Here is a 55,601-nt window from a genome sequence, read left to right as displayed (position 1 = left end):
AGCGGCTGGAGGTGGAGTCGGCCCGGTACGCCTTCGGCCACCGGTGGCCAGAGCTGCAGTCCGGCCCGGACGGCTGGCCGCAGTTCCCGGCCGAGGGCTGGGGCCCCTCCGCCGGGCCGAGGACGGTCTGAGTTGGGCAGGCGTCCGGAGGGCGGACGGCCGGGATCCGGACGGCTCCCGGGGGAGAGCGCGGCCGGGGCGGGTCACGGCCCGGTGGTCATGGCGGCGGGCGCGGTGCTCTGGCTGCCGGGCCGGCCGAAGAAGAGCGGCCGGCTGGGGCGGCCGCGGGTCGCGGTGATCCACCGGCCCAAGTACGACGACTGGAGCCTGCCGAAGGGCAAGCTCGACCCGGGTGAGGGCGTGGTCGAGGCGGCGCTGCGCGAGGTGTGGGAGGAGACCGGCTTCCGCTGCCTGCTCGGGCCGGAGCTGCCCGCGCAGCACTACCGGGTGCAGGGCCGCCCGAAGGAGGTCCGGTACTGGGCCGCGGTGCCGTCGAGCGGTGCCTTCCGGCCGAACCGCGAGGTGGACCGGTTGGAGTGGCTGCCGGCCGGGAAGGCCCGGGCGCGGCTCAGCTACGACCACGACCGGTTGCTGATCGACGCGCTGCTGGTGGTCCTGGGGGCGAAGCCGGTCCGGGCCGGTGGCAGCCGCCCGTGAAGGAACCGTGGGAGTGATCCACCCGCGCCCCTGCCGTGACGCAACCGTTACTACCTGGCCTAGTTTCCTGTCATCCGTTCGAGGTTCACTCGCCGTTCACTCGTGACCGGCTGACGTGTCACTTCCCCGGCCTAACTTCGGGACCACCGGAGGGCCGCACGGGCCCCGGACCACAGCAAAACCCGCGCTGCGCCGTCCGCGTACGGCCCCCGAAGCGGGCAATGCCTCAGAAAGGGACACCCCTGTGAAGCTCCAGCGGAACGGCCGCTCCAAGGCCCTCGCGATCGGTGCCGTGGCGCTCGTCAGCTCGCTGTCGCTCGCCGCCTGCGGCTCGGACAACGAAAACACCTCGACCGCGTCCGGCGGCTCCAGCGGCTCCGCCGCGGCCGGCTCCGCGATCAACTGTGGCAAGTCCGGTTCGCTGATCGCCGCCGGTTCGACCGCCCAGGGCACGGCGATCGACGTGTGGAAGACCAACTTCAGCGCCGCCTGCTCCGGCACCACCATCAACTACCAGGGTGTGGGCTCGGGTGCGGGCATCCAGCAGTTCACCCAGGGCAAGGTCCAGTTCGCCGGTTCCGACTCGGCGCTGAAGCCGGCCGAGGTCGACGCCTCCAAGGCGGTCTGCACCGGTGGCCAGGGTATCGACCTCCCGATGGCCGGCGGTCTGATCTCGCTCGTCTACAACGTGGACAACGTCGACAACCTGGTCCTGGACGGCCCGACCGCCGCCAAGATCTTCGACTCGCAGATCACCAAGTGGAACGACCCGGCCATCGCCGCCCTGAACCCGGGCGCCAAGCTGCCGGACGCGGACATCCAGTCCTTCCACCGCTCGGACGACTCCGGCACCACCGACAACCTGACCAAGTACTTCGCCGCCGCCGGCAACGGCGCCTGGGCCTACCCGTCCAGCAAGACCTGGGCGGCCAAGGGCGGCCAGTCGGCCAACGGCAGCGCCGGTGTCGCGGCCCAGGTGAAGCAGGTCAAGAACTCGATCAGCTACGTCGAGCTGGCCTACGCCCAGACCAACAGCCTGAAGAGCGCCGCCATCAACACCGGCGCCTCCAAGCCGGTCGAGGCCACCGCCGCCAACGCCGCCAACACCTTCGCCAAGGCGAAGATCGCGGGCACCGGCAGCGACCTGGCGCTGAAGCTCGACTACGCGACCAAGGACGAGGGCTCCTACCCGCTGGTCCTGGTCACCTACGAGATCGTCTGCGACAAGGGCAACAAGGCCGACACCCTGGAGACCCTGAAGTCCTTCCTGACCTACACCGCCAGCGACGCGGGTCAGAAGGCCGCCGGTGAGAAGGGCTACGTCCCGCTCCCGAAGGAGCTGACCGACAAGGTCAACGCCGTCATCCCGACCCTGGCCTGATCCATCGGGACCACCGGTGGGGCGGCCCCGTGAGCGAGGGGGGCCGGGGCCGCCCCACCGGAACGCACCACGAACCCAGCACCATCCGGGGCACCGCCGCCATGGTGCCGTCCCCCTTCCGGGGCGGCGCCACCAGACCGGAGTAGACCAATGACTTCATCCCCCCCTGCCGCCCCGCAAGGCAGGGAACGCCGACCGCGCGACAGCCGCGTCGGCGACAAGATCTTCATGAACCTCGCCCGGGGCTCGGGCATCCTGCTGCTGGTCATCATGGCCGCCATCGCCGGCTTCCTGGCCTGGCGCTCGGGCCTGGCCCTCAGCAACAACGACGGCAACTTCTTCACCACCTTCGAGTGGGCGCCGGACGCCCCGAAGCCGGTCTTCGGCATCCCGGTGCTGGTCGTCGGCACCATCGTGAGCGCCGTCATCGCGATGGCGATCGCCGTCCCGGTGGCCATCGGGATCGCGCTGTTCATCTCGCACTACGCGCCGCGCCGGATCGCCCAGCCGTTCGCCTACCTGGTGGACCTGCTCGCCGCCGTCCCCAGCATCGTCTACGGCCTGTGGGGCGCGCTCTTCCTGGTCCCGCACATGGACGGCCTGACCAGCTGGCTCAACGAGTACCTGGGCTGGACGTACATCTTCGACCAGACCAAGACCGGCACCCCGCGCAACCTGTTCACCGTCGGCATCCTGCTGGCGATCATGGTCCTGCCGATCATCACCGCGGTCAGCCGCGAGGTGTTCCGCCAGGTCCCGCGGATGCACGAGGAGGCGGCGCTCGCGCTCGGCGCCACCCGCTGGGAGATGATCCGCACCGCGGTGCTGCCCTTCGGGCGCCCCGGCATCATCTCGGCCTCGATGCTCGGCCTCGGCCGTGCGCTCGGCGAGACCATCGCGGTCGCGGTGGTGCTCTCCTCCAGCAACGTCCTGTCGCTGCACGTCCTGGACGCGGGCGGCGGCACCTTCGCGCAGAACATCGCGCTCAAGTTCGCCGAGGCCGGCGACAACGGGCGCAACGCGCTGATGGCCTCCGGTCTCGTCCTGTTCGTCATCACCCTGCTGGTGAACGGTGCCGCGCGACTGATCATCGCCCGCCGCAAGGAGTACTCGGGGGCCAACGCATGACCGCCACCGCCGTCGTCGAGGACGCCCGGCCGATCGGCCGCTCGCTGACCGCCAACCGTCTTCCCAAGTGGGCCCCGGCCGTCGTCGCGGTCGGCTCGATCGCCCTCGGCTGCGGGATCGGCGCCGCCGCCGACCTCGCCAGCCACCTGCAGTGGGGCCTGATCTCGGGCGCGCTGTTCCTGCTGATCGGCTACGGCGTCTCGGCCGGGATCGAGGGCCGCCGGCAGGCCAAGGACCGGCTCGCCACCTCGGTGGTCTGGGTCGCCTTCATCCTGGCCGTCGTCCCGCTGGTCGCCCTGACGGTCTACACCGTCCAGCAGGGCATCAAGGTGATCAACGCCAACTTCCTGACCCACTCGATGAAGGGCATCCTCCAGTCCGGCCCCGGCGGTGGCATCTACCACGCGCTGATCGGCACCCTGGAGCAGGTCGCCCTGGCCACTGCGATGGCCGCCCCGATCGGCCTGCTGACCGCCGTCTACCTGGTCGAGTACGGCCGCGGCAAGCTCGCCAAGGCGGTCACCTTCTTCGTCGACGTCATGACGGGCATCCCGTCGATCGTCGCCGGTCTGTTCGTCCTCTCGCTCTGGAACCTCGCCCTCGGTTTCGGCTACTCCGGCTTCTCGGGCAGCCTCGCGCTGGCCATCCTGATGATGCCGGTCGTGGTCCGCTCGACCGAGGAGATGCTCAAGCTGGTCCCGAACGAGCTGCGCGAGGCGTCGTACGCGCTCGGCGTGCCGAAGTGGAAGACCATCCTGCGGATCGTCCTCCCCACCGCGATCGGCGGCATCGCCACCGGTGTGATGCTCGCGGTCGCCCGCATCACGGGCGAGACCGCCCCGGTGATGATGCTGGTGTTCGGCGCCGACTACATCAACAACAACCCGTTCGACGGACCGCAGCAGTCGCTGCCGATGTACATCTGGACGCAGTACTCGCAGGTCAACAACGACTTCGGCTACGCCCGTGCCTGGGGTGCGGCGCTGGTGCTGATCGCCTTCGTGATGGGGCTCAACCTCATCGCCCGGGGCATCGCACGCTGGCGCTCGCCCAAGGGCGGGCACTGACCGACCGACTGACGTACGAGACAGACGAGAGAAGCAACGATCATGGCCAAGCGCATCGACGTCAGCGGACTGTCGGCCTACTACGGCACCACCAAGGCCATCGAGGACATCTCGATGAGCATCGAGCCCCGCTCGGTGACCGCCTTCATCGGCCCCTCCGGCTGCGGCAAGTCCACCTTCCTGCGGACCCTGAACCGCATGCACGAGGTGATCCCCAACGCCCGGGTCGAGGGCAAGGTCCTCCTGGACGACGAGAACCTCTACGCCTCCAACGTCGACCCGGTCGCCGTGCGGCGCTCGATCGGCATGGTGTTCCAGCGCCCGAACCCGTTCCCGACCATGTCGATCTACGACAACGTGGTCGCCGGCCTCCGGCTCGCGGGCGTGAAGAAGAAGTCCGTCCTGGACGGGGTGGTGGAGCGCTCGCTGAAGGGCGCGAACCTCTGGAAGGAGGTCCACAACCGGCTGAACAAGCCGGGTGCCGGCCTCTCCGGCGGTCAGCAGCAGCGTCTGTGCATCGCCCGCGCCATCGCGGTCGAGCCCGAGGTCCTGCTGATGGACGAGCCGTGCTCCGCGCTCGACCCGATCTCCACCCTCGCCATCGAGGACCTGATCGGCGAGCTGAAGTCGCAGTTCACCATCGTCATCGTGACCCACAACATGCAGCAGGCGGCCCGCGTCAGCGACCGCACCGCCTTCTTCAACCTGGCCGGCGTGGGCCAGCCGGGCAAGCTGATCGAGCTGGACGACACCCAGCGGATCTTCTCCAACCCGTCGGTCCAGGCGACCGAGGACTACATCTCCGGCCGCTTCGGCTAAACCGGACGCCGTCACCCGCCGCACCGCGGCGGGTGACGGAACGCGAGCTGTCCCGTGGTGCTGCATGGCGGTGCCGCCGCGGGACATGATGAAGGGCCCGCCCCCGAGATGTGGGGGCGGGCCCTTCTGTGCAGGTCGCCCGCTCGCCGGGCCGAAGGGGGCTCAAGGGCCCGGGCGTGGGTGCCGGGTGTCAGCCCCAGAAGAGGTGGACGAACCAGTACACCAGCGCTGCGACGATGGCGGCCGCCGGCATCGTGATGAACCAGCCGAGCACGATGTTCTTCGCGACGCCCCAGCGCACCGCGCGGATCCGCTTGGTGGCCCCCACGCCCATGATCGCCGAGGTGATCACGTGGGTGGTGGAGATCGGCGCCTTGTAGACGAACGACGTGATGTACATGACCACCGAGGCGGTGGTCTCGGCCGCGAAGCCCTGCGGCGGGTCCAGTTCGATGATCTTCCGGCCGAGCGTCCGCATGATCCGCCAGCCACCCGCGTAGGTGCCCAGCGAGAGCATCGCGGCGCAGGAGATCTTCACCCAGACCGGGATGTCGTAGGTGGCCTGTTGACCGGAGATGACCAGCGCCATGACCACGATGCCCATGGTCTTCTGGGCGTCCTGCAGACCGTGCGCCAGCGCCATCGCGGCGGCCGAGGCGGTCTGCGCGACCCGGAAGTTGCGCTTGGCCCGGTGGGGGTTGGTCCGGCGGAAGATCCAGAGGATCGCCAGCATCACCAGGAACCCGCCGACCAGGCCGACCACCGGCGAGACCACCATCGGGACGATGATCTTGTCGATGACGCCGTCCCAGAGCACCTCGGTGCCGCCGGCCAGCGCCGCGCCCACCAGGCCGCCGAACAGGGCGTGCGAGGAGGAGGACGGCAGGCCGAAGTACCAGGTGATCAGGTTCCAGGCGATCGCGCCGACCAGCGCGGAGAACAGGATCGCCATCCCCTGGTCGCCCTTCGGGGTCTCGATGATCCCCTTGGAGACGGTGTGCGCCACGCCGCTGCCGAGGAAGGCGCCGGCCAGGTTCATCACGGCGGCCATCGCGAGCGCGGCCCGCGGGGTGAGCGCCCGGGTCGAGACCGAGGTGGCGATCGCGTTCGCCGAGTCGTGGAAGCCGTTGGTGTAGGTGAAGAAGAACGCAACGCCGATGACGGCGATGAGTGCAGCCGTGTCCACGGGGGTCAGGACTCCTTGACGGCGATGGTCTCCACCGTGTTGGCGACGTGCTCGAACGCGTCCGCCGCCTCCTCCAGGACGTCCACGACCTGCTTGAGCTTGAGGACCTCGATGGCGTCGTACTGACCGGAGAACAGGTGGGCGAGCAGCTTGCGGTGGATCTGGTCCGCCTGGTTCTCCAGCCGGTTCACCTCGATCCAGTACTCCGTGAGGTTCGACATGCTCCGCAGGTTCGGCATCGCCTCCGCGGTGAGCTCGGCGGCCCGGGCCAGAACCTCGATCTGCTGCTCGACCCCCTTCGGCAGGGTCTGGATGTCGTAGAGGACGACCAGGTCGACGGCCTCCTCCATGAAGTCCATGATGTCGTCCAGCGACGAGGCGAGGCTGTAGATGTCCTCGCGGTCGAAGGGCGTGATGAAGGACGAGTTCAGCTGGTGGAAGACGGCATGGGTGGTGTCGTCCCCGGCGTGCTCGGCGGCGCGCATGCGCTCGACGATCTCCGCGCGGGCCGACACGTCTGATCCCAGCAGTTCCAGCAGGAGCTTCGATCCGACGACGAGGTTGTCCGCCGCGGCGGCGAACATGTCGTAGAAGCTCGTCTCCTTCGGGGTCAGGCTAAAACGCACGGAAATCTCCGATGTGCGGGGTAGGGACTGAATGATGCTAGGTGCAACGAAGCGCAATCACGCAAACGGGGGCCCGGGTTCGGAGCCGGAACCTCCTCTTCCGTTCGGGTGTCGCACCGGCTGACCCGGCCCGGACCGCCACCTGCGGACCGAGCCCCCAGTCTGACGGAACCTCGCCCGGATCGCCCCCGTCGTGCGGACGGCGGGCGCGGGCCCCGCTCAGTTGGCCGAAGCCGCTCCGCCGGGTCCGTCCCGGCCCAGCGGCACATGCCGCCTCGGCCGTCGGAACACCACGCGGTGCCGAGGTGTTGGACACTGGTGGCCGACGCAGCCACCAGGCACTCCAGACGAAGGCGGGGCCGATGACCACGACGCAAGCGCGCACCGAGGCGGATCACGCGCAGGGCACGGACCCGCACGCCGGCCACGCCGCACCCGCGGCCGGACACCAGGGCGGCCACGGCCCGCACGGCTACAGCGCCCAGAAGGACGCCCACCTCAAGCGGCTGCGCCGGATCGAGGGCCAGATCCGCGGCCTGCAGCGCATGGTCGACGAGGACGTCTACTGCATCGACGTGCTCACCCAGGTGTCGGCCAGCACCAAGGCGCTGCAGTCCTTCGCGCTCTCCCTGCTGGAGGAGCACCTGCGGCACTGCGTCGCCGCGGCCGCCGAGCAGGGCGGCGCCGAGCTGGACGCCAAGGTGGCGGAGGCCACCGCCGCGATCAGCCGCCTGCTGCGCAGTTGAGCCCCCGGTCGGCCCTCCGGGGCCGGCCCCTGACCCGCTAGTCCTCGGCCTCGGCCGGCCCCTGACCCGCTAGTCCTCGGCCTCGGCCTCGGCCGGCCCGGGCTCGGCCCGGTCGAGCAGCACCTCGTCGATCCGTTCGGTCGGCAGCCGGTCGCCGGAGCTGGCGGTCGCGGCGATCATCAGCTCACCGGCCAGCTCGATCTCGTCGAGGGCCGCGTCGTCGTGGCCGCCGCTGCGGCCGCCCGTGGACGACACCACCTGCACCACCCCTTCAGTGCCTCGCCAGCCCGGGCGGCAGCCACCCGACGTCCAGCCTAGGCACTCCGGGGCCCGTCCACATGGCACGGACGGGCCATCTCGGCGCCCCCGAAACGGGTGGCCGTCGCTCCCCGGACGGCCACCCGCTGCGGCGGAACCCCGTCTCGCCCCGGCGCCGGAGCGCTTCGCCGGCGGCCTACTTGGGGCTCTCCGTCGGCTTCATCTGGTAGATGTCCGAGGCCGAGGGTTCGGCCGCCTCGACCGGCTTCCCGAAGTCCGAGAGAGAGGTGGTCGAGGTCACCTTCACCTGGTCCTTGGGCTCCTTCGACCCGGCCACCCCCGCGAAGGTGAACACCTCCACCACCTTGTGCAGCCGGCCCTGGTCGTCCAACCAGGCGTCGTACGGGACCTCCTTGACGGTGAAGGTCTGGCCGCCCATCCGCAGGCCGTCGCCGCCCCGCCCGCCGGTCGCGTCGGCCGCCTTCGCCAGGTCCAGGGTGCCGCGGTAGTGGTGCAGCGCGACCCCGTCGACGGTCTCGGTGCCGACCGCCTCCGCCTTCTGCGCCCCGCGCAGCGCCCCCGCCGCCGAGGCCGGATCGGTCGCGCCGCTGCTGACCAGGTTGCCGTCCGGCAGCTGGCGCACGTCCAGCTTGACCCACTTGCCCTCGGGCACCTTGGCGCCGCTGTTCTGCAGGTAGACGGTGCCGGGCAGGACCACCTCGACGATCTTCCCGGTGGTCGCCGCGCCGGGCGGCACCTGGACCTCCAGCCGGCCGATCCGCTTCACGTAGTCGTAGCCACCGGTGCCGCTGAAGGCGGCCTTCTTCTCGGCGGACTCGGTGACCAGCTCGGTGGCGGTGCGCGCGGAGCCGGTGCGGCCGGTGATGTCGGCGGCGTTGCGCACCGCCGTCAGCGGGTCCGCGGCGAGCTGGTCGGGGGCGCTCGACTGCCGGTCCGAGGAGCCGCCGCCGGAGCCGCCCGAGCACCCGGCCGCGCTCGCCGCCAGTGCGGCGGCGAGCAGGGCGGCCCCGGCCGCCGAGCGCAGGTGCGGACCCGGACGGCGCGCTGGCCGTCCGGTGCGCTGCTGGTCGGTCATCTTCATCCTCGCGACAACCCCCTCGGGCCCGACTGCCCTGCCGGGATACCACCGGGTGGGCAGAGCTCTTTCCGGGCAAACGAGTTGGCGCGCAAAGGGTTACGGTTGCCCGCCGATCGGCGGACTTCGCGCAGCGGACGTCCGGCGCGTTACGGTGAACCACGTGCACAGTGAGCTGCCGGTCACACCCGGCACCACCCGGATGCCCGAGCACCGCCTCGCGATCGAGGAGCGCGGTTCCTTCGCCCACGCGAGCTGCAGCTGCGGCTGGTTCGCCCCGGCCCGCCGCTCCAGAGACCTGGCCCGTCGCGAGGGGGCCGACCACCTCGCCGCGAGCGGCGTCGATCCGGACTGACCGGGCCCGGGCCCCTTGCGCGGGGTCCGTCCGGGCCGCCGGTCCGGCCGAGGCGCGGCTCAGGCCGCCAGGTCGGACTCCGGCGGCTGCTCCCCGCTCCGTACCGCCCCTCGCCCGCGCCGACGGCCGCGCGGACCGGCCACGCCCCCGGCCGCGCCACCGCGCCCCGACGCCCGGATCAGCGGGGCGACGGCCGTCCGGCTCAGCGCGTGGCAGAACGGCACCAGGACCGCCATCGCGATCGGCGCCAGCAGCAGCACCACGGCGACGGCCAGCGCGAAGCCGCCGATCACGTCGGTCGGATAGTGCACGCCCATGAACATCCGGCAGAAGCCCTGCAACAGGGCCAGTCCGCCGGCGATCCAGCCGAGCCGCCGGTTCACCAGGAACAGTGCCACCGCGACGCCCATCGTCATGGTCGAGTGGTCGCTGACGAACGAGTGCGTGCCCGCCTTGCCGTCCACCAGGACCAGCAGCCCGGGATGGTCGACGAACGGGCGCGGGCGGTCGACGATCGCGGCGATCGGCAGGTTGGCCAGCTCGGCGATGGCGACCGACAGCGGCACCCAGAGCAGCCCGGCGACCGCCACCGGCGCGTCCGGGCGGCGTCTGGCCTGCATCCAGGCCACCAGGCCGAGCAGGCCCAGGCCGATCAGGATGCCGTACTCGCCGATCCACGAGACCAGGTGGTCCAGCCACTGCGGGGAGCGCTTGGCCAGGCCGTTGACGGCGTAGAGCAGGCCGAGGTCGGGGTTGGTCGTGTCGGCAAGCGGCGTCGACACGCCGCACCTCCTTCTGGTCCTTCTGGTCCGCTACAGCTGTTCGTTCCCGCCGGGGCCCGCCCGGCGCGGAATGCTGACGAGGGGCCACCGGAACAAACGTCATTTCCGGGGCACAGCGTTCCACGGAAACGCGCAGTTATGGAAACTTGACTCAGCGTCCACACCGCGCACACAGGTCACGGGTGCCCCACCCGCCACCCCCGTCTACCGGCCGGCCCCGGCGGGAGCCGGCCCGGTGGGTGCGGGCGGGGCGGCCGCCGCGGGCCGGGCGGGCGCCGCCGCGGCGGCGCCCCGAGTGCCTCCCGGGGCGCCGCCCTGGAGGCCGGCGGGGGTCGTCGGGGCCGTCGAACCGGGCCGGCTCGGGGCGTTGACCGCACCGTCGTTGTTCCGGCTCGGCAGCGCCTGGGCGCCGTCCGACGTCACCCGGGTCGCGCCGATGTACTCCCTGGTGTCGATCTTGTCGTAGCGGATCACCGCACCGGTGTGCGGCGCGTTGATCATGTAGCCGCCGCCGACGTAGATCCCGACGTGGTGGATGCTCCGCGGGTCGCCCAGGTCCGTCGCCCAGAACACCAGGTCGCCCGGCCGCAACTGATCGCGCGACGGATGCGGACCGGCGTACCACTGGTCGTTCGCCACCCGGGGCAGCGTGATGCCCACACTGGCGTACGCGGCCTGGGTCAGGCCCGAGCAGTCGAACCGCCCGTTCTGCGAGGGCAGGCCCTCACCGCCCCACAGGTACGGGGTGCCCAGCTTGGTCTGCGCGAAGTAGATCGCCGCCGCCGACTGCGCGGACACCTCCAGCGGCGCGGTCGGCGCGGTGAAGCTGCGGGCCATCGCCTGGATGCTCCGCACGTAGCCCTGGGTCTCCTTGTACGGCGGGACGCCCCGGCTGCTCGTCACCGCGTACGGACCGGCGTTGTAGGCGGCCAGCATGTTGGCCTGCGGGTCGCCCGGGACGTTCGCGACGTCCTTGGCGAGCGCGCAGTCGTACGCCGCCGCCGAGGCGATCGCGTCGTACGGGTCCCAGACGTCCTTCCGGCCGTCACCGTTCCCGTCCGTTCCGTACGTCACCCAGGTGCCCGGCATGAACTGCGCCATTCCCTGCGCGCCGACACCAGAGCGGGCCTTGGGGTCGAATCCGCTTTCCTGGTACAGCTGCGCCGCGAGCATCGGCGGAGAGATCTCGGGGCACAGCGCGCCCCACTTCTGGATCGCCTCCTGGTAGGCCGCGGGGACCGTTCCGGGCGAGAGGGCGGAACGATTCGCCGACTGTTGCGGCGTCCCACTTGCCGCATAAGTCCCCATCGTCACCAGCCCGATGAACCCGAACGCAACAACTCCCGCAGCGACGGCGGCCGTCCCGGCCTTCCGGAGTACCATCAGCACCATCCCGACGATTCGTCAGTCGAAGTGTTCCGGAAGGCGTTGCTCACCGCAATCATCCGAGATACAAGGAGTGAGCGCTATCCTTCGTACGGTGGACATCCTCGCGTACGTGTCCGATGCCTCACGACCAATCCGCGAGAAGTAGCCAAGTCGACATCAGATCTGGCCAAGAATAGGCACCGACCCTTCGCGCGGGCGGGGTCCGGGCCCTTGAATTTGCCTGATCGGGCGGTGAGATGGAAATGAACCTGAGCAGCGTGCACACCTATGCGGTCGGCCACCTGGCCGAGGACCCTCCCAAGAAGCCGAATATCGACACCATCATCGGCGGGATCGCCCCGGACTGGGGCCCGTTCGCGAGCCTCGGGTCGGAGGCCCGGGTGATGGTCGAGGTCATCATGGCCGTCGCCATCCTCGTCTGCCTCGGCCTCGCCGTCTGGGGTGCGGCCAAGCAGCGGATCGGTGCGACCGCCATGCGGGACAGCTTCGGAGCCGAACAGGGCAAGGGACTGATCGTCGCCGGACTGACCGGCGTGTTCATCATCGGATCACTCGGCACTCTGTTCACCATTGTCTACGGCATGGCTATCTGACGATCGGACAGCAGTAGTCCGGCCCGTCCGAGGTCCGGTCCCCGTCCGGCCCCCCACCGGTGGCCGGCCTACCAGCAGTCCACCCCGTACCCCACCCTCCGTCCGCGCCCGCCCCCGGGTGGAGGGCCCCCGGAGCCGCCCCCGGCTCCCCGCACCAGGAGGGCCGCCGTGCCGTTGTCCGACGACCAGCCGCACACCCGTACGCGGCTACCGGTCGGCGAACAGCCCTCCTCACCGCCGAACCTGCGTCAGTCCCGGCCGCTGCGCACCCTGCTGACCGTCCTCGTCGTGGTCACCCTCCTCGTCGTCGCCATCGCCATCGCCAACCGCGGCAAGCCCGACCCCGGCAGCGGCAACGGCGGCTCGGCCGACCACGCCGCCCCCGGCGCCACCTCCGGCGCCGGCCCCGGCCCCAGCGGAGACCAGCCCGTCGGCACCACCGTCAACGGCATCGCGTCCGGCTTCCCGCACAGTGACCAGGGCGCCCAGTCCGCCGCCGCCAACTACGCGGTGGCGATCGGCTCCGCGGACATGTTCCGCACCGACAGCCGCCACACCATCGTCGCCACCATCGCCGACCCGGGCGCCGCGGCCACCCTGCAGAGCCGGCTGGACCAGGGCTTCTCGCCGGAGACGGCAGCCAGGTTCGGGGTCGACACGCAGGGGCGGCCGCCCAAGGGACTGACCTTCGTCAGCCGGACGATTCCGGTCGGGACCAAGAGCAACGGCTACACAGCGGACAGCGTCAAGGTCGACGTGTGGTGCACTGGGCTATTCGGGCTCGCCGGCGAGCGCTCGGTCAAGCCGGTGTCCCAGGAGTGGTTCACGCTGAGCCTCAGCCTGCGGTGGACGGGCACGGACTGGAAGCTCACCGACTTCAGCCGGGCATCGGGGCCGGCCCCCGTTCCGCCGGACCAGCAGGCCGCGACCGCCGAGGAGATCACTGGTGCCGTCGAGCAGTTCGGAGGCTTCCGCTATGCCCGCTGACCGTAACCCGGGTCTGGTCCGGGGGGCACTGGGCCGTGTGGCGGGAGTGACGCTGTTCGGCACCCTCTCCGTCGTGGCGACAGCCCATCGAGCGCTGGCTGAGCCCGCCCCCACTCCAAGTGCCGGTACCAGCAACACGAGTTGCCCCGGTGTTCCGCTCCCCGGGAACGACGTCTACTGCGCTCCCCCGGGAGGCGGTTCGCTCCCCGGGACGAGCACCGTCACCAATGTGACCGATCCGCTGGGGTCGTTGGCGAAGAGTTGTGCGCAGGCGGCGGCGTGGGTGGTGCGGAACCTGTCGGGGGCGATCGACGGGACGACGCAGGTGGACTTCACCAATGCGTCGTTCCTGCAGCAGTACGCCGTGGTGTTCGCGGTGTCGACGGTGATCACGCTGGTGCTGTGGCTGCTGGCGGTGACGAAGCGGGCGGTGCGGGGGGCGCCGTTGACGACGGCGTTCTCGGAGGCGATCGGCTTCCTGTGGCTGACGGTGGTGGCGTCCGCGTTCACGCCGTTGATCCTGTACACCGTGGTGAGCGTGACGGACGGGCTGACCAAGGCGATCGCGGTCGGGACGAAGACGGACACCGGGTCGTACCTGGGCGGGTTCGCGGACACCTTGGAGAAGGGGAACGTCGGCGGCGGCCCGCTGATCCTGGTGCTGGTGTCGCTGGTCGCGGTGCTGGCGGCGGCGGTGCTCTGGATCGAGCTGCTGATCCGCGCGGCGATGCTCTACGTGGGCGCGCTGCTGGGGACGGCGGTGTACGCGGGGCTGGTCGACAAGCAGCTGTGGAAGCACGTGCGCCGGTGGGCCGGGGTGATGCTGGCGGTGGACCTGGCGAAGCCGATCATCGTGATCATCCTGGGCCTGGCGGGTGCGGTGGCGACCGGTGCCGGGGCGAGTGACGACTTCGCCCGGGTGCTGTCGGGGCTGGCGATCCTGTTCCTGTCGATCTTCGCCAGTGCCGCGATCTACCGCTTCGTGCCGGGCTTCGGCGACGAGATCCTGAACATGCGCCAGGCCCGGGCGAACGCGGTGCAGGCGGGTTCGGCGATGATCAACGGGACCGCGAACCTGATGAAGCAGGGCATCACCACCCACGGCGACCGCGGCGCCGCGGCGGGCGGGGGTGGCGGTGGTGGTGCGGGCGGCGGCTCGGTCGCGCCGGGCATCGCCGCGCACGCCGGCCGGACGCCGGCTCCGCCGCCGCAGGCCGGGCCGCCGCAGGCCGCTCCGGTTCCGATCCGCGACAGCAATCCAGCGAAGGGAGGGTGACGGGTAAGTGAGCAGCGAACCGCTCGGCCAGTACGGCGCCCAGTACGCCCAGCCGTACGTGCACCAGCGCCGCACCTACCTGATCGGCAAGGCCCGCCCGAACGCGCCGATCGGCCGGAACCGGGAGTCCGGCGAGATCATGCTGATCATCTTCGGGGCGTTCCTCGGGATGCTCTGGGGCCTGCTGATGCCGGTCCTGCCGTTGCGGATCGGCGGTCTGATCGGTCTGCCGGCGCTCGCCATCGCGGCGGTGTACGTGCCGTACCGCAAGCGGACGTTCTACAAGTGGGTGGAGATCAACCGCACCTACCGCCGGACGGTCCGCAGCGGGCGGGCGGTGTGGCGTTCGGACGTGATGGACGCGGGCACCCGGATGGACGGCCGGGAGGTGGAGGTCGGTCCGCCGCCCGGGGTCGGGCGGCTGCGCTGGCTGACCGCGCCGTTCGGGCCGGACGAGGTCGGGGTGCTGATGCACCTGGAGCGGCGGACGGTGACGGCCGCGATCGAGATCGAGGGCCCGGGCGTCGGGCTGCGCGACTCGGAGGACCAGGAGGCGCTGGTCGACCGGTTCGGGACGCTGTTGAAGCACGTCGCCAACGGGGACGGCTTCGTGACCCGGCTGCAGATCCTCGCCCGTACCCTGCCGGCCGACCCGGACGCGCACGCCAAGGACGTGGAGCGGCGTGGCGACCGCGACGCGCCGCGCTGGCTGCAGGACTCGTACGACCAGCTGCAGTCCATGGTGTCGACCTCCTCCGAGCAGCACCGGGCGTACCTGGTGGCCTGCATGCACTACACCCGCGACCTGGCCGCCGAGGCGCACGCGATGGGCCGTACGGCCAACGGCCGCAGGGCCCGCGACGACGAGGGGCTGGCGGCCGTGATGGCACGCGAGCTGACCGACATCTGCGCCCGGCTGGCCGAGGCGGACATCCGGGTGCGCCAGCCGCTGGGCCAGGCCCGGCTCTCCTCGCTGCTGCACTCGATGTACGACCCGGACCACCCGATCGACCACATCCAGGCGATGTCCCGGCGCAACGCCTGGCCGGCCGAGCTGGACGCGACCCACCCGCAGTATCTGCAGGCGAAGACCCGGGAGTCGGCGACCCGCGAGCCGTGGTGCCACGCCACCGCGTGGATCAAGGAGTGGCCGCTCACCCCGGTGGGCGTCAACTTCCTGGCGCCGCTGCTGGTGCACACCCCGGACGTGATCCGGACGGTCGCGGTGACGATGGACCTGGAGCCCACCGACGTCGCGATCGAGCGGATGCTGACCGAGAAGACCAACGACGAGGCGGAGGCCAGCCGGGCCGCCAAGATGAACCGGACGGTCGACCCGCGCGACCTGGCCCACACCGGCCGGGTGGACCAGCGCGGCGACGACCTGGCCTCCGGCGCGGCCGGGGTGAACCTGGTCGGCTACATCACGGTGTCCTCGCGCAACCCCGACGCGCTGGCCCGCGACAAGCGGACCATCCGGGCCTCGGCCGGCAAGAGCTACCTCAAGCTGGAGTGGTGCGACCGCGAGCACCACCGGGCCTTCGTCAACACCCTTCCGTTCGCCACCGGCATCCGCCGCTGACGACGGCGCCGACACCTCCGCGGATCCCCGCACCCGTCCGACCGTTCCGCCGACTCAGGGAGGCCGCACATGGCGCTCGGCAACCTCACCGACGCGTTCACCAGCCTGATGTTCGGCAAGGTGGAGACCACCCGCCTGCCGGTGCGCACCTCCACCGGCCAGGCGCAGGCGGTCTACCTGCCCACCGCCGCCCCGGGGCTCGGCGACTCGGGCGTGATCATCGGCCGTGAGGTGTACAGCGGCAAGGGGTACGTCTACGACCCCTTCCAGCTGTACGGGCAGCAGCTGCCCGCGCCGCACTGGCTGGTGCTCGGCGAGTCCGGCAACGGCAAGTCGGCGCTGGAGAAGACGTACGTGCTGCGGCAGTTGAGGTTCCGGGACCGGCAGGTCGTGGTGCTCGACGCGCAGGGCGAGGACGGCGTGGGCGAGTGGAACCTGATCGCCGACGCGCTGGGCATAAAGTCCATCCGGCTGGACCCGATGGCCGCCCGGGACGGCGGGGTGAAGCTCAATCCGCTGGACCCGGCGATCACCCAGACCGGCCAGCTCTCCCTGTTGCGCACCATCATCGAGGTGGCGATGGGGCGCGGGCTGGAGGAGCGGGCCGGCTTCGCGCTGAAGGCGGCGCACGCGCACGTGGTGGCCTCGGTGACCGACCGGCAGCCGGTGCTGGACGACATCATCGACACCCTGCGCAACCCCGACCTGTCCTCGGTGGAGTCGCTGGGCGTGGCGGTGGACGAGGTGCAGTCCTGGGGCCTGGACGTGGCGCTGGTGCTGGACCGGTTGGTCGACGGTGACCTGCGCGGCATGTTCGACGGGCCGACCACCAAGGGCATCGACCTGGACGCGCCGCTGATCGTCTTCGACCTCTCGCACATCGACCGCAACTCGATCGCGATGCCGATCCTGATGGCGATCGTCGGGGTGTGGCTGGAGCACACCTGGATCCGGCCGGACCGGAGGAAGCGCATCTTCCTGGTCGAGGAGGCCTGGCACATCATCAACAGTCCGTTCGTGGCCCAGCTGTTCCAGCGACTGCTGAAGTTCGGCCGCCGGCTCGGGCTCTCCTTCGTGGCGGTGGTGCACCACCTGTCTGACGTGGTGGACGGTGCGGCGGCCAAGGAGGCGTCGGCGATCCTGAAGATGGCCTCCACCCGGACGATCTACATGCAGAAGGCCGAGGAGGCGCGGGCGACCGGCCGGGTGCTGGGTCTGCCGCGGTGGGCGGTGGAGATCATCCCCACACTTTCGCCGGGCATCGCGGTCTGGGACGTCAACGGCAACGTCCAGGTGGTCAAGCACATCATCACCGAGACCGAGCGGCCGCTGGTGTACACCGACCGCGCGATGACCGAGGACGCGGTGGCCGAACGGGTGCGAGCGGAACGGCAGTTGGCGGCCGAGCCGGGGGTCTGACGGCGGCTGCCCGACAGCCGTCGGACCGGTCGTCCGGGGCCGGCGCCCGCGCGGTCTGCGCAGTCCCCGCACCCCTCGGACGACGATGGTTCGTCAGTAGGTAATCCTCTCGTTACGTTCGACGTCCTGACAGCTACGCGCGTTGACCCTAGGCTGCACTCGCGCAAACACATGCCCGAACGCCGGTGCTGTCCACCGCCGGTGCTCCTCCGAGGTGCAGGGGAACCCACTTCATGCTCACCGTCAGATCCCGACGGACGGCGCTCGCCGTCGTCGCCGCCGCCGGTCTGCTCGGCACGGTGGTCGTGCCGACGGCCGCCCAGGCCGCCGACGCCAACGCCAAGCGCCACAAGACCGTCAACCTCCAGCTGCTGGCGATCAACGACTTCCACGGCAACCTGGAGCCCCCGGCCGGCTCGTCCGGCACGATCAAGGAGATCGACCCGGCCACCGGCAAGGAGGTCGCCACCCCGGCCGGCGGCATCGAGTACCTGGCCACCGAGCTGCGCAAGGCCCGGATACCGGCCGACGACTCGATCACCGTCGCGGCTGGCGACATCGTCGGCGCCAGCCCGCTGACCTCGGCCCTCTTCCACGACGAGCCGACCATCGAGGCGATGGACAAGCTCGGCCTGGACGTCACCTCGGTGGGCAACCACGAGTTCGACGAGGGCGCGCAGGAGCTGCTGCGCATGCAGGAGGGCGGCTGCCACCCGACCGACGGCTGCTACGAGCCCGGCCGCACCTTCAAGGGCGCCAACTTCAACTACCTGTCGGCGAACGTCACCGACGAGAAGACCGGCAAGCCGCTGCTGGCCCCGTACTGGATCACCAAGTCCCAGGGCGTGAAGATCGGCTTCATCGGCGTCACCCTGGAGGGCACGCCGAACATCGTGACCGCCGAGGGCGTCAAGGGCCTGAAGTTCACCAACGAGGTCACCACGATCAACAAGTACGCCGCCGAGCTCAAGGCCAAGGGCGTCAACTCGATCGTCGCGCTGATCCACGAGGGCGGCTACCCGGCCAGCAGCGTCTACAACTACGACTGCGGCGCCGCCGGCCAGGGCATCTCCGGCCCGATCGTCGACATCGCGAAGAAGATCGACCCGGCGGTCGGCGCCATCGTCACCGGCCACACCCACAACGCGTACGCCTGCAGCATCCCGGACCCCAACGGCGTTCCGCGCTCGGTGACCAGTGCCGCCTCCTTCGGCCGGCTCTTCACCCAGATCGACATGAAGCTGGACAAGACCACCGGCGAGATCGTGCGTCCCTCGGTCAAGGCCGAGAACCACGTGGTGCGCCGCTCGGTCGAGAAGGCGTCCGACATGACGGCGCTGGTCGAGCACTACCAGAAGCTGGCCGCCCCGATCGCCAACCGTCCGGTCGGCTACATCGGTTCGGACATCAACGGCCGCGGCAGCAGCGACCTGGAGAAGCCGCTCGGTGACGTCATCGCCGACGCGCAGCTGGCCGGCCTCTCCCCGGCCGACAAGGGCGGGGCGCAGGTCGCCTTCATGAACCCCGGCGGCATCCGCTCCGACCTGGTCTACAAGGCCTCGGGCAGCGAGGGCGACGGCGTGGTGACCTACGGCGAGGCGTTCACCGTCCAGCCGTTCACCAACATGATGCAGGTCAAGACGCTGACCGGCGCCCAGCTGGTCCAGCTGCTCCAGCAGCAGGTGAGCGGTGTCAACACCGCGGCGCCGAAGGTCCTCCAGGTGTCCTCGAACCTGCACTACACCCTGGACATGCGCAAGACCGGCGCGGACCGGCTGCTCGTCGACTCGATCCGCCTGAACGGCGCGCCGATCGACCAGGCGGCCAAGTACCGCGTCGCGGCCAACGAGTTCCTGGCCGGTGGCGGCGACGGCTTCCCGGCCTTCGCGGCCGGCACCGACAAGCTCGTCGGCGCCTCCGACCTGGACGTCTTCACCGCCTACCTGGGTGCCCACAGCTCGGCGAGCGCGCCGCTGAAGGCCCCGGCGCAGGACCGGATCAAGATCATCGGCCCGGGCAGCGACATCGACTGACCGTGAGCCGGCCGGGGCCCTGGGCCCCGCGGTACGGGCGGGGCGCTGTCGGGGCGCCCCGCCCGTCCTGTTGTCCGCCCGGCCCCGGCCCGCCCCCCGCCGCGACGGAGCGGGGCCGGGCGGGGCGGGGGGCGTCACTCCGGTGCGGGCCCGCCGGGCAGCCGCACGGTGGCGAGCGCACCCGGGCCGCCGTCCGCGGCCGGGCCGAGCGTGACCTCGCCGCCCGCCTCCCGGACGCTCTGCGCGACGATCGACAGCCCGAGGCCGGAGCCCGGCAGCTGACGCGAGGACGGCGAGCGCCAGAAGCGGTCGAAGACGTACTGGAGTTCGTCCGGCGGGATGCCGGGGCCGTGGTCGCGGACGGTCAACACGCCCTGCCGCAGGCGGACTTCGATGGTCCCGCCGGGCGGGCTGTACTTGACCGCGTTGTCCAGCAGGTTGATCACCGCCCGTTCCAGACCGGCTGCGTCGCCGTGCACGTACCAGGGATCGGTGCTCGTCTCGAAGACCAGCCCCGGCCCGCGCAGCTTCGCCCGCTCGACGGCCCGTCCGGCGATCTCGTGCAGGGCCACGACGGCGAGGTTCGGGCCGCTCTTGGGGGAGTCCGGGCGGGAGAGCTGGAGCAGGTCGCCGATCAGGACGGTGAGTTCCTGCATCTGCGCCTTCATGTTGCCCAGCAGCTTGGTCCTGGTCGCCGGGGGGAGCGGGCGGCCGGTGTCGTTGCTGCGGATCAGCAGGTCGACGTTGGTGCGCAGCGAGGTGAGCGGGGTGCGGAGCTCGTGGCCGGCGTCGGCGATCAGCCTCGTCTGCCGCTCGCGGGAGTTGGCGAGGGCGGTGCTCATCGAGTTGAACGAGGTGGAGAGCCGGGCGATCTCGTCGTCCCCGTGGACCGGGATGGTGGTGCCGACCTCCTCGGTGCGGGCGATGTGCTCGACGGCGTGGGTGAGTTGGTCGACCGGTTTGAGGGAGGAGTGGGCGACCAGGCGGCCGGCGACGGCGGCGAGCAGGATGCCGCCGACGGACACGGCGCCGAGCAGGATGGCGAGGCCCTGGAGGGAGTCTTCGACGGACTGGGTGGGGGTGGCCACCATGACGACGACCGGCACCGTGTAGCGGGTGTCCGCGGTCAGCCGGACCAGAGCCGGGTCCCCGTTGGTGAACCGGCCCTCCCGGATGATCGACTGACCGAACTTGAGGCGGAACACGGCGGCGTCCCCGGGCTCGGTGACGATCGCCTTGGTCGCGCCCTGGGGCAGGCAGACTCCCTTCCCCTGGGCGAGGAACTGGGTGTCCCGGGGGGCGGCTCCGCTGAGCTCCGGGAGACCGCTGCCGTGTTGGTGGTCCAGCGCCTGTTCCGGGGTGCTGTAGCAGTCGAGGGCGGGCCCCCGGGGCGGCATGGGCAGCGGTGCGCTGACCAGGTCGGTCCGGACCTGGTTGTAGAGCTGCTTCTCCACGATGAACCAGCACGCCAGCGCGGACAGCGCGATGGCCACCGCCACCGCCGCCGCGCTCAGGAAGGTGAGGCGGCTGCGCAGGGAGCGGGAGCGGAACCAGTGGGCGAGGCGCCGCCGGCGGCCCCGGGTGCGGGGCGGGGCCAGGGGGGGAGGGGGTACGGGGGTCACGCGTGGGTGCCGGCGGCCGGGCGCAGGGCGTAGCCGACGCCGCGTACGGTCTGGATCAGGCGGGGCATGCCGCCCTGCTCGGTCTTGCGGCGCAGGTACATCACGTACACGTCGAGGGAGTTCGAGGACGGCTCGAAGTCGAAGCCCCAGACCGCCTTGAGGATCTGTTCGCGGGTGAGGACCTGGCGGGGGTGGGAGAGGAACATCTCCAGCAGCATGAACTCGGTGCGGGTGAGCTCGATCGGCTTCCCGGCCCGGGTGACCTCGCGGGTGGCGGTGTTCATCCGCAGGTCGGCGAAGGCGAGGACCTCGCTCTCGTCCTCGGCGGCGGCGCGGGCGGCGGCCTCGGCGGCGAGGGCGTTGCGGCGCAGCAGGGCGCGGACGCGGGCGAGCAGTTCGTCGAGTTCGAAGGGCTTGGCGAGGTAGTCGTCGGCACCGACGTCGAGGCCGGTGACGCGGTCGCCGACGGCGTCGCGGGCGGTGAGCATCAGCACCGGGACGGTGTCGCCGCGCGAGCGCATCCGGCGGACGGCGGTGAGGCCGTCCATCCGGGGCATCATGATGTCCAGCAGGACGAGGTCGGGCCGGTCGCGCTCGACGGATTCCAGTGCTTCGTAGCCGTCGGTGGCGGTGGCGACCTCGTAACCCTCGAAGGCGAGGCTGCTCTCCAGGGCGTCCCGGAGGGCGGGTTCGTCGTCGACCACGAGGAGCCGGGCGGAGGGGTGGCCGGGCTCGGCGGGGGTGCGGTCGTCGGCGGACGGGGTCATGGGCGGCTGCCCTTTCTCGTCGGGTGGAGGGCCTGCTGGGCCTGCTGGGAGCAATTGTCCGTCGCGCGGACGGTGCCGGGACGGTTCGGCCTACACGTTCTGGCCGGCTTCGAGCTTCGGCAGGACCTGCTTGATGGAGTCGATCGGGATGGCGAAGCCGAGGCCGACGCTGCCGGCCGTGCCGCCGCCGGCGGTGGAGCTGGTGCCGTTCGGGGCGTACATGGCCGAGTTGATGCCGATGACCTGGCCGTTGGCGTTGATCAGCGGGCCGCCGGAGTTGCCGGGGTTGAGGGCGGCGTCGGTCTGGAAGGCCTTGTAGGTCGTGGTGGTGCCGCTGGTGGACGGGGGCTGGCCGCCGCGCAGTCCGGGCAGGGTGGGGAAGCCGAAGCCGCCGTTGCCGCTGGTGCTGCCCTCGTCGAGCTGGACGGTGACGTCGCGGTTCTCGGCGCTGATGATGCCGGAGGTGACGGTGCCCGTGAGGCCGTCCGGGTTGCCGATGGCGACGACCGGGTCGCCGACGGCCACGGTGGAGGAGTTGCCGAGGACGGCGGGGGTGAGGTTCTTGGCGCCGGTGGCGGTGATGACGGCGACGTCGAGGGACTTGTCGGTGCCGGTGACGGTGGCCTGCGCGGTGGAGCCGTCCTTGAAGGTGACGGTGATCCTGCCGCCGGCGGCCGCGCTGTCGATCACGTGGTAGTTCGTGAGGATCCGGCCGTCCTTGTCCAGGACGACGCCGGTGCCGGTGGCGGTGCCGTTGCCGTTCTTGACGGTGATCTGGACGACGCTGGGCGAGACGGCGGCGGCGATGGCCGCCACGTCGGCGCTGCCGTCGCTGCGGGCGGAGACCGGGCTGGCGACGGTGCCGACCCGGGTGTCGCCGGACTGCCGGTCGGCGGCGACCAGGCCGCCGGTGACCCCGCCCAGGACGGCTGCGACCGCGGCGACGGCGGTCACCAGGGCGAGCCGGCCGCGCAGCAGGCCGCGCCGGGCCCGGCTGCCGCGACCGCCGTGGCCCTCGGGGCCCTCGGGGGAGCCGGGGCCGATGAGGGTGGGCGGCTCGGGCGGCATGGGCGGGGGAGGCGGCGGTCCGTCGAAGCCGCCGCCGGAGTGGTCCTCGCGGTGGCCGTACCCGGCGGGGCCGGTGCTGCCCGTGGTGCTGCCGAGCACGGTGCCCTCGATCACCCGGGGCTGGTACGGGCCGTACGGGTCCTGGTTCGGGTCCCGGTACGGGTGCTGGTACGGGTCGCCGGCGTGCTGCTGCTGTTCGCTCATGCCGACCAAGCTCCGCCCGGCGGATGAGGACGGGATGAGAACCGGCTCAGAACGGGGAGAGAAGCCCGTTGGGTTCTCATAAAGCCTGGTCAGGTGGCCTGTGGAGCGGAGCAGGGGATTCCTGTTCCGCTCCCCGTGCTACTCCGTCGGGGCCTGGCCGGGCGCCGCGCCGTCGCAGCCGCAGGAACGGCGGATGACCAGGCGGGACGGGAACTTGCGGACCCGCTCGGTGTCCGAGCCGGGCACCATCAGCGAGTCGTCCAGGACCAGGTCCACGGCGGCGCGGGCCATCGCGTCGCGGTCGGAGGCGACGGTGGTCAGCGGCGGGTCGGCGAGCGCGGCCTCCGGGACGTCGTCGAAGCCGGCCACCGCGAGGTCCTCCGGGACGCGCAGGCCGACCTCGCGGGCGGCCCGCAGCACGCCGATGGCCTGGTCGTCGGTGGAGCAGAAGACCGCCCGCGGGCGGTCCGGGGAGCGCAGCACGTCGAGGGCGACCTCGTAGGCGCCGTAGCGGTGGAAGGGGGCGTCGATCAGGTGCGGTTCGGTGGGGACGCCGTGCGCGTCCATGGCGCGCTGCCAGCCCTCGACGTGGTCGATGACCGGGTCGCCGGGGGCGGGGGACTCCACCGGGCCGCCGAAGCAGGCGACGTACGGGTGCCCGTGCACCTCCAGCAGGTGGCGGACGACGGCCTCGGCGCCGCCCACGTCGTCGGTGACCACCGCGACGTCGTCGATCGCCTCGGGGCGGCGGTGCAGCAGGACCACCTTGGCGCCCTCCATCGCGGCGAACTCCTCCGCGGCGCGCTGCGAGGGGCCCTGGCTGACCAGGATCAGGCCGGAGACGCGCATCCCGAGGAAGGCGCGGACGTAGTGGACCTCGCGGTCGTCCACGTAGTCGGAGTTGCCGATCAGCACGAGCTTGCCGCGCTCGGAGGCGGCCCGTTCGACGGCGTGCGCCATCTCGGCGAAGAACGGCTGGCGGGCGTCCGGGACGACCATGCCGATCAGGTTGGTCCGGCGGGAGGCCATCGCCTGGGCGACGCTGTTCGGCCGGTAGCCGAGCTGCTCGATCGCCGCGAGGACCTTCTCCCGGGTCGCGGGCGCGACCGGTCGCGGCCCGTTGTTGATGACGTAGCTGACGACCGCGGTCGAGGTCCCAGCCAGTCGGGCTACATCGTCGCGCGTCACTTTGGCCACGAGTGGAGTCTACGCGTGTGGTCTGCGGGGCGGCAGTGGGAGCGGGGGCCGCCGTCGGGTGGACGGCGGGCGACTGCGGGATGAACCGGACAAGCCGGGCGGGGGGCGGCCCGCCCGGCCGGGTCAGGCCTCCAGCGAGCCCGCGGGGTGCTGCGCGAGGTCCGGGCGCTCGCCCTTGTCGGGCTTCTCGGGGACGACGAAGCGGTAGCCGACGTTGCGCACCGTGCCGATCAGCTGCTCGTGCTCCACGCCGAGCTTGGCGCGCAGCCGCCGGACGTGGACGTCCACCGTCCGGGTGCCGCCGAAGTAGTCGTAGCCCCAGACCTCCTGCAGCAGCTGGGCCCGGGTGAAGACCCGGCCGGGGTGCTGGGCGAGGTACTTGAGCAGCTCGAACTCCTTGAAGGTGAGATCGAGCGCCCGGCCCTTGAGCTTCGCGGAGTAGGTGGCCTCGTCGACCGAGAGGTCGCCGTTGCGGATCTCCATCGGGCTGTCGTCGGTGACGACCTGGAGCCGGCCGAGCGCGAGCCGCAGCCGGGCCTCGACCTCGGCCGGGCCGGCGGTGTCCAGCAGGACGTCGTCGATGCCCCACTCGGCGGTCACGGCGGCCAGGCCGCCCTCGGTGACCACCAGGATCAGCGGGCAGCCGATGCCGGTGGAGCGCAGCAGCTGGCAGAGGCTGCGGATCTGCGGCAGGTCGCGCCGGCCGTCGACCAGGATGACGTCCGCGCTGGGGGTGTCCACCAGGGCCGAGCCCTCGGCGGGCGCCACCCGGACGTTGTGCAGCAGCAGGCCGAGGGCGGGCAGTACCTCGGCCGAGGGTTGCAGTGCGTTGGTGAGGAGGAGCAGAGAACTCATACCCGGTGGTCCCCTTTCCGGGTCGTCGCGGTCGCTTCACGGCTGCCGCCACAGCCGAATGGCGCACGTGCTGAGGGGGAGGAGAGGACGACGGGCGCCTGGGGCGTACCGGGGGAGCGGACGGCGCGCAGGGCGCGACGGCTGACCCGCCGGGGGTCCCGCAACCCCTGGCGCACCGTTTCCGTCCCGCTCATCACCGCGTAGCTCATCACCGCGAACCCTCCGGTCTGGGCCGGCACCGGGCGGCGGCCCGGCGCCGGTGGCGACGTCCCGGCCGGCCGGCACGTCGTTGTGCCGCGTCGGACGGGCCGGTTCCTGCGGCGCGCCGGGGGTGGGCCGACGAATCGCACGAACGTCCGTACTGGCGTCCTGAAAGCACAAAAGGACCCGGGGGCGACTCTGCCCGGATCCCTCTTGGTCGTCGAGAATAGCCGACCCGCTCGCGCACCGGGAGTGTTCGAATCCGGCGCTTCGCTCTTTTCGGGCGTGCGCCGGGTGAGTCTGGACACAACTTCGAGCGCCGCACCGCACCGGCCGGGCCAGGGCGATTGCCGGTCGTGGTGGCGGACACGCCATCATGGGACGCACATCGGCGGCGCAGCGCGGGTCCATCGTTCGGGTGGTCGGGCGGCCGTTCCGGTGGCGAGCCGGACCGGGGTCCCGGGACCGGGCGAGGACGACGAGAAGGGGTGGCCCGATGAGCGCGACCACCGAGCCCGCGAGCGGCGCCCGGGTGCGCGGGACGATCCGCTACTGGGCGGCGGCGAAGTCCGAGGCCGGGCTGGCCGAGGAGCCGTACGAGGCGGCGACCCTCGCGGAGGCGCTGGCGGACGCCAAGGCGCGGCACGCCGACAAGCCGAAGCTCGTCCGGCTGCTCGGGCACAGCTCGTACCTGGTCGACGGCGCCCAGGTGGGCGCCCGGGACCACGCGACCGTCGCCCTGACCGAGGGCGGGACGGTCGAGGTCCTCCCGCCGTTCGCGGGAGGCTGAGCGGCGTGACGGACATGAACGACCCGAACCGCGGCGGCTACGGCGAGTGGCCGCAGCAGCCCCAGGCCCCGCAGGGCCCGCCGGCGCCGCAGGGGTACCCCCAGCACGCGCAGTACCCGCAGCACGCGCAGCAACAGCAGCCGCCGTCGCCGTACGGCTACCCGGTGGACGACGCGGCGGCGACCACGGTGCTGCCGCCGGTGCCGGCCTTCGACGACCCGGCCGCGACCACGCTGCTGCCGCCCGTGCCGCCGATGGACGACGCGGCGACGACACTGCTGCCGCCGGTGGTGGTCTCCGGTGCGATGCCCCCCGCGGCGCCCGCCCCCTCGCGGCAGCACCCCGGGCAGGTCCCGGCGCCGCACCAGCCGCCGGCGCGGTCACCGCGGCAGCAGGCGCAGGCCGAGCCCCCGGGGCAGCCCCGGGCCCGGGCCCGGCACGCCGCCCCGGCGCCGCAGCCCGAGGCCGCGCAGCAGGCGGTGGCCCTCGACCAGCCGACCATGACGCTCAAGCGCCCGGCCGCCCCCGGCCCGACGGGCCAGCCCGGTCAGCCCGGCCAGCCGGGTCACCTCGGTCAGCCGGGGCAGCCGGGTCCGGGGTTCGCCCCGGCCGCGCCGCCCTTCGCGGCGGCCGCGGCCCAGCCCGCACCGCCCGTCGCCCCGCGCGGGCGGACCGGCTCGCCGATCAACGACCCGGGCCTGCAGCCGGCCCTGATCACGGCCGGCGCGGCCGCGCTGCTGGCCGGCGGTGCCGCGCTCGGGCAGGTGGCGCTGGCCCTGGTGGTCGCGCTGCTGCAGCTGCTGACGGCGGCCGGCTGGTTCCGGCTGAACGGCATGTGGCCGGCCCGCCAGGGCATCCTGCTCGCGGCGCTGGCCGGTCTCACGGCGGACGCGGCGGTGCTGCTGGCGGACTCCGACGGTGGCGTGGCGGCCGTGGTGGGCACCCTGGGCGGGTTCTTCCTGCTGGTCCTGGTGCTGCAGACGTTCCGGCCGTCGGACCCGAAGGAGCGGTTCTACGCGCTGACCGTGCTGGGCTCGGCCACCGTGGTGACGGCGCTGTGCACCACGCTGCTGCTGGCCGACTGGGTGCCGGCCGGGGTGGGCGCGGTCGCGCTGGCCACCCTGCTGGCGGCGGCGCCGCTGCCCGGCCCGAAGCAGCTGGGCCCGGTCCTGGGCCTGGTCGCGGCCGTCGCGCTGGGTCTGGCGGTGGGCGCCCCGGTGGCGCTGGGCGCGCTCGCGGGGCTGGGGGCGCTGGTCGGACGCCGGGTCGCGGCGTACGACTTCCCGTCCCGCTTCGTGCACATGACGGCGGGCGTGGCGCTGCCGCTGGCGGTGGCCGCGCCGCTGATCTGGATCGCCACCGACCTGCTGGCCTGACCGCCGGGGGCGGAGGCCGCCCTTCCCGTACGACGTCCCGCCCCGGAACCATGCTCCGGGGCGGGACGTCGTACGGTCGTGCGGGAGCGGCCGGGGCCGGAGGCGCCGCCACGGGACGACGGGCGGCAGCGAACGGCGGCGACAGCGACGGCAACCGCAACGACAGCGACAAGCGACAAGCGACAAGCGACAAGCGACAAGCGACAGCGAACGAGCACAGCGACCGGCGACGACGGGGGACACGATGCGCGGATGGCTGAAGGCCACGATCGGCCTGGTGGTGGTCTCCGGCCTCCTGGTGGGCGCCGACCGGATCGCGGTCGGCGTCGCCGAGGACGAGGCCGCCGACCGGATCGTGAAGAGCGGCCGGATGAGCCAGCGGCCCGACGTCTCGATCGAGGGCTTCCCGTTCCTCACCCAGGTGCTGTCGATGAAGCTGGACGACGTCCGGATCTCCGCCGACGGCCTGACCGTCGGCGACGGCAGCCACCAGGTGGCGCTGCACTCGTTCAAGGCCAAGCTCGCCGGCGTCGAGGTGGGCGACAGCATGAACAGCGCCACCGTGGACAGCGGCACCGGCAGCGGGGTGATCTCGTACCCGGACCTCGCGCAGCTGCTGCCGCCGGCCTCCCAGCTGCTGAAGGGCACCAAGCTGCCGGTGGGCAGCAGCACCCGGCTGAGCCTGTCCTACGGCGGGCCGGGCAAGGTGAAGGCCTCGCTGGGCCCGATCGCGATCGGCGAGGGCACCGTGCACAACGACGGGAACACCGTCACGGTGGACGGCTTCCGGCTGAGCTCCCTGGCGGGGATGGTCGCCGGGGTCACCAACCAGCAGATCGAGCCGATGAGCTTCACCCTCGACTCGCTGCCGGCCGGGCTGAAGCTGGCCGCCAAGCAGGGCGACCAGGACGGCGTGACGCCGCTGCCGGAGGGCCTCCAGCTGACCTTCGACGGCAAGGGCGTCAAGCTCCTGGGCTGAGCCCCGCCGCCGAAGCACCGCTGAAGCTTCGCCGAAGCACCGCCGAAGCACCGCCGAGGCTCCGCTGAAACGTTCCGCTCCGCGAGACGCGCTGTCCAGCGCGCACCGCGGAGCGGTGTCGTTTCGGGCCCTTGTGCGCCACCCGGGGGCGGCCCGGCCGGGTCCGGCAGGCCTGCTGGATGTCAAATCTCGCCATGCGGCTGTTTTGATCTCAATATTCGATACGCTGATGACAGCGGGCCGTCGGTGTCCCTAGCATCGTCGGCATGAAGCGACAGACGGATCTCACGAAGCGGCGGGCGGTCGACCTGTGCCGCGTGTCCGCCTGTCTGTGTCGAATGCGCTGACTCGGCGTCCTGGCAGGGCAGTTGACGCCCGCCGCCGATCTCCCCGGTGACCGTTCCCGGCTGTACTCGCGGGTCGGCGCCGATGTACTCCGCAGTTCCCCGCCCGGCCCCACCGGTCCATCCCTCCCGTCCCAGTATTCGGACAGCGATTCGGACCACCCCGCCCGGGTGACCCTGCAGCACCCTCCTGAGCAGCACCTTCCGCCAACCGCCCTCGGATGGAGAACACCACCATGAGCCGCAGCGACGTCCTGGTCGACGCCGACTGGGTCCAGGCCCACCTGGACGACCCGAAGGTCGTCATCGTCGAGGTCGACGAGGACACCTCCGCCTACGACAAGAACCACATCCGCAACGCCGTCCGGATCGACTGGAAGCAGGACCTCCAGGACCCGGTCCGCCGCGACTTCATCGACCAGGCCGGCTTCGAGGCGCTGCTCAGCGCCAAGGGCATCGCCAACGACGACACCGTCGTCCTGTACGGCGGCAACAACAACTGGTTCGCCTCGTACGCCTACTGGTACTTCAAGCTGTACGGCCACGGCGACGTCCGCCTGCTGGACGGCGGCCGCAAGAAGTGGGAGCTGGACTCCCGCGACCTGGTCGCCGAGGTGCCGGCCCGCCCCGCCACCGAGTACAAGGCGCAGGCCGCCGACTCGTCGATCCGCGCCTTCCGCGACGACGTGATCGCCGCCATCGGCAACCTCAACCTGGTCGACGTCCGCTCGCCCGACGAGTTCTCCGGCAAGTTGCTCGCCCCGGCCCACCTCCCGCAGGAGCAGTCGCAGCGCCCCGGCCACGTGCCGAGCGCCCGCAACATCCCGTGGGCGAAGAACGCCAACGACGACGGCACCTTCAAGAGCGACGACGAGCTCAAGGCGCTGTACGAGGCCGAGGGCATCGATCTGGCGAAGGACACCATCGCCTACTGCCGCATCGGCGAGCGCTCCGCGCTCACCTGGTTCGTGCTGCACGAGCTGCTCGGCCAGGAGAACGTCAAGAACTACGACGGCTCGTGGACCGAGTACGGCAGCCTCGTCGGCGTGCCGATCGAGCTCGGCAGCAACTGAGCCCCGGCTCGACCCGTAAGTCAGAAGGGAAGTACAGACATGTGCGGTGCGAAGGCCGGCGGCCCGGACCTGGCAGGAGTTGACGTGGCGAACGAGACGATCATCCAGGGTTCGGTGACCCGCGACGGTGAGCCGGTCAACGGCTACGTCCGGCTGCTGGACGAGAACAACGAGTTCACGGCCGAGGTGCCCACCTCGGCGACCGGCCAGTTCCGGTTCTTCGCCCGTCCGGGCAAGTGGACCCTGCGCGCGCTGGTGCCGGGCCAGACCGTGGACCGTCAGGTGGTGGCCTCCCAGGGCACCGCCGTCGAGGTCGCGATCGCGGTCTGACCGGCGCGGACCGGAGTGTGACACCCCCGAGGGCCCCTGCCGTGCAGGGGCCCTCGGCCGTACCGTGGAGGGGTGCAGGGAAGGCGGCGGCGTCGCTACTACTTCGCCATGATGGGCGTGTGCCTGGGACTGTTCGTCCTGGCCTGGGGCGTGGTGCGGTTCTTCTCGGTCGGCGCGGCGATCGGCATGTGCGTGGTCGCGATGGTGATCCCGCCCGCCGCCGCGGTGTTCGCCAACAAGCGGGACCCGGACGACGACTGGTGGAACGACCCGCGCTGGGACGATCCGAAGTGGGACGAGCCCGGCCACGACCGGGACCGCCCCGACCACGAGCAGCGGCCGTAGTCCGCGAGCGTCCGGCGGGCACCGGCGGCCCGCGGACGTCAGTAGACGAGCGCCTGGACGCCGTCCGCCATGATCTCGCTGACGAAGACCTGCGCGCCCGCGATCCGGACACCCTCGACGGTGTCCTTCTGCTCGATCCCGCGCCGGGCCGCGCACTGGGTGCACAGCGTCACCGAGCCGGACGCCAGGATCGAGTCCAGCAGGTCCGGCAGCGGCGCCGCGTGCGGCAGTTCGAACTCGGCCGCCCGGCCCGGCAGCGCGAACCAGGAGGACTCCCCGGTCAGCCAGAGCGACACCTCGATCCCACTGGCGACGGCCACCGCCGCCACCGTGAACGCCTGCGAGCACCGCTCCGGCGCGTCCGCCCCTGCGGTGACCTTGATGACCAGTTTCTTCGACATGGCGCCACCTTAGAGGTCGCGTCGGCCCCGCCGTCCGTCATCCCGGGAACCCGTGGGCAAAGCTTGGGCGGCGTGGTGGCCGCGACGGAAAACCACGACGTGGTGGGGCTCACCGCGACCGCTCGGAGCCCGACGGATAGAGTGACCGGAGCAAAATCCACCACACTGTCGCCGCCTGGGAGCCCCCCGTGTCCGGTCTGGAAATGTTCTTCGACGGTCTGCTGGCCCTGATGGCCGTGCTGATCACCTGGTTCGCCATCTTCTCGGTGATGAAGCTGTACCAGGGCCAGCGCTGAGTCTGCCGTACGGTTGAGGCAGCCCCACACCGACGACGACAGCGACCAGGAACATGATCGAGATCCCCTCTGACCTCCACAAGGACGTCGTGCCGCTCGCCTTCCTCCTCGGCACCTGGGAGGGCGCGGGCGTCTACGACTTCCCGGGCACGGAGAAGTGCAACTTCGGCCAGGAGATCGTGATCCGTCACGACGGCCGCCCCTTCCTGGAGTTCCGCTCCCGCACCTGGGTGCTGAACGGCGAGGGCGAGAAGGTCCGTCCGCTGGAGAACGAGCACGCGTTCTGGCGCATCACGAGCAACACCGACGGCACCTCCGGCGTCCGCGGGATCGAGATCTCCTCCGTCCGTGACGACGGCACGGTCGAGATCTGGTACGGCGAGCTGGCCGACGGCAAGCCGCAGGTCGACGTCTCCACCGACGCGGTGGCCCGGATCGAGGGCTCGCCGGAGTACTCCGGCGGCAAGCGGCTGTACGGCTTCGTCAACGGCGAGCTGCTCTGGGTCGGCGAGAAGGCCGCCCCGAACGTGCCGCTGCGCCCGTACATGTCCGCGCAGCTGAAGAAGGTGCTCAGCCCGGCGCAGCTGATCAAGGACATCAACGACCTGCCGGACGACGGCATCGCCTTCTTCCAGTAGGCACAGTCCGCGCAAGGGTGGGGACCGGTCCGTGGCCGGTCCCTACACTTGCCTCAGGACCCCCCGACCTTGGCAGGGACAGACCCGTGGCGGACACCGGCACCACCGACTGGCAGCTCTCCGGCGACTGGAAGAGCGACCTTCGCGAGCGCGGCTACCGCCTCACGCCGCAGCGGCAGCTCGTGCTGGAGGCCGTCGACGCGCTCGACCACGCCACCCCGGACGACATCCTCTGCCACGTCCGCCGGACGGCCAGCGGCATCAACATCTCCACCGTCTACCGGACCCTGGAGCTGCTGGAGGAGCTGGGCCTGGTCTCGCACGCCCATCTCGGCCACGGCGCCCCGACCTACCACCTGGCCGGCCGCCACCACCACCTGCACCTGGTCTGCCGGGACTGCGAGAAGGTCACCGAGACCGGGACCGAGATCGCCCAGCCGCTGATCGACAGCCTGCGCGCGCAGCACGGCTTCGACACCGACCTCAAGCACTTCGCCATCTTCGGCCGCTGCGCCGACTGCACCGCCAAGCTCGCCGACGGCCGGTCGTAAGCTGGCCGGTATGACCGGTGTGAAGAGCCCGCTGCTTGCCCTGCCCGGAGCCGTCCCCGCCGAGGGGGCCGACGAGGGCGTCGCCGCCCACTACGGCGACCTGTTCCGCGAGCAACGCCACCTCGCGCGGGGCACCGGCTTCGTCGACCTCTCGCACCGCGGGGTGGTCACCGTCACCGGTGCGGACCGCCTCTCCTGGCTGCACCTGCTGCTCACCCAGCACGTCAGCGAACTGCCCGCGCAGCAGGCCGCCGAGGCGCTGGTGCTCTCCCCGAACGGGCACGTCGAGCACGCGCTCTACCTGGTGGACGACGGCACCACCACCTGGGCGCACGTCGAGCCGGGCACCCAGCAGGCGCTGGTCGGCTACCTGGAGAGCATGAAGTTCTTCTACCGGGTGGAGGTCGCCGACGCGACCGCCGAGTACGCCGTGGTCCACCTGCCGGCCGGCTCCGCCGCCTCCGTCGAGGGCGCCGCCGCCGTCCGTGAACTCCCCTACGGGCGCGACCTGTTCGTGCCACGCGGTGATCTGGAGAAGCTCACCGCCGGGTACGGGCCGGCGGTCGGCGTCTGGGCGTACGAGGCGCTGCGGATCGAGGGCCACCGGCCCCGGCTCGGCTTCGAGACCGACCACCGGACCATCCCGCACGAGGTGGACTGGCTGCGCACCGCCGTCCACCTGCAGAAGGGCTGCTACCGCGGTCAGGAGACCGTCGCCCGGGTGCACAACCTGGGCCGCCCGCCGCGCCGGCTGGTCTTCCTGCACCTGGACGGCACCGAGGAGACGCTGCCGCCGCACGGCACCGAGGTGCGGCTGGCCACCGACCCGGACGGGCGGTCACTGGGCTTCGTGACCTCCTCGGCCCGGCACCACGAGCTGGGGCCGATCGCGCTCGCGATCGTCAAGCGGAACGTCCCGGTGGACGCGGTGCTGCTGGCCGGGACGGTGCCGGGCACCCAGGACGTGATCGTCCCGCAGTAGGCCCGGTCCTCCAGCCCCCGGTCCTCCAGCCCCCGGTCCTCCAGCCCCCGGTCCTCCAGCCCCCGGTCCTTCAACCTCGGGTGCTTCAACCCCGGGTGCTTCAGACCTCGACGAGGACGGTGAACGGGCCGTCGTTCACCAGCGCCACCCGCATGTCGGCGCCGAACCGGCCCGTCTCCACCTTGGCGCCCAGCGCGCGCAGCCGGGCGACCACCTCGTCCACCAGCGGTTCGGCGACCGGGCCGGGGGCGGCGGCGTTCCAGGTGGGGCGGCGGCCCTTGCGGGCGTCGCCGTAGAGCGTGAACTGGCTGATCACCAGCAGGGGCGCGCCGAGGTCGGAGCAGGACTGCTCCACGCCTTCCTCGTTCGCCGGCAGCAGCCGCAGCGTCCAGAGCTTGCGGGCCAGTTGGGCGGCCTTGGCGTCGGTGTCGTCGTGCGTGACGCCGACCAGGACGCAGAGCCCGGGCCCCTCGATCGCACCGACGGTCTCACCGGCCACGGTCACCCGGGCCTCGGTCACTCGCTGCACCACTGCTCGCATGCCGCCATTGTGCCGGAGCGCCGGACGGCGGGCGGAGGGCCCCGGGCGGGCCGGGTCGCCCAGGGGGGCGGGAGCCGGGGCAGCCCGCCACGGTGCCGCGTCCGCGGCCCGGCCCACGCCCTCGATCGCCGCCGTGCGCCCCGTCACGCGCGTTCCGGGGGTCGTCCCACCCCGTCCTCGCCGCCGGCTCCCTCGCGCCCGGCACGCGCTCCGTCCGACGCGCCGCGTCCCCCACGTGCGTCACAGGAGTTGTCCCAGGGCGCACGGGAGGGGCGTGCGTGATGGTGGCGCACGCCGTGATGTGGGCGCCTGCGCTGGTTCGGGCGCCACTCTTCCTGCGGAAAGGGCTCGTCATATCAGCCACCCCCGTTCGCCAGGGGGCCGTTCGGGTGCACGGGCGGTGCGCCCGCGCCGGGCGGGGTGGCACGCTGGGGGACCGTACGAAGGGTCCGGGGCGCCATGAGGTCCGCCGCGCCGGGCCGGGTTCGGCCGGGCGGTCGAGCCGGTAGGTCAGGTGTTCCGGTGGCGTTCCCCCCTACGGGTGGTCGCGGCCGGGGAGCGCAACCTCCGGGGGGCTCCCGGGCGTGCCGACGGACGGAACGCCGAGCCCGTCGGGGGACGGGCCGGACCGGCGGCAGGGACGGGGTGCCGCGAGCGGGCGGGATCGGACGACGGCAGGTGGTTGGGTGATGGACGCGAGCAGCGCGGCGCGGGACCGGTCCGGGCAGGTGGCGCAGGCCCCCGGGAGCCCGGGCGGACCGGTGGCGGCCGTGGAGGACGAGCCCGATCTGGAGCGGCTGGGCCTGGACCAGCTGCGGGTGCTGCGCCGGGAGACGCTGGAGCAGGAGGCCGACCTGTCCTACCTGCGGCGGCTGCTGCACGGGCGGATGGACATCCTGCGCGCCGAGCTGGACCGGCGCCCCGGCGTGGGCCCGGTCCGCTCGGCCGGCGTGTCCGGGCCCGACCCGGCCCCCGGCGACCTGCTGGACCGGCTGCCGGCCATCCTCAGCGACGCACCCTCCACGGTGCGGCGCTCGGCCCGGCACGTCACCCTCGGCCCGCCGCGCACCCGGGAGTCCCGGCTGGAGGCGGACGCGTTGATGGGCGACGTCCAGCTGGCCGATCTGGCCGCGCACCCGGCCGAGGAGCTGCTGGCCGCCCTGGAGCGGCTGCGGACGCACGAGCGGGAGGTGTCCGGCCGGCGCCAGCGGCTGCTGCGCACGGCCGACGGTTGCAACGCCGAGATCACCCGCAGGTACCGTGATGGGGAAGCACGGGTCGACGACCTGCTCGCAGGGGGGCCGCTCTGACCGGGTGAGTCGCTGCGGGCGGGGGCGGCCCGGGCTCGCTCCCGGCCCACCCTCGCCCCGGAAGGCACAATCCGCATGCCCCAGCTCGCCACCGCGCCCGTTCTCGCCGAGGTCATACGATCCGGCTTCGTCGAGGGTCGCCACCACGGGTCCCTGGTGCTGCTCGCCGCCGACGGCTCGGTCGAGTTCGCGCTGGGCGACCCGGACGCGCCGGTCTTCCCGCGGTCGACCGCCAAGCCCTTCCAGGCGGTGGCGACGTTGCGGGCCGGGCTGGAGCTCGGGGGCGAGCTGCTGGCGCTGGCGGCCTCCAGCCACTCTGCAGAATTGTTTCACCTGGCCGGTGTGCGGGCCATCCTCGACTCTGCCGGACTCGACGAATCCGCCCTGCGCACCCCGGCCGACCTGCCGCTGGACGAGACCGAGGCGGAACTGCTGCTCGGCGCCGGCGGCCACCGCGCCCCGATCCTGATGGACTGCTCCGGCAAGCACGCCGGCTGGCTGGCCGCCTGCGTGGCCAAGGGCTGGGACACCGCGAGCTACCTCGACCCCGCCCACCCCATCCAGCGGCTGGCCCGCGAGGCCCTGGAGGAGGGCACCGGCGAGACCTCAGCGCACACCGGTGTGGACGGCTGCGGCGCCCCGCTGCTGACCGTCACGCTGACCGGCCTGGCCCGCGGCTACCGCGGCCTGGTGCTGGCCGCCGAGGGCTCCGCGCCGCGCCGGGTGGCCGACGCGATGCGCGCCCACCCCGAGTACGTGGCCGGCACCCGCCGGGCCGACACCTGGTTGATGCGGGCGATCCCGGGCGCGCTGTCCAAGATGGGCGCCGAAGCCGTCCAGGTGGTGGCGCTGCCGGACGGCCGCGCGCTGGCCTTCAAGATCGACGACGGCGGCGAGCGCGCCCGCGGACCGGTGCTGGCGGCCGCGCTGCGCCGGCTCGGGGTGACCGGGGCGGACGAGACCGTCGAGCGGATCGGCGCGGCCCCGCTGTACGGCGGCGGCGTCCCGGTCGGGCAGGTCCGGGCGGCGTTCTGAGCCTGCGCCGCTCGCCCCGGCGGCCGTCCGCCGGGGTGCGGACGGCGCGGGGGCGGTGCACGGTGGACCGGGGGCCGTCGCACAGCTGAGGGAGTCCGCCATGACCGACCATGTGTACCGGGTGACCGAGATCGTCGGGTCCTCGACCGAGAGCGTCGACGCCGCGATCCGCAACGGGGTGGAGCGGGCCGCCCGGACGCTGCGCAACCTCGACTGGTTCGAGGTCTCGCAGGTCCGGGGCCATCTGGAGGACGGCCGGATCAAGCACTTCCAGGTCTGCATGAAGGTCGGCTTCCGGTTGGAGGACTGACCGGCGGGATCCCGAGGGGGCGGCCCGAGGACCGCCCGGGCGGGGCCGGCCGACCCGGTCGGCGCTCCGGCGGCACCCCGGTGGTTCCGCTGCCCGCCCCGCCTCGGGCCTGCCGCTGGTCGGCGACAGCGCGACCGCACCGGTCCGCAACCGACGTGCCGGCGGGCGGTTCTGACGGTCGTTCATGCCTGCGGCCCCGGAGAGCCGTTGCTCGCCGGGGCCGGACGCGCTGCCGTCCGGCCGCGGCTACGCGCTCAGCGGGTAGCGCGAGTCCAGGTCGCGGAATACCGCCCCGTTGAGGACGAAGGCCCGCTTGCACTCCTCGACCACCCGGCGCCGCTCGACCTCGTCCATCGCCGCTCCGGCCGCGTCCAGCCTGGCCCGGTACTCGCGCTTGAACGCGGCCGGGTTGGCGACCTCCTCGAAGACGTAGAACCGTACGCCGTCGCCCTTGCGCGCGAACCCCCAGGTCCGTTCCGCCACGCCGCGGATGATCTGGCCGCCCGACAGGTCGCCCAGGTAGCGGGTGTAGTGGTGCGCGATGTACCCGGCCGGCCACTCGGCGGCCAGCTGCTCCACCCGGGCGGCGTAGGCGGCGGTGGCGGGCAGCGGCGCCAGCCCGTCCCGCCAGTCGGGCCCGCGCAGGTGCGCCAGGTCGCGCTCGATGGCGGCGGTGCGCAGCAGCGCCCGGTCGACGAGGGGGCCGACGAGGGGGTGCTCCGCGAGCTGCCCGGTCCGGCTCTCCAGGGCCCGGTAGACGTACCAGAGCTGGCCGGTGAGGTCGGCGTACGCCTCGACCCCGAGCCGGCCGTGCAGCAGTCGGCTCATGAACGGGGACTGCTCGGCGGCCTCGTGCTCCTCGCTGCTGGCGGTGCGGAGCGCGGTGGAGAATTGGACGGGCTCGGGCGTGGGCATGCGGCCTCCAGGGAGCGGATGCGGCCGGGTCGGATTCCGCCCCGACGTCCTTGGTTAGCCTAACCTCACTCCGCATCATGCCGACAGCCTGTCGGCAAACCGCGTCCCCGATCCGCGCCGCAGGTCGGCCGCGGCCCGTTCCGTCCCCGCGCACGACAGAGGCCGGGGCCGCGGACGAATCCGCGAACCCCGGCCCCAGGCTGTCCCGACCTACCTCGAACGTCATGATCGAACGAGATCGGAACGACGGCTCAGTGGCCGCCCTGCTCCGCCAGGCGCTTGATCGAAGCGGTGACCTCGGCCTCGGCCTCGGCGCGGCCGACCCAGTTGGCGCCCTCGACGGACTTGCCGGGCTCCAGGTCCTTGTAGACCTCGAAGAAGTGCTGGATCTCCAGGCGGTCGAACTCCGACACGTGGTGGATGTCGCGCAGGTGCTCCCAGCGCGGGTCCGTCGCCGGGACGCAGAGCAGCTTGTCGTCGCCGCCGGCCTCGTCGGTCATGTGGAACATGCCGATCGCGCGGCACTTGATGAGGCAGCCCGGGAAGGTCGGCTCGTCCAGGATGACCAGGGCGTCCAGCGGGTCGCCGTCCTCGCCGAGCGTGCCCTCGACGTAGCCGTAGTCGGCCGGGTAGCGGGTCGAGGTGAAGAGCATCCGGTCGAGCCGCAGACGGCCGGTCTCGTGGTCGACCTCGTACTTGTTACGAGAGCCCTTCGGGATTTCGATAAGGACGTCGAACTCCAACGGTTCCTCCAAGGTAGGGACTGACAGAATCCAAGTGTCTCCTACGGGAGTGAGTGCTCGGGAAAGGGGCCGGTCGGTGGGCGCAGGGGGAGGGGCGGCTCGCCGCCGCAGGGGGACGGCCGCGGGGTTGTTCGGAGCGGTGCTGCTGGTCGCCGGGACGGTCCTGGCCTCGGGCGGTGCGTACGCGCAGCCCGCGCCGACCCCGGGCGGGCACAGCGCCGGGCAGGGCGAGGACGAGGACCACGACAGCCAGGGCGGCCACGACGGCAGGAAGGGCGACCGCGGGAAGGTCACCGCCAAGCCCCGGCCGGGTGACGGCCCGGGCCCCACGCCCACCCGCCGCTCGGGGGTGCCCGCCGCCTCGCCCACCGGCGGCGGCGACCCGGCCGCCGGGCGCCCGGCCCCGGCCCAGGCCGCCGTCCTGGCCGCCGCCGAGGCCGGCCCGGCGGCCGCCCTCCCCACCGCGCAGGGCCTCCAGCAGGCGCTCGCCGCCGCCGTCGCCGACCGCAACCTCGGCGACGTCACCTTCGCCGTCTCGGACGCCGCCAGTGGCCAACTCCTGTACGGCTCCGGGGAGAACACCCCGGCCACCCCCGCCTCGACCACCAAGCTCGCCACCTCGATCGCGGCGCTGTCGCTGATCCCCGGGGACACCCGGCTGAGCACCAAGGTGGTCCGCGGCGCGGCCCCGGGCACGATCATCCTGGTCGGCGGCGGCGACCCGACGCTCACCGCACTGTCCGCCGACCAGGTGCAGATCGGCGGACAGCCCGCCGACCCCGACACCGCCCCCGCCTCCCTGGACGCCCTCGCCCGGCAGACCGCCGCCGCCCTCTCCGCCGCCGGCACCACCACGGTCACCCTCGACTACGACCTCTCGATGTACGAGGGCGGCCCGCAGCACAAGAACCACGACGGGCAGAACATCGCCCTGGTCGTCCCGCTGATGGTGGACGAGGCCAAGGTGGACCCGAAGAGCCGGGAGGATGCTCCGGCCCGGGTCGCCGACCCGGCCGGCGCGGCCGCCGAGGCCTTCGCCGCCCTGCTCAAGGCCCAGGGCGTCACCGTGGAGGGCCGGGCCAAGCCCGCGGCCGCCCCCGCCGCCGTCGACGCACCCGTCCTCGGCCGGGTCGAGTCGCCCACGATCGCCCGGCTGGTCGAGCGCTTGCTGACCACCTCCGACAACCAGCTCGCCGAGGGGATCGCCCGCCAGGCCGCGCTCGCCGCCCACCAGCCGGCGAGCTTCGAAGGGGCGGCCGCCGCCGTCACCCAGGAGCTCGCCCGGCTCGGAGTGCCGATGGCCGACGTGGTCCTCAACGACGGCAGCGGCCTGCACCCGGGCAACGCGATCCCGCCCGCGGTCCTGGTCCGCCTGCTGTCCCTGGCCGCCTCCGACCAGCACCCCGCCCTGCGTCCGGTGCTCACCGGCCTCCCGGTCGCCGGCTTCACCGGCACCCTCGGCAAGCGCTACGGCTCCGGCTCGGGCGCCGCCGACGCGGCCGGCCTGATCCGCGCCAAGACCGGCACCCTCACCGGCGTCAGCACCCTCGCCGGCACCGTCGTCGACTCCGACGGCCGCCTTCTCGCCTTCGCCGTGATGACCCGCCCGCCCGCCACCGTCAACGTCGACACCGCCCGCGCCGCCCTGGACCGCATCGCCGCCCGCCTCGCCACCTGCGGCTGCCACTGACCCCGGCCCCTCCACCCCGCCCTCCCTGCCGGGGCGGCGCGAAGCGCGTCCGGACGCCCTCCGCCGTCGGCCCGGGCGCCACTTTCCGTCCCCTTCCGCGCGGGGCCGCTCCGCCCTTCCGGCGGCTCTTCCGCCCGGGCGGCGCGGTCGGCCATCCTGCCCGTACCGGAGGCGAGTTGGCGTACCGACCGGTTCCGCTCAGGGGCCGGGAGCCAGGGCGGCGGGAGGTCGGGAGAGGGGTGTTCGCGGCGGGTGGCTGCCGTTGGTGGTGGGGAGCACGTACGGTGAGGGCATGACGAGCGCGAGTGGCGGTGCTGACATGGTCGACTGGAACCTCGCGGTCGCAACCGCGACCAGACTGGTGCGGCCGGGGCCCGAGGTGAGCCGGGCGGAGGCGGCGGCCGTGGTCGCCGAGCTGCGCAGGCACGCCCTGGAGGCGGAGGAGCACGTACGGGCGTTCACCGGCATGCGGTCGTCGAGCCTGGCCCAGGCCGCGGCGACGCCGGTGCTGGTGGTGGACCGCCCCGGCTGGGTGCGGGCCAATGTGGCGGGCTTCCGGACGGTCGTCCAGCCGCTGGTGGAGAAGCTGCAGGCACGCCGGGCGAACAGCGCGGCGGCCGGGGTGTTCGGCACGGTGGGGGAGAAGGCGACCGGCATCGAGGTCGGCGCGCTGCTGGCGTTCCTGGCGACCAAGGTGCTGGGCCAGTACGAGACCTTCGCGCCGGCGGAGCCCTCGCTGGAGGCCCCGGACAGCCCGGCGGCGCTGTTCGACAAGCCGCGGTTGGGGCCGGAGGGCCCCGGGCCCGGCCGGCTGCTGCTGGTGGCGCCGAACATCGTGCACGTCGAGCGGGAGCTGGACGTCGACCCGTCCGACTTCCGGCTCTGGGTCTGTCTGCACGAGGAGACGCACCGCACGCAGTTCACGGCGGTGCCGTGGCTGCGCGATCACATCCAGTCCGAGGTGCAGTCCTTCCTCTCCGAGACGGACGTCGACCCGGGTGCGCTGCTGGAGCGACTGCGGGACGCGGCCGGTTCGCTCGGCGGGCTGCCGGGTGTCGGCGGGCGGGAGGGTGCCTCCTCCTCGAACCTGCTGGAGATCGTCCAGTCGCCCGCGCAGCGGGAGATCCTCGGCCGGCTGACGGCGGTGATGTCGCTGCTGGAGGGCCACGCGGACGTGGTGATGGACGGCGTGGGCCCGGCCGTGGTGCCGACGGTCGCGGAGATCCGGGAGAAGTTCCAGCAGCGCCGGGACCGCGGCGCGAACCGGCTGGACCTGCTGCTGCGCCGGCTGCTGGGCATGGACGCCAAGCTGCGGCAGTACCAGGACGGCGCGGTCTTCGTGCGCGGGGTGGTGGAGCAGGTCGGCATGGAGGGGTTCAACCGGGTGTGGACCTCGCCGAACACGCTGCCGACCAAGGAGGAGATCCACGACCCGGCCGCCTGGGTGGCGCGGGTGGCCCGCTGAGTGCACCGGGGGTGACGCGCTCGCGCCGCGAGCCGGGCGGCAAGCGGCGCGGGGCGGTCAAACCCGCTCGTACGAGTGGTCCAATCGGGCAGATGCCGAGTGAAGAAGCGTTTCTTCATTCACCCGAACGTGGGACGGTGGTCGTACCGGTGGCGCGGGTGGCGTAGCGGGTCGCTCCTTTCTGCCACCATCTGTGAGCGCCCGGTAACAGGGTGCTCACAGTCGGTGTGCGGCCCCGCCGCCCGCCGCAGTCCTGTCCCCCCTCCGTCGAGGAGTCGTCCGCCGTGGGCCCTCACCCCGCCGTCGCCGCGATACGCCTGGCCGTTCGCCGCACGCTCACCGACCTCGCCGCCGAGGCCGGTTCCACCTTCACCGCGCCCGTGCGCGGGCCCCGCGAGCGCCCGGCCGGGGCGCCGCTGGTGGGTGCCGCCGTCGGCACCACCCTGATCGGCAACGCCGCCCGCCACCCCTCCGGCCTGCCCCGGACCCCGGCCGCGCCCGGCTCGCCGCTCGTCCTGGTCGCCGTCAGCGGCGGCGCGGACTCCATGGCGCTGGCCATCGCCGCCGCCTTCGAGGCCCCCAAGATCGGCCTGCGGGTCGGCGCCGTCACCGTCGACCACGGCCTGCAGCCCGGCTCCGCCGAGCGCGCCGACCAGGTGGCCGAACGGCTGCGCTCGCTCGGCCTCGACCCGGTCGAGGCGATCCCGGTGCGGGTCGGCCGGACCGGCGGCCCGGAGGCGGCCGCCCGGGACGCCCGCTACGCGGCCCTGGACGAGGCCGCCGACCGCCACGGCGCCATCGCCGTCCTGCTCGGCCACACCCGGGACGACCAGGCCGAGACCGTGCTGCTGGGCCTGGCCCGCGGTTCGGGCGCCCGTTCGCTGGCCGGGATGCCGGCCCAGAAGGGCCGCTACCGCCGCCCGCTGCTGGAGCTGGACCGGGCCGCCACCCGGCAGGCCTGCTCCGCCCAGTCGATCCCGGTCTGGGACGACCCGCACAACTGTGATCCCGCCTACACCCGCTCCCGGGTCCGCCACGAGGTGCTGCCGGTGCTGGAGAAGCACCTGGGCGGCGGTGTGGTGGAGGCGCTGGCCCGTACCGCCCGGCTGTTCCGCGACGACGCGGACGCCCTCGACCAGTGGGCCTCTTTGGCCGAACGCGACCTCCGTACGGGCGAGGGCGCCCTGGACGCCGTGAAACTGGCCGAACTCCCGCCGGCCGTGCGCCGCCGGGTGCTGCGGCGGGCCGCGCTGCGCGCGGGCTGCCCGGCCGGGGACCTCTTCGCCCGGCACCTGGAGACGATCGACCTGCTGGTCACCGGTTGGCGCGGTCAGGGGCCGCTGCACCTACCCGGGGGCGTCGAGGCCACCCGCCGGTGTGGCACGCTGGTCTTTCGGCGGCAGGGCGACTGACGGGCGGAGCATGCCCCGGGGGAGCCGGCCGTCGGCCACACAGACCCCGAACGTTTGAGGACGTATCCCCGGTGGACCAGAACGACATGGGCGCTGACCTCGCGAAGGTGCTCATCAGCAAGGACGAGATCGACGCCAAGCTCCTGGAGCTGGCCGAGCGCATCGACCGGGACTACGCAGGCAAGGACCTGCTGATCGTCGGCGTCCTCAAGGGGGCCGTGATGGTCATGGCCGACCTCGCCCGGGCCCTGCACTCGCAGGTCACCATGGACTGGATGGCCGTCTCCTCGTACGGGATGGGCACCAAGTCCTCCGGTGTGGTGCGGATCCTGAAGGACCTGGACACCGACATCGCCGGCCGTGACGTCCTGATCGTCGAGGACATCATCGACTCCGGTCTGACGCTGTCCTGGCTGCTGGGCAACCTGGGCTCGCGCGGCCCGGCCTCGCTGGAGGTCTGCACCCTGCTCCGCAAGCCGGACGCGGCCAAGGTCGAGATCGACGTGAAGTACGTCGGTTTCGACATCCCGAACGAGTTCGTGGTCGGCTACGGCCTGGACTACGCGGAGAAGCTGCGTAACCTCCCCTTCATCGGCACCCTCGCTCCGCACGTCTACGGCGGCTGAGGGCCCCGTTCGGGCTATGGGCGGGAACAGTAGGTTGTTCCCGCCCGTTGGACCGGGGGGACAAAGAACCAAAGCCGTGTCGCCGTGCTCCCGCCATGGGCGGGTCCGACTGCGGTACGGTCCAATAAACCGCTCTTCACATGAGCACCGACCGGATGCGCCGCGGCCCAACAGCCACCCGGCGCCGTTGAGTGGCAGGAGGGACGGGGCGGCAACGCCCCGCATGGATGGACGTCAAGCGATACTTCCGTGCGCCGATCATGTGGATCGTGCTGGCCGTCCTCGCCGTCATCGTACTGATGCAGGTCGTTTCGGACTCGAACGGCTACAAGACGGTGGACACCGGTCAGGTCGTTGCCGCGATCGATGCGCACAACGTCAAGTCGGCGCAGATCACCACCGGTGACTCGAACACGATCAAGATCCAGCTGAAGGACGGCGCAACGCTGCCCAGCGCCGGTACGGGCAAGGCCCCGTCCGGCAGCAAGTTCCAGGCCTCGTACATCGGCGACCAGGGTGTCGCGATCGCCGACAAGCTGCAGGCCCAGATCAACGACAAGGACAACAGCACGCTCGCCGAGGGCTACACCGTCAGCCCGGAGAAGCAGAGCACCTTCGTCAGCCTCCTGCTGTCGATGCTGCCGATCGTGATCATCGTCCTGGTCTTCCTGTTCCTGATGAACCAGATGCAGGGCGGCGGCTCCCGCGTCATGCAGTTCGGCAAGTCCAAGGCCAAGCTGCTGACCAAGGACACCCCGAAGACCACCTTCGCCGACGTCGCCGGCGCGGACGAGGCGGTCGAGGAGCTCCACGAGATCAAGGAGTTCCTGCAGGAGCCGGCCAAGTTCCAGGCCGTCGGCGCCAAGATCCCGAAGGGCGTGCTGCTCTACGGCCCGCCCGGTACCGGCAAGACCCTGCTGGCCCGCGCCGTCGCGGGTGAGGCCGGGGTGCCGTTCTACTCCATCTCCGGCTCGGACTTCGTCGAGATGTTCGTCGGTGTCGGCGCCAGCCGCGTCCGCGACCTCTTCGAGCAGGCCAAGGCGAACGCCCCGGCGATCGTCTTCGTCGACGAGATCGACGCCGTCGGCCGGCACCGCGGTGCGGGCCTCGGCGGCGGCCACGACGAGCGCGAGCAGACCCTCAACCAGCTGCTGGTCGAGATGGACGGCTTCGACGTCAAGGGCGGCGTGATCCTGATCGCCGCGACCAACCGCCCGGACATCCTGGACCCGGCGCTGCTGCGCCCGGGCCGCTTCGACCGCCAGATCGCGGTGGAGCGCCCCGACCTCCAGGGCCGGCTGGACATCCTCAAGGTCCACCAGAAGGGCAAGCCGATCGCGCCCGACGTCGACATGTCGGCCGTCGCCAAGCGCACCCCCGGCTTCACCGGCGCCGACCTCTCGAACGTCCTCAACGAGGCCGCGCTGCTGACCGCCCGCTCGGACAAGAAGCTGATCGACAACTCCATCCTGGACGAGGCGATCGACCGCGTCGTGGCCGGTCCGCAGAAGCGCACGCGGATCATGTCCGACAAGGAGAAGAAGATCACCGCGTACCACGAGGGCGGTCACGCCCTGGTCGCGGCGGCCTGCCAGTACAGCGACCCGGTGCACAAGATCACGATCCTGTCCCGCGGTCGGGCCCTCGGCTACACCATGGTGCTGCCGGACGAGGACAAGTACTCCACCACCCGCAACGAGATGCTCGACCAGCTGGCCTACATGCTGGGCGGGCGCGCGGCGGAGGAGCTGGTCTTCCACGACCCGACCACCGGCGCCTCGAACGACATCGAGAAGGCCACCGCCACGGCGCGGGCCATGGTCACCCAGTACGGCATGACCGAGCGCCTGGGTGCGATCAAGTTCGGCACCGACAACTCGGAGCCGTTCCTGGGCCGCGAGATGGGCCACCAGCGCGACTACTCGGAAGAGGTCGCCGCGCTGGTCGACGAAGAGGTCAAGAAGCTCATCGAGAGCGCGCACAACGAGGCCTGGGAGATCCTGGTCGAGAACCGCGACGTGCTCGACAACCTCGTGCTGGAGCTCCTGGAGAAGGAGACCCTGAACAAGGAGCAGATCGCCGAGATCTTCGCCCCGGTCGTCAAGCGTCCGGCCCGGCCGGCCTGGACGGGTTCCACCCGTCGCACGCCGTCCACCCGGCCGCCGGTGCAGTCCCCGAAGGAGCTGGCCCTCACCAACGGCGCCGCTGCGGGGGACACCGCTCCGGTGGACGTCGTGAAGCTCCCGCCGCTGCCGGCCGCGGAGCCGCCCGTCGAGGGCTGACCCCCGCACCCGTAGGGAATGGCTGCCGCGTCACCAGGGTTTGTACCCTGGAGGCGCGGCATCCGTGCTGTTCAGCCAGAGTCTTCCCACATGTAAGCGAGGCCCGCATGATCGACCCGGTGACGCTCGACGGTCCGCCCGCCGTCGGGACCTTCGACCAGAAGCGGGCCGAGAACGCCATCCGTGAGCTGCTGCTCGCCGTGGGGGAGGACCCGGACCGCGAGGGCCTGCTGGAGACCCCGGCCCGGGTGGCGCGGGCCTACAAGGAGATATTCGCGGGCCTCTGGCAGGAGCCCGAGGACGTCCTCACCACCACCTTCGACCTCGGCCACGACGAGATGGTGCTGGTCAAGGACATCGAGCTGACCTCGGTCTGCGAGCACCACCTGGTGCCGTTCCGCGGCGTGGCCCACGTCGGCTACATCCCGTCCACCAGCGGCAAGATCACCGGGCTGTCCAAGCTCGCCCGGCTGGTCGACGTCTACGCCCGCCGCCCGCAGGTGCAGGAACGGCTCACCAGCCAGGTGGCCGACGCGCTGATGCGGATCCTGGAGCCGCGCGGCGCGATCGTCGTGGTCGAGTGCGAGCACATGTGCATGTCGATGCGCGGCATCCGCAAGCCCGGCGCCAAGACCATCACCTCGTGCGTGCGCGGCCAGCTGCGCGACCCGGCCACCCGGGCCGAGGCGATGAGCCTGATCATCGGGCGCTGACGGCAGGACTCAGGGCACCTCGGGCTCCGCGTGCGGCGCGGCCGGGGTGCCCAGCGCGTTGCGGCGCTCGGGCATCCGCAGCGTGACCATCCGGCGCCAGCCGTACAGGCGGTCGTACAGGTAGAGCGCGTGCACCCCGAGGGTGACCACGGCCAGCTGCCAGCGCGGCCAGCGCAGGATCCGGGCCATCCGGGCGGTGACCGCCAGACCGACGTCCCGGTGGGTGCGGATCTCGCCGCGGGCGCTGGTCTCCAGGGCGTGCCGGATGTACGGGCCGTGGCCCTCGGCCCGCAGCCGCAGCAGCTCCTCGTGGCAGTACGCGAGGTGGTTGTCCTCGTCGGCGGAGATCATCCGCATCGCCCGGGCGAGGTCCGGGTTGTCCTCGTACGCCTTGACCAGCTGGCGCATCTGCTCGGCCGCCCGCTGCTCGGTGACCCGGCTGTGCGCGAGGTAGGTGATGATCTCGCGCTCGGTCAGCGGGACGTCGCTGTTCAGCCGCTCGTGCGAGAGGCCGACGCCCTGGCGCTCCAGCAGCATGCAGTAGTCGGCGTCGTCCGGGACCGGCACCTTGGGCAGGCCGCGCTTGTTCAGCAGCTGGGTGAAGATCCGGCCGTGCTTGCGCTCGTCGGCGCCGTGCCGGGCCACCTTCGGGGCGAGGACCGGGTCCCGGGTGAGCGCGGTGATCCGCTCGTTCTCCCAGCCGCCCTGGTCCTCGCCGCCCGCCGCGATGCTGCAGAACAGCTGGTACGCCTGGTCGTTCCGGTAGATCTCGTCGAAGAGCGATCGGGTGCTCAGCAAGGCGCCTCCTGCGCGGATCCGGACCGGTGCCCGCCGGGAGGGGCGGGCGGACGGCCGCGATACGTTCCCCCGGGTCGTCCGCCGGTCGGGCCGACCGGCGGGTAATCACCCGCTCGCGTCAGCCGAGGTGGGCGCCCAGCCATTCGAGCGAGGCCGGCAGCTCCTTGGTCCAGCTGTCGACGTTGTGCCCGCCGTCGTCCAGGTAGAGCGAGTCGACCTTGAACTGCGGGTTCGTCGCCGCGACCTGGGTGGCCTGCTCGACGAACTGGACGGTCTGCGGGTAGTCCGACTCCTTGCGGGTGGAGACCACCAGCAGGTTGAGCGCCGGGACCGGCATGTTCTGCAGCCGCCAGCCGAGGTCGTGCTGCTGGGCCAGGGCCCTGTCGCCGCCGAAGAGGTCGCCGCCGGTGTAGCCGTCCTGGCGCACGGTGAAGTCGCCGTGCAGGCTGGTCGCGCTGCCGAAGACGTTCGGGAAGCGCATCGCCAGGCGCAGCGCGCAGCTGCCCCCGGTGGAGTAGCCGAAGGCGGCCCAGGAGCCCGCGGTGCGGCCGACCCGGTAGGTGGCGAGGACGGCCTCCGGCACGTCCTTGGCGAACCAGGCCTCGGTGCGCGGCCCGCCGGGGACGTCCACGCACTCGGTGTCCCGGGACGGGACCACCCCGGGGCGGACCATCACCAGGACGGTCGGCGGCATCTTGCCGGCGCGCTGCAGTTCGAGCGCGGTCTGGGGCAGCGACAGGTCCTTGACCAGGTTCAGCGCCGTGCCCGGGTAGCCGGCGATGGCCAGCACGACGGGGAAGCGGACCAGGGCGAACTTCGGGTCGAAGTACTCGGGCGGCAGGTAGACGAACATCTGGTCGGAGAAACCCGTCTCCTTCCCGCTGACCTGGACCGACTCGACCTTGCCGACCTCCTCGGGCGTGCCCTTCGGCAGATTGGTGACGGTCTCCAGGCCGCCCTCGTTGGTCGGCTGGATCAGCGCGTCGGCGACCGGGGTGCCGCCCTTGTGGTTCTCGTTGCTGGTCAGCGCGAGCTTGGCGCCGCTGGTGCCGAGCAGGTCGTCCCAGGAGGTGTAGAACCCGAAAGAGTTGTTCACCGAGAGCGCGAGCACCGCCACGATGGAGGCTTGAACCACCGTCAACAGGCCGATCCGGCCGAGCACCGGCAGCGGGCGCTGCTTCGCCAGGCGGGGCCAGATCCACAGGGTGGTGACCAGGGTCGCAGCGCCGAGTGCGAGCAGCGAGTTCACCAGTGCGTCGCTGGTCAGTTCCATGCCGTCGGCCTTCCGGTGGGACGCTGTCGGTGCAGGCTTCATCGTCTGGCGGTCCGTCAGGCCGGGCCACCGCAGCTAGGCTGTCCGGGCACCCGGGCGTGGGCCGGGAGGGCGGGGCGAATCGTAGGCAACCGGCGCCCTAGAATGCGGCGTCCACCGTACGTAACGCGTCCCGGAGGGTTTCGCCGCGCCACGCTGCGGTGGCCCCTCGGCTCCCACCGCCGGCTCAACCCGCAGCGCGTCCACGGCCCCGGTTTACCGACCGTTTCCGGGTCCTTGGTATGCGCATTGCCTGATGAAGGAATAGGCATGAAGGTCCATCACGCGTCCTCCCCCGGAGTGACCGGACACCGCCCCGCAGCCCCTACGCTGAGCTTCCATGAGCGTTCCCGTGTCCGTTGAGCCGAGCCCCGAGCAGCCGCCGCGCCGTCGTCGCGGCCTGCAGACGCTGCGTACCCAGGCGGCCTCCGTGCCGAGGGCCTGGCTCCCGGGCGCGGTCGGCTACGCCTGTCTGCTGATCGGGCTGGTCGACATCGCCAGTGCGGTGTTCCCCAAGCTCCGGCACACCAAGATGCACACCTTCGCCGGCCAGCTGCCCGGTGGCACCACCAGCCTGGCCGCGGTCGGCACGCTGATGGTCGGGATCCTGCTGGTGCCGCTCGCCCACGCGCTGCGCCGGCGCAAGCGGCGGGCCTGGCGGGCCGTCTGCGTGCTGCTGCCGGTCGGTGCGGCGCTGCACATCGTGCGCTGGCACCAGGTCGGCCCGGCGGTCGTCTCGCTGGCCGTGTTCGTGGTGATGCTGGTGCACCAGCGAGAGTTCTACGCCAAGGCCGACCCGCGCACCCGCTGGCGCGCGGTGGTCAACCTGGTCGTCATGGGCGTCCTCAGCGTGCTGCTCGGCCTGCTGATCGTGAGCACCCGGACCAAGTACGAGATCGGCCACCCGGGCCTGACCGCGCGGCTGGAGCACGTCGGGTACGGACTCTTCGGCTTCGAGGGCCCGATCCGCTACACCAACATCCGGATGTCCGACCTGGTCGCCTACCTGCTCGGCGGGCTGGGTCTGCTGACCGCCTTCACCACCGCCTACCTGGCGCTGCGCCCGGGCAAGCCCAAGCCCGAGCTCACCGCGGAGGACGAGGAGAAGGTCCGCGAGCTGCTGGCGCGGCACGGCGAGCGCGACTCGCTCGGCTACTTCGCGCTGCGCCGCGACAAGAGCGTGCTGTTCTCGCCCACCGGCAAGGCCGCGATCTCCTACCGGGTGGTCTCCGGCGTGATGCTGGCCTCCGGCGACCCGGTCGGGGACGTCGAGGCCTGGCCGGGCGCGATCAAGGTGTTCATGGCCGAGGCCCGCGAGCACGCCTGGGTGCCGGCCGTGATGGGCTGCAGCGAGGTCGGCGGCGAGGTCTGGACCCGCGAGGCGGGCCTGGACGCGCTGGAGCTGGGCGACGAGGCGATCGTGGACACCGCCGCCTTCTCGCTCTCCGGCCGGGCCATGCGCAACGTCCGCCAGATGGTCAAGCGCATCGAGCGCAACGGCTACTCCTGCAAGGTGCGCCGGGTCTCCGAGCTCACCGTCGAGGAGAAGTACCGGATCGCCGACGCGGCCGCCCGCTGGCGCGGCACGGACACCGAGCGCGGCTTCTCGATGGCGCTGGGCCGCTTCGGCGACCCGCTGGACGACGACTGCGTGGTCGTCACCGCGCACAAGGAGCCCGAGGAGGGCGAGAGCGGCGACGACCTCAAGGCCGTGCTGCACTTCGTGCCCTGGGGGCCGGACGGCATCTCGCTGGAGCTCATGCGCCGCGACCGCGCCGCCGACCCGGGCCTGAACGAGCTGCTGATCGTCGCGGCCCTGCAGGCGGTGCCCGCCATGGGCGTCCGCCGGGTGTCGCTCAACTTCGCGATGTTCCGCTCGGCCCTCGCCCGCGGCGAGCGGATCGGCGCCGGACCGGTGCTGCGGGCCTGGCGCGGGCTGCTGGTGTTCCTGTCGCGCTGGTTCCAGATCGAGTCGCTGTACAAGTTCAACGCCAAGTTCCAGCCCGAGTGGGAGCCGCGCTTCCTGGTCTTCCCGAACACCCGGGACCTGCCGCGGATCGGCTTCGCCGCGATGCAGGCGGAGGCCTTCATCACCCTCGGCATGCCGCGCTTCGGCCGCAGGCGCCAGCGCGAGGGCCTGATGCCGGTCCCGTCGACCCGCGACGTCACCGAGGCCGCCTGAGGCACTCCCGTACCGTCCGCGGCCCCCGCCGAGAATCCTCGGCGGGGGCCGCGTTCGATAATGGGGGGCATGAGCAATTCGCCGTCGTTCTCCCTTCCGGCCGGTCTGCCGCGGCTGGAGCGTTGCGCAGTGATGGGCGTGGTCAACGTCACGCCCGACTCCTTCTCGGACGGCGGACTCTGGCACGACCCCGCCAAGGCGATCGCGCACGGGCTCGCGCTGCGCGCCCGCGGCGCCGACCTGGTGGACGTCGGCGGCGAGTCCACCCGGCCCGGCTCGCAGCGGGTGCCCGAGGAGGAGGAGCTGCGCCGGGTGATCCCGGTGGTGCGCGAGCTCGCCGACGCCGGGGTGATGGTCTCCGTGGACACCATGCGGGCCTCGGTCGCCGAGCGCGCCGTCGAGGCCGGCGCCGTGGTCGTCAACGACGTCTCCGGAGGGCTGGCCGACCCGGCGATGGCCCGCGTGGTCGCCGAGACCGGCGCGCCGTTCGTGGTGATGCACTGGCGCGGGCAGTCCGCCGACATGGACAGGCTGGCCGTCTACGACGACGTGGTGCGGGACGTGGTCGCCGAGCTGACCGGCCGGGTGGACGCGCTGCTGGCCGCCGGGGTCAAGGAGGACCAGCTGATCCTCGACCCGGGGCTCGGCTTCGCCAAGACCCCCGAGCACAACTGGGCGCTGCTCGGCCGGCTGGACGCGCTCACCGCGCTCGGCCGTCCCGTCCTGGTGGCCGCTTCGCGCAAGCGGTTCCTGGGTACGCTGCTCGCCGACCCGGCAACCGGGGAACTGCGCCCGGCCCGGGAGCGCGACGACGCGACGGCCGCCGTGTCGGTGCTGTCGGCCAGGGCCGGAGCCTGGGCGGTGCGGGTGCACGACGTGTCCGGCACGGCGGACGCCGTCCGGGTGGTCGCGGCCTGGCAGCGCGCGGCGCGGCTGGGGTGAGGGAGGGTTTGTGACGGGTGACGGCAGGTTGAGCGGCGGAACGGCCGGGCGGGCTCGCGCGGCGGACCTGGAGGCCGTGCTGGCGGCCAACCGGGCGCTCTACGAGGCGCTGGAACGGGGGGACCTGGAGGCGGTCGAGGACGCCTGGCTGGGCGCCGCGGACGCCGACGACAAGGGCGGCGTGGTGTGCGTGCACCCCGGCTGGCCGGTGCTGCGCGGACGGGCGCAGGTGACCCGCTCGTACATGTTGATCATGATGAACACGGAGTACATCCAGTTCTTCCTGACCGATGTCGAGGCCGAGGTCCACGGTGATGTGGCCCTTGTCACGTGCACCGAGAACATCCTGTCCGGCGGCGAGGCGGAGGAGGAGGGCGAACTCGGACCGCTGGTCGGCGGAAAGGTCGTGTCGACGAATCTGTTCCGCCGTACCCCGGCCGGGTGGAAGCTCTGGTCGCACCACGGTTCACCCGTTCTGACCAGCGGCGACGAGGACGACGAGGACTGATTCCGGCGGGAACGGAAATACGGTGCCGGCAGGCCGCCCGGGAATTCCCGAGTGGTCACCGAACGTTCACGTCAATCGCCGATCCGGCGCGCGTGGCGCCGTTTCCTGCCGGGTAGGACGGTCAGGCGTTGTCCCTGCTCGCGGGTAGATTCGAAACGGAGTGGCGGGCGTGCTGCCCGCCTTCGCCCTGCCCGTCCATGCCTGTTTCCGGGCGGGGCCCGTCCGACTGGGAGCAGTGATTCGTTTGCTGGACCGCGTCACCCTGCGGGGGCTGCGAGCCCGGGGCCACCACGGCGTCTTCGAGCGCGAGCGCGTCGAGGGCCAGACCTTCGTGGTGGACCTGGTGCTGTACCTGGACACCCGCCCCGCCGCGTCCGGCGACGACCTCACCCGCACGGCGCACTACGGCATCGTGGCCGAGGAGGTCACCGCGATCATCGCCGGGGAGCCGGTCGACCTGATCGAGACCCTGGCCCAGCGGATCGCGGACCAGTGCCTCAAGCACGAAGCGGTCGAGGAGGTCGAGGTGACCGTGCACAAGCCGGACGCCCCGATCACCGTGCCGTTCGACGACGTGACCGTGACCATCCACCGGGGCCGCGCATGACCGCCGCTGCGCGCCCGGTTCCCGAGGTAGAGGACTTTCGATGAGCACCAGCGACCCGACCACCACGCCGAACGCGTTCGACCTGGAGAGCCGGGTGGACTCCGCCGACACCACGCTGCACGGCCAGCGCTGCGCGGTGATCGCGCTCGGCAGCAACCTGGGCAACCGGCTGGACACCCTGCAGGGCGCGGTGGACGCGCTCGCCGACACGCCGGGGCTGAAGATCAAGGCCGTCTCCGCGGTCTACGAGACCGAGGCCGTCGGCGGCCCCGAGGAGCAGCCGAACTACTACAACGCGGTCGTCGTGCTGCGCACCTCGCTGCCCCCGCGGGACCTGCTGGAGCGCGGCAACGCGATCGAGGACGCCTTCGGCCGGGTGCGGACCGTCCACTGGGGGCCGCGCACCCTGGACGTCGACATCCTGGCCTACGAGGGCGAGCTCAGTGACGACCCGCAGCTGCTGCTGCCGCACCCGCGCTCGCACGAGCGGGCCTTCGTGCTCGCCCCCTGGCTGGACGCCCAGCCGGAGGCCGAGGTGCCCGGACACGGGCGGGTCGACGCGCTGCTGGACGCGCTCGGCGGCGCGGACGCGCAGGGCGTGAAGCGCCGCGAGGACATCCGGCTGACGCTGCCGGAGTAGGCCTGCGGCCGCCGACGGCCGGGCCGATGGGCTGCACCCCACGGCCGAGGAGCTGCCGCCCCGAGCCGCGCCCCGGAGACGGGCGGGCGCGTAGGGGCCGGGGAACTCGGTCGGTGGCCCGGCCGTACCAGTAGGTGTCCGCCGTTCGCGCGGGTGTCCGCCCGGCCGGGCCCGGTACGGTGGCCTGGCGCCGCCGCGTCGGGTCACCGCGCGGCCGTTCTGGTGTACCCAGGGAAGGACCTGCTCCGAGTGAAGCTGCTTCGCCTCCGTCTGCTGATCGGCATCACCGCCGCCGTGACGGCGCTGTCCTGGGCGGGCTCCAAGCTGTGGGCCTCCCTGGACACGCTGCCGGCCGTGCCGGGCGCGGCGCCGGTGGTGCTGGCGGCGGTGGCGGTGATCCTGCTGGCGACCGCGCTGTCGCTGCGGTCCCGGCTGAAGGCGGTGCGCGAGCGGCAGCCCGGCGCGAAGGGGGTCGACCCGCTGCTGGCGGCCCGGGCGCTGGTGCTGGGGCAGGCCAGCGCGCTGGTCTCGGCGGTGGTCACCGGCATCTACGCGGGCGCGGGGATCTACCTGCTGGGGGAGCTGGACGTGTCGGCCCGCAAGGACCAGGCCGTCACGGCGGGGTTCGCGGTGCTGGCGGGGGTCGCGGTGATCGCCGCGGCGCTCTGGGTCCAGCATGTCTGCAGGTTGCCCGAGGACCACGACGGTCCGAGCGGCCCGGCGGCCTCCCACCGCTGAGCAGGACGTTTTCCGTGATCTTGGGGGAAAACCCGGGCGTGTGCGATGGAAATCTCCCCCTGTCAAGGGCGGAAGGGGACCCTGGGCTGACAGCGCCCCAATTCGCACGCTAGTTTCTTGGCATGTCTCGCGGACGCCACCGTCATTCCTCCGTCCTCGGCCGGGTCTTTCCCCCCACCGCCGCCGGCGTACTGCTGGTAGCCGCTCTGGCCGCTCTGCTTTTCAGTCAGGACACCATCCTGGTGCGCTCGGTGGGCATCGCGGCGGTGATCGCGACGCTCGGCTTCGCCCTGTTGCTGCGTCAGCGGGACAAGGCGGCCCGCGCGGCCGCCGAGATGTCCGCGGCACAGCGACTGAGGGCCGAGGAGCGGTTCGAGGAGCAGCTGGCGGAGGCCGAGTACGCGGCCGAGGTCGCCGAGGAGCGGGCCACCCGCTTCGGACGGCGGCTGACCGCCGAGAAGTCGCGACTGGCGAAGGCCGAGACCGAGATCGCCCGGCTGCTGCGGGAGCGGGCCGTGACGGTGGCCGAGCAGGCGCTCAAGGAGGCCGAGGCGGCCCAGCGGGCGCTCGCCGCGAGCCGGCCCAAGTACCCGGCCAGCCCGGCCGCGTTCGTGCGCGCGGCGGCCGTACTGCGGCTGCTGGAGCGTCGTGCGGCCGAGCAGGAGGCGCAGCGGGCGCGGACGGCGGGCGCGGAGGTCGCGCTGCGGGCGCACGCCGCCCCGGCGGCCCAGGCCGCGCCGGCCCCCGCGCCCGCCCCGGTGGCGGTTCCCGCCCCGGTGGCGCCCGCGGTGCCCACGCCGGTGCCGCTGGCGAAGTCCCCGATGCCGCCCGCACCGGTGCGGCCGGCGCTGACGGCGACGGTCGGTCAGCTCGGCGGCGCGCCGACCGGGTCGGCCGTTCCGGCCACGGCGCCGGCGGAGCGGCAGCGGCCGCGGTCGGCGCAGTCCGGGCAGGCGCGCGGGCAGGGCTTCAGCTTCTTCGGTCGCAGCGCGGGCGCGGCGGCCCGGCCGGCGGCCCCGGCGCCGGCGGTGGGCAGCGTCGCCGAGCTGGCCGAGCGGACCGACCTGGCGGACGTGGTGGGCGACGAGGCGGTGGCCGCGAAGGCCGAGGCCGAGGCCCTGGCGGCGGAGCCGACCGCGGTGCGGGACGGCGTGCGGGAGCCGCAGCCGGCCGAGCGGTCGCAGCAGGGCGGGTCGCAGCCGGGTGGGCCGACCGTGGTGGACCTGACCCCGGAGGACGAGACCGAGCTGATCCAGCTGCCGGAGCTGCGCGCCTCGCGCTGAGCCGGGCGCACCGACGCCGCGGGGGGGGGGGGGGGGGGGGGGGCGGGGGGGGGGGGGGGCGGGGGGGGGGGGGGCGGGGGGGGGCGGCCCCGCGGCGGGGGGCTCGGTAACGCGGAGGCGCTCCCGGGCGGGCGGCTCGGGAACGCGTAG

At 72.5% G+C, this 55,601-nt stretch carries 57 protein-coding genes (1 of these 57 running past the window's edge); 40 read left to right on the top strand and 17 right to left on the bottom strand.

Annotated features, from left to right (window positions below):
- From ACIRD3_RS36670 to pstB, 6 genes are all read left to right on the top strand, one after another.
- A protein-coding gene (locus ACIRD3_RS36670; protein WP_402225446.1) for a CHAD domain-containing protein crosses the window boundary here: on the top strand, positions 1-131 show its 3' portion. The gene continues 955 nt to the left of window position 1, outside the view; 131 of the gene's 1,086 nt are visible here — the last part of the coding sequence; the start codon falls outside the window, past its left edge; its stop codon occupies positions 129-131.
- 88 nt (positions 132-219) lie between these two features.
- Positions 220-657: an NUDIX hydrolase gene (locus ACIRD3_RS36665; RefSeq protein WP_402225456.1), complete on the top strand. Its 438-nt coding sequence runs from the start codon at positions 220-222 to the stop codon at positions 655-657.
- A 244-nt stretch (positions 658-901) separates the two neighbouring features.
- A complete protein-coding gene (gene pstS, locus ACIRD3_RS36660) occupies positions 902-2,038 on the top strand; it encodes a phosphate ABC transporter substrate-binding protein PstS (RefSeq protein ID WP_402225443.1) in 1,137 nt (378 codons plus the stop codon).
- 150 nt (positions 2,039-2,188) lie between these two features.
- On the top strand, positions 2,189-3,166 hold the full coding sequence (gene pstC, locus ACIRD3_RS36655; protein WP_402225441.1) for a phosphate ABC transporter permease subunit PstC: 978 nt from the start codon (positions 2,189-2,191) through the stop codon (positions 3,164-3,166).
- A complete protein-coding gene (pstA, locus tag ACIRD3_RS36650; protein WP_402225438.1) occupies positions 3,163-4,233 on the top strand; it encodes a phosphate ABC transporter permease PstA in 1,071 nt (356 codons plus the stop codon). The genes pstC and pstA overlap by 4 nt, the downstream gene beginning before the upstream one ends.
- Positions 4,234-4,275: 42 nt before the next feature.
- Positions 4,276-5,052 carry a phosphate ABC transporter ATP-binding protein PstB gene (gene pstB, locus ACIRD3_RS36645; protein ID WP_402225436.1) on the top strand — a complete coding sequence of 259 codons (777 nt, stop codon included), beginning with the start codon at positions 4,276-4,278 and terminating at the stop codon, positions 5,050-5,052.
- 190 nt (positions 5,053-5,242) lie between these two features.
- Here the strand turns inward: pstB and ACIRD3_RS36640 are convergent, their stop codons facing one another.
- Together ACIRD3_RS36640 and ACIRD3_RS36635 are read right to left on the bottom strand one after the other, a co-directional pair.
- Entirely contained in the window at positions 5,243-6,238 is a 996-nt protein-coding gene (locus tag ACIRD3_RS36640; RefSeq protein ID WP_402225433.1) for an anion permease, read from the bottom strand.
- A gap of 5 nt (positions 6,239-6,243) precedes the next feature.
- Positions 6,244-6,864: a DUF47 domain-containing protein gene (locus tag ACIRD3_RS36635; protein WP_391556271.1), complete on the bottom strand. Its 621-nt coding sequence runs from the start codon at positions 6,862-6,864 to the stop codon at positions 6,244-6,246.
- Between the two features lie 362 nt (positions 6,865-7,226).
- On the opposite strand from ACIRD3_RS36635, the gene ACIRD3_RS36630 reads away from it, so the two are divergent.
- The gene (locus ACIRD3_RS36630) at positions 7,227-7,610 is read left to right on the top strand and encodes a metal-sensitive transcriptional regulator (RefSeq protein WP_402225431.1); all 384 of its coding nucleotides are present in this window, start codon (positions 7,227-7,229) and stop codon (positions 7,608-7,610) included.
- 69 nt (positions 7,611-7,679) lie between these two features.
- Here ACIRD3_RS36630 and ACIRD3_RS36625 read toward each other — a convergent pair whose 3' ends face one another.
- Positions 7,680-7,868, bottom strand: a complete 189-nt coding sequence (locus tag ACIRD3_RS36625) for a hypothetical protein (RefSeq protein ID WP_402225429.1) — start codon at positions 7,866-7,868, stop codon at positions 7,680-7,682.
- A gap of 196 nt (positions 7,869-8,064) precedes the next feature.
- The gene (locus tag ACIRD3_RS36620) at positions 8,065-8,964 is read right to left on the bottom strand and encodes a hypothetical protein (RefSeq protein WP_402225427.1); all 900 of its coding nucleotides are present in this window, start codon (positions 8,962-8,964) and stop codon (positions 8,065-8,067) included.
- A gap of 163 nt (positions 8,965-9,127) precedes the next feature.
- On the opposite strand from ACIRD3_RS36620, the gene ACIRD3_RS36615 reads away from it, so the two are divergent.
- A complete protein-coding gene (locus tag ACIRD3_RS36615; protein ID WP_402225425.1) occupies positions 9,128-9,319 on the top strand; it encodes a hypothetical protein in 192 nt (63 codons plus the stop codon).
- Between the two features lie 59 nt (positions 9,320-9,378).
- Here ACIRD3_RS36615 and ACIRD3_RS36610 read toward each other — a convergent pair whose 3' ends face one another.
- Together ACIRD3_RS36610 and ACIRD3_RS36605 are read right to left on the bottom strand one after the other, a co-directional pair.
- The gene (locus ACIRD3_RS36610; protein ID WP_402225423.1) at positions 9,379-10,101 is read right to left on the bottom strand and encodes a phosphatase PAP2 family protein; all 723 of its coding nucleotides are present in this window, start codon (positions 10,099-10,101) and stop codon (positions 9,379-9,381) included.
- Between the two features lie 204 nt (positions 10,102-10,305).
- Positions 10,306-11,484: an NlpC/P60 family protein gene (locus tag ACIRD3_RS36605; protein ID WP_402225419.1), complete on the bottom strand. Its 1,179-nt coding sequence runs from the start codon at positions 11,482-11,484 to the stop codon at positions 10,306-10,308.
- A gap of 248 nt (positions 11,485-11,732) precedes the next feature.
- On the opposite strand from ACIRD3_RS36605, the gene ACIRD3_RS36600 reads away from it, so the two are divergent.
- The 6 genes from ACIRD3_RS36600 (at position 11,733) to ACIRD3_RS36575 (ending at position 19,380) form a co-directional block, all read left to right on the top strand.
- A complete protein-coding gene (locus ACIRD3_RS36600; protein WP_223241718.1) occupies positions 11,733-12,083 on the top strand; it encodes a hypothetical protein in 351 nt (116 codons plus the stop codon).
- Positions 12,084-12,251: 168 nt separating this feature from the next.
- On the top strand, positions 12,252-13,070 hold the full coding sequence (locus ACIRD3_RS36595; protein ID WP_402225416.1) for a hypothetical protein: 819 nt from the start codon (positions 12,252-12,254) through the stop codon (positions 13,068-13,070).
- Positions 13,060-14,346, top strand: coding sequence for a hypothetical protein (locus ACIRD3_RS36590; protein ID WP_402225414.1), 1,287 nt, complete (start codon positions 13,060-13,062; stop codon positions 14,344-14,346). Before ACIRD3_RS36595 ends, ACIRD3_RS36590 begins: the two co-directional genes overlap by 11 nt.
- Positions 14,347-14,353: 7 nt before the next feature.
- Positions 14,354-15,928, top strand: coding sequence for an SCO6880 family protein (locus tag ACIRD3_RS36585; protein WP_402225411.1), 1,575 nt, complete (start codon positions 14,354-14,356; stop codon positions 15,926-15,928).
- Positions 15,929-15,997: 69 nt separating this feature from the next.
- A complete protein-coding gene (locus ACIRD3_RS36580; protein WP_402225408.1) occupies positions 15,998-17,347 on the top strand; it encodes an ATP-binding protein in 1,350 nt (449 codons plus the stop codon).
- 233 nt (positions 17,348-17,580) lie between these two features.
- A complete protein-coding gene (locus ACIRD3_RS36575) occupies positions 17,581-19,380 on the top strand; it encodes a bifunctional metallophosphatase/5'-nucleotidase (RefSeq protein ID WP_402225406.1) in 1,800 nt (599 codons plus the stop codon).
- 134 nt (positions 19,381-19,514) lie between these two features.
- Here ACIRD3_RS36575 and ACIRD3_RS36570 read toward each other — a convergent pair whose 3' ends face one another.
- The 5 genes from ACIRD3_RS36570 to ACIRD3_RS36550 all read right to left on the bottom strand — a co-directional run bounded on the left by ACIRD3_RS36570 (position 19,515) and on the right by ACIRD3_RS36550 (position 25,093).
- On the bottom strand, positions 19,515-21,002 hold the full coding sequence (locus ACIRD3_RS36570) for a sensor histidine kinase (RefSeq protein ID WP_402225403.1): 1,488 nt from the start codon (positions 21,000-21,002) through the stop codon (positions 19,515-19,517).
- Positions 20,999-21,769, bottom strand: coding sequence for a response regulator transcription factor (locus ACIRD3_RS36565; protein WP_402225400.1), 771 nt, complete (start codon positions 21,767-21,769; stop codon positions 20,999-21,001). The genes ACIRD3_RS36570 and ACIRD3_RS36565 overlap by 4 nt, the downstream gene beginning before the upstream one ends.
- Positions 21,770-21,859: 90 nt before the next feature.
- On the bottom strand, positions 21,860-23,041 hold the full coding sequence (locus tag ACIRD3_RS36560) for a S1C family serine protease (protein WP_402225396.1): 1,182 nt from the start codon (positions 23,039-23,041) through the stop codon (positions 21,860-21,862).
- 138 nt (positions 23,042-23,179) lie between these two features.
- Positions 23,180-24,238, bottom strand: coding sequence for a LacI family DNA-binding transcriptional regulator (locus ACIRD3_RS36555; RefSeq protein WP_402225394.1), 1,059 nt, complete (start codon positions 24,236-24,238; stop codon positions 23,180-23,182).
- A 123-nt stretch (positions 24,239-24,361) separates the two neighbouring features.
- Complete coding sequence (locus ACIRD3_RS36550) at positions 24,362-25,093, bottom strand: response regulator transcription factor (RefSeq protein WP_402225392.1); 732 nt, start codon at positions 25,091-25,093, stop codon at positions 24,362-24,364.
- Positions 25,094-25,790: 697 nt separating this feature from the next.
- Here ACIRD3_RS36550 and ACIRD3_RS36545 point away from each other — a divergent pair.
- The 7 genes from ACIRD3_RS36545 (at position 25,791) to ACIRD3_RS36515 (ending at position 30,531) form a co-directional block, all read left to right on the top strand.
- Positions 25,791-26,084, top strand: coding sequence for a MoaD/ThiS family protein (locus ACIRD3_RS36545; RefSeq protein ID WP_402225390.1), 294 nt, complete (start codon positions 25,791-25,793; stop codon positions 26,082-26,084).
- A 5-nt stretch (positions 26,085-26,089) separates the two neighbouring features.
- On the top strand, positions 26,090-27,460 hold the full coding sequence (locus tag ACIRD3_RS36540) for a hypothetical protein (protein WP_402225388.1): 1,371 nt from the start codon (positions 26,090-26,092) through the stop codon (positions 27,458-27,460).
- A gap of 244 nt (positions 27,461-27,704) precedes the next feature.
- Positions 27,705-28,439 carry a DUF2993 domain-containing protein gene (locus ACIRD3_RS36535; protein ID WP_402225385.1) on the top strand — a complete coding sequence of 245 codons (735 nt, stop codon included), beginning with the start codon at positions 27,705-27,707 and terminating at the stop codon, positions 28,437-28,439.
- A 266-nt stretch (positions 28,440-28,705) separates the two neighbouring features.
- Positions 28,706-28,786, top strand: a complete 81-nt coding sequence (locus ACIRD3_RS36530; protein ID WP_353652343.1) for an Ms5788A family Cys-rich leader peptide — start codon at positions 28,706-28,708, stop codon at positions 28,784-28,786.
- Between the two features lie 233 nt (positions 28,787-29,019).
- On the top strand, positions 29,020-29,856 hold the full coding sequence (locus tag ACIRD3_RS36525) for a sulfurtransferase (protein WP_363394389.1): 837 nt from the start codon (positions 29,020-29,022) through the stop codon (positions 29,854-29,856).
- Positions 29,857-29,895: 39 nt separating this feature from the next.
- On the top strand, positions 29,896-30,186 hold the full coding sequence (locus tag ACIRD3_RS36520) for a DUF1416 domain-containing protein (protein WP_030288989.1): 291 nt from the start codon (positions 29,896-29,898) through the stop codon (positions 30,184-30,186).
- Positions 30,187-30,258: 72 nt separating this feature from the next.
- On the top strand, positions 30,259-30,531 hold the full coding sequence (locus ACIRD3_RS36515; RefSeq protein WP_402225381.1) for a DUF3099 domain-containing protein: 273 nt from the start codon (positions 30,259-30,261) through the stop codon (positions 30,529-30,531).
- A gap of 38 nt (positions 30,532-30,569) precedes the next feature.
- On the opposite strand, the gene ACIRD3_RS36510 is transcribed toward ACIRD3_RS36515, so the two are convergent.
- Entirely contained in the window at positions 30,570-30,932 is a 363-nt protein-coding gene (locus ACIRD3_RS36510; RefSeq protein WP_402225378.1) for a DsrE family protein, read from the bottom strand.
- A gap of 349 nt (positions 30,933-31,281) precedes the next feature.
- Between ACIRD3_RS36510 and ACIRD3_RS36505 the strand changes: the two genes are divergently transcribed.
- The 3 genes from ACIRD3_RS36505 to ACIRD3_RS36495 all read left to right on the top strand — a co-directional run bounded on the left by ACIRD3_RS36505 (position 31,282) and on the right by ACIRD3_RS36495 (position 33,399).
- Complete coding sequence (locus ACIRD3_RS36505; protein WP_402225376.1) at positions 31,282-31,866, top strand: FABP family protein; 585 nt, start codon at positions 31,282-31,284, stop codon at positions 31,864-31,866.
- An 86-nt stretch (positions 31,867-31,952) separates the two neighbouring features.
- Positions 31,953-32,417, top strand: a complete 465-nt coding sequence (locus tag ACIRD3_RS36500; protein ID WP_402225374.1) for a Fur family transcriptional regulator — start codon at positions 31,953-31,955, stop codon at positions 32,415-32,417.
- 19 nt (positions 32,418-32,436) lie between these two features.
- Positions 32,437-33,399 carry a YgfZ/GcvT domain-containing protein gene (locus tag ACIRD3_RS36495; RefSeq protein ID WP_402225453.1) on the top strand — a complete coding sequence of 321 codons (963 nt, stop codon included), beginning with the start codon at positions 32,437-32,439 and terminating at the stop codon, positions 33,397-33,399.
- Positions 33,400-33,499: 100 nt separating this feature from the next.
- Here ACIRD3_RS36495 and dtd read toward each other — a convergent pair whose 3' ends face one another.
- Positions 33,500-33,940 (bottom strand): D-aminoacyl-tRNA deacylase, encoded by a 441-nt coding sequence (gene dtd, locus ACIRD3_RS36490; protein WP_402225371.1) that lies wholly within the window; start codon positions 33,938-33,940, stop codon positions 33,500-33,502.
- A gap of 689 nt (positions 33,941-34,629) precedes the next feature.
- Here dtd and ACIRD3_RS36485 point away from each other — a divergent pair.
- The 3 genes from ACIRD3_RS36485 to ACIRD3_RS36475 all read left to right on the top strand — a co-directional run bounded on the left by ACIRD3_RS36485 (position 34,630) and on the right by ACIRD3_RS36475 (position 36,595).
- Complete coding sequence (locus tag ACIRD3_RS36485; RefSeq protein ID WP_402225369.1) at positions 34,630-35,250, top strand: ABC transporter substrate-binding protein; 621 nt, start codon at positions 34,630-34,632, stop codon at positions 35,248-35,250.
- A 75-nt stretch (positions 35,251-35,325) separates the two neighbouring features.
- Complete coding sequence (locus ACIRD3_RS36480; protein ID WP_402225366.1) at positions 35,326-36,285, top strand: asparaginase; 960 nt, start codon at positions 35,326-35,328, stop codon at positions 36,283-36,285.
- A 100-nt stretch (positions 36,286-36,385) separates the two neighbouring features.
- A complete protein-coding gene (locus ACIRD3_RS36475) occupies positions 36,386-36,595 on the top strand; it encodes a dodecin (protein WP_402225363.1) in 210 nt (69 codons plus the stop codon).
- A gap of 246 nt (positions 36,596-36,841) precedes the next feature.
- Here the strand turns inward: ACIRD3_RS36475 and ACIRD3_RS36470 are convergent, their stop codons facing one another.
- Together ACIRD3_RS36470 and ACIRD3_RS36465 are read right to left on the bottom strand one after the other, a co-directional pair.
- Complete coding sequence (locus tag ACIRD3_RS36470; protein ID WP_402225360.1) at positions 36,842-37,510, bottom strand: heme oxygenase (biliverdin-producing); 669 nt, start codon at positions 37,508-37,510, stop codon at positions 36,842-36,844.
- Positions 37,511-37,761: 251 nt separating this feature from the next.
- A complete protein-coding gene (locus tag ACIRD3_RS36465) occupies positions 37,762-38,253 on the bottom strand; it encodes an inorganic diphosphatase (protein WP_030059594.1) in 492 nt (163 codons plus the stop codon).
- Between the two features lie 127 nt (positions 38,254-38,380).
- On the opposite strand from ACIRD3_RS36465, the gene dacB reads away from it, so the two are divergent.
- The 6 genes from dacB (at position 38,381) to folE (ending at position 46,441) form a co-directional block, all read left to right on the top strand.
- A complete protein-coding gene (gene dacB, locus ACIRD3_RS36460) occupies positions 38,381-39,943 on the top strand; it encodes a D-alanyl-D-alanine carboxypeptidase/D-alanyl-D-alanine-endopeptidase (protein WP_402225357.1) in 1,563 nt (520 codons plus the stop codon).
- 292 nt (positions 39,944-40,235) lie between these two features.
- Positions 40,236-41,408, top strand: coding sequence for a zinc-dependent metalloprotease (locus ACIRD3_RS36455; RefSeq protein ID WP_402225354.1), 1,173 nt, complete (start codon positions 40,236-40,238; stop codon positions 41,406-41,408).
- A gap of 284 nt (positions 41,409-41,692) precedes the next feature.
- Positions 41,693-42,820 (top strand): tRNA lysidine(34) synthetase TilS, encoded by a 1,128-nt coding sequence (gene tilS / locus ACIRD3_RS36450; protein ID WP_402225351.1) that lies wholly within the window; start codon positions 41,693-41,695, stop codon positions 42,818-42,820.
- Positions 42,821-42,891: 71 nt separating this feature from the next.
- Positions 42,892-43,446: a hypoxanthine phosphoribosyltransferase gene (hpt, locus tag ACIRD3_RS36445; protein ID WP_030059589.1), complete on the top strand. Its 555-nt coding sequence runs from the start codon at positions 42,892-42,894 to the stop codon at positions 43,444-43,446.
- Positions 43,447-43,673: 227 nt separating this feature from the next.
- Positions 43,674-45,728, top strand: coding sequence for an ATP-dependent zinc metalloprotease FtsH (gene ftsH / locus ACIRD3_RS36440; protein WP_402225348.1), 2,055 nt, complete (start codon positions 43,674-43,676; stop codon positions 45,726-45,728).
- A 107-nt stretch (positions 45,729-45,835) separates the two neighbouring features.
- Entirely contained in the window at positions 45,836-46,441 is a 606-nt protein-coding gene (gene folE, locus ACIRD3_RS36435) for a GTP cyclohydrolase I FolE (protein WP_030309924.1), read from the top strand.
- Positions 46,442-46,450: 9 nt separating this feature from the next.
- Here the strand turns inward: folE and ACIRD3_RS36430 are convergent, their stop codons facing one another.
- A complete protein-coding gene (locus ACIRD3_RS36430) occupies positions 46,451-47,239 on the bottom strand; it encodes a ferritin-like domain-containing protein (RefSeq protein WP_402225344.1) in 789 nt (262 codons plus the stop codon).
- A gap of 118 nt (positions 47,240-47,357) precedes the next feature.
- The gene (locus ACIRD3_RS36425) at positions 47,358-48,512 is read right to left on the bottom strand and encodes an alpha/beta hydrolase (protein ID WP_402225341.1); all 1,155 of its coding nucleotides are present in this window, start codon (positions 48,510-48,512) and stop codon (positions 47,358-47,360) included.
- A gap of 379 nt (positions 48,513-48,891) precedes the next feature.
- On the opposite strand from ACIRD3_RS36425, the gene ACIRD3_RS36420 reads away from it, so the two are divergent.
- The 7 genes from ACIRD3_RS36420 (at position 48,892) to ACIRD3_RS36390 (ending at position 55,451) form a co-directional block, all read left to right on the top strand.
- The gene (locus ACIRD3_RS36420; RefSeq protein ID WP_402225338.1) at positions 48,892-50,733 is read left to right on the top strand and encodes a phosphatidylglycerol lysyltransferase domain-containing protein; all 1,842 of its coding nucleotides are present in this window, start codon (positions 48,892-48,894) and stop codon (positions 50,731-50,733) included.
- A gap of 69 nt (positions 50,734-50,802) precedes the next feature.
- Positions 50,803-51,675, top strand: coding sequence for a dihydropteroate synthase (gene folP / locus ACIRD3_RS36415; RefSeq protein ID WP_402225335.1), 873 nt, complete (start codon positions 50,803-50,805; stop codon positions 51,673-51,675).
- A 10-nt stretch (positions 51,676-51,685) separates the two neighbouring features.
- Positions 51,686-52,183, top strand: a complete 498-nt coding sequence (locus ACIRD3_RS36410; protein WP_402225332.1) for a nuclear transport factor 2 family protein — start codon at positions 51,686-51,688, stop codon at positions 52,181-52,183.
- Between the two features lie 247 nt (positions 52,184-52,430).
- A complete protein-coding gene (folB, locus tag ACIRD3_RS36405; protein ID WP_030059580.1) occupies positions 52,431-52,790 on the top strand; it encodes a dihydroneopterin aldolase in 360 nt (119 codons plus the stop codon).
- 40 nt (positions 52,791-52,830) lie between these two features.
- Positions 52,831-53,430, top strand: coding sequence for a 2-amino-4-hydroxy-6-hydroxymethyldihydropteridine diphosphokinase (gene folK / locus ACIRD3_RS36400; protein ID WP_402225329.1), 600 nt, complete (start codon positions 52,831-52,833; stop codon positions 53,428-53,430).
- Between the two features lie 249 nt (positions 53,431-53,679).
- The gene (locus tag ACIRD3_RS36395) at positions 53,680-54,168 is read left to right on the top strand and encodes a DUF3180 domain-containing protein (RefSeq protein ID WP_402225326.1); all 489 of its coding nucleotides are present in this window, start codon (positions 53,680-53,682) and stop codon (positions 54,166-54,168) included.
- Between the two features lie 122 nt (positions 54,169-54,290).
- Positions 54,291-55,451: a hypothetical protein gene (locus tag ACIRD3_RS36390; RefSeq protein WP_402225323.1), complete on the top strand. Its 1,161-nt coding sequence runs from the start codon at positions 54,291-54,293 to the stop codon at positions 55,449-55,451.
- Positions 55,452-55,601 lie beyond the last annotated feature (150 nt).

Source organism: Kitasatospora sp. NPDC093550 (assembly GCF_044764985.1).
In the GTDB taxonomy this organism is placed as follows: domain Bacteria; phylum Actinomycetota; class Actinomycetes; order Streptomycetales; family Streptomycetaceae; genus Kitasatospora.
Note: the sequence above shows the minus strand (reverse complement) of the source record. Positions and strands in the feature narration are given on the sequence as shown.

What these genes read in the sequence shown, in the direction of transcription:
- folE (WP_030309924.1), top strand. Translation starts at nt 45,836, where the DNA reads ATGATCGACCCGGTGACGCTCGACGGTCCGCCCGCCGTCGGGACCTTC.
- ACIRD3_RS36390 (WP_402225323.1), top strand. Translation starts at nt 54,291, where the DNA reads ATGTCTCGCGGACGCCACCGTCATTCCTCCGTCCTCGGCCGGGTCTTT.
- pstB (WP_402225436.1), top strand. Translation starts at nt 4,276, where the DNA reads ATGGCCAAGCGCATCGACGTCAGCGGACTGTCGGCCTACTACGGCACC.
- pstA (WP_402225438.1), top strand. Translation starts at nt 3,163, where the DNA reads ATGACCGCCACCGCCGTCGTCGAGGACGCCCGGCCGATCGGCCGCTCG.
- ACIRD3_RS36475 (WP_402225363.1), top strand. Translation starts at nt 36,386, where the DNA reads ATGACCGACCATGTGTACCGGGTGACCGAGATCGTCGGGTCCTCGACC.
- ACIRD3_RS36485 (WP_402225369.1), top strand. Translation starts at nt 34,630, where the DNA reads ATGGACGCGAGCAGCGCGGCGCGGGACCGGTCCGGGCAGGTGGCGCAG.
- ACIRD3_RS36605 (WP_402225419.1), bottom strand. Translation starts at nt 11,484, where the DNA reads ATGGTACTCCGGAAGGCCGGGACGGCCGCCGTCGCTGCGGGAGTTGTT.
- ACIRD3_RS36535 (WP_402225385.1), top strand. Translation starts at nt 27,705, where the DNA reads ATGCGCGGATGGCTGAAGGCCACGATCGGCCTGGTGGTGGTCTCCGGC.
- ACIRD3_RS36590 (WP_402225414.1), top strand. Translation starts at nt 13,060, where the DNA reads ATGCCCGCTGACCGTAACCCGGGTCTGGTCCGGGGGGCACTGGGCCGT.
- ftsH (WP_402225348.1), top strand. Translation starts at nt 43,674, where the DNA reads ATGGACGTCAAGCGATACTTCCGTGCGCCGATCATGTGGATCGTGCTG.
- ACIRD3_RS36510 (WP_402225378.1), bottom strand. Translation starts at nt 30,932, where the DNA reads ATGTCGAAGAAACTGGTCATCAAGGTCACCGCAGGGGCGGACGCGCCG.
- dtd (WP_402225371.1), bottom strand. Translation starts at nt 33,940, where the DNA reads ATGCGAGCAGTGGTGCAGCGAGTGACCGAGGCCCGGGTGACCGTGGCC.
- ACIRD3_RS36470 (WP_402225360.1), bottom strand. Translation starts at nt 37,510, where the DNA reads ATGCCCACGCCCGAGCCCGTCCAATTCTCCACCGCGCTCCGCACCGCC.
- ACIRD3_RS36600 (WP_223241718.1), top strand. Translation starts at nt 11,733, where the DNA reads ATGAACCTGAGCAGCGTGCACACCTATGCGGTCGGCCACCTGGCCGAG.
- folK (WP_402225329.1), top strand. Translation starts at nt 52,831, where the DNA reads ATGAGCACCAGCGACCCGACCACCACGCCGAACGCGTTCGACCTGGAG.
- ACIRD3_RS36630 (WP_402225431.1), top strand. Translation starts at nt 7,227, where the DNA reads ATGACCACGACGCAAGCGCGCACCGAGGCGGATCACGCGCAGGGCACG.
- ACIRD3_RS36420 (WP_402225338.1), top strand. Translation starts at nt 48,892, where the DNA reads ATGAGCGTTCCCGTGTCCGTTGAGCCGAGCCCCGAGCAGCCGCCGCGC.
- ACIRD3_RS36425 (WP_402225341.1), bottom strand. Translation starts at nt 48,512, where the DNA reads ATGGAACTGACCAGCGACGCACTGGTGAACTCGCTGCTCGCACTCGGC.
- ACIRD3_RS36545 (WP_402225390.1), top strand. Translation starts at nt 25,791, where the DNA reads ATGAGCGCGACCACCGAGCCCGCGAGCGGCGCCCGGGTGCGCGGGACG.
- ACIRD3_RS36520 (WP_030288989.1), top strand. Translation starts at nt 29,896, where the DNA reads ATGTGCGGTGCGAAGGCCGGCGGCCCGGACCTGGCAGGAGTTGACGTG.
- ACIRD3_RS36560 (WP_402225396.1), bottom strand. Translation starts at nt 23,041, where the DNA reads ATGAGCGAACAGCAGCAGCACGCCGGCGACCCGTACCAGCACCCGTAC.
- ACIRD3_RS36620 (WP_402225427.1), bottom strand. Translation starts at nt 8,964, where the DNA reads ATGACCGACCAGCAGCGCACCGGACGGCCAGCGCGCCGTCCGGGTCCG.
- ACIRD3_RS36550 (WP_402225392.1), bottom strand. Translation starts at nt 25,093, where the DNA reads ATGAGTTCTCTGCTCCTCCTCACCAACGCACTGCAACCCTCGGCCGAG.
- ACIRD3_RS36530 (WP_353652343.1), top strand. Translation starts at nt 28,706, where the DNA reads ATGAAGCGACAGACGGATCTCACGAAGCGGCGGGCGGTCGACCTGTGC.
- folP (WP_402225335.1), top strand. Translation starts at nt 50,803, where the DNA reads ATGAGCAATTCGCCGTCGTTCTCCCTTCCGGCCGGTCTGCCGCGGCTG.
- ACIRD3_RS36580 (WP_402225408.1), top strand. Translation starts at nt 15,998, where the DNA reads ATGGCGCTCGGCAACCTCACCGACGCGTTCACCAGCCTGATGTTCGGC.
- pstC (WP_402225441.1), top strand. Translation starts at nt 2,189, where the DNA reads ATGACTTCATCCCCCCCTGCCGCCCCGCAAGGCAGGGAACGCCGACCG.
- ACIRD3_RS36480 (WP_402225366.1), top strand. Translation starts at nt 35,326, where the DNA reads ATGCCCCAGCTCGCCACCGCGCCCGTTCTCGCCGAGGTCATACGATCC.
- ACIRD3_RS36505 (WP_402225376.1), top strand. Translation starts at nt 31,282, where the DNA reads ATGATCGAGATCCCCTCTGACCTCCACAAGGACGTCGTGCCGCTCGCC.
- ACIRD3_RS36455 (WP_402225354.1), top strand. Translation starts at nt 40,236, where the DNA reads ATGACGAGCGCGAGTGGCGGTGCTGACATGGTCGACTGGAACCTCGCG.
- ACIRD3_RS36525 (WP_363394389.1), top strand. Translation starts at nt 29,020, where the DNA reads ATGAGCCGCAGCGACGTCCTGGTCGACGCCGACTGGGTCCAGGCCCAC.
- ACIRD3_RS36665 (WP_402225456.1), top strand. Translation starts at nt 220, where the DNA reads ATGGCGGCGGGCGCGGTGCTCTGGCTGCCGGGCCGGCCGAAGAAGAGC.
- ACIRD3_RS36575 (WP_402225406.1), top strand. Translation starts at nt 17,581, where the DNA reads ATGCTCACCGTCAGATCCCGACGGACGGCGCTCGCCGTCGTCGCCGCC.
- ACIRD3_RS36565 (WP_402225400.1), bottom strand. Translation starts at nt 21,769, where the DNA reads ATGACCCCGTCCGCCGACGACCGCACCCCCGCCGAGCCCGGCCACCCC.